Origin of the sequence: Salipiger mangrovisoli (assembly GCF_015223355.1) — a bacterium.
GTDB lineage: Bacteria > Pseudomonadota > Alphaproteobacteria > Rhodobacterales > Rhodobacteraceae > Salipiger > Salipiger mangrovisoli.
The window spans coordinates 1-57,671 of the sequence record NZ_JADFFK010000028.1 but is presented as its reverse complement, the minus strand read 5'-3'; the positions used below and the strand labels follow the sequence as shown (position 1 = coordinate 57,671).

The window sequence follows — 57,671 nt, the reverse complement described above, 5'->3', positions numbered from 1 at the left end:
CGGGCGGCCGATGCCTTCGCGGTCACCGGCCCGCAGCGAGGTCACGCTCAGCAGGTCGCCGTCGTTGAGGTCGCTGTCGTTGGCCAGCAGATCGCCGGTCAGCGGCATCGCGGTGCCGGGGGTGGCGTTCTCGGCGCCCGAGGCCTCGGTGATCGCGGCGCTGTCGTTGCCCGCAACCGGGGCGGCGGCGGAAAGATCGACCTTGCGCGGTGCCGAGACCACCGTTTCTTCGGTGCCCTGGTCGTCGGTGTAGCTGGCCACCAGGCGCAGGAACATGCCGCTGTCGGCCTCGGTCAGCGTGTAGCTGCCGTAGCTGGCGCCACCGATGTCGCTGTAGGAGCCTTCGGCGCTGTCGGCGCGCTGCCACTGGTAGCTCGGGGCGGCATCGATCAGCCCGTCGCCGTCGGCCAGCGTCGAGGTCCAGACCGAGCCCACGGCCACGCCGGCCGAGATGAGGCTCACCGCGCCTTCGTCGTTGACGTTGGCCACGCTCACCGCGTCCGAAACCGGGTTCTCGGAGGCGCCGCCCGCATCGGTGTAGAAGGCCTGCACGCGCACGTCGCGGCCGGCCTCGGCATCGCCGGGGGTGAAGCTGGCTTCGGTGGCACCGATGATGTCGGTCCAGACACCGTCGATCGACACCTGCCACTGGTAGGTGACATCCCCGGCGCCCAGGCCATCGGCATCGGTCGGCAGGCTGGCGGTCAGCTCCGCGTCCTCCTCGGGGGTGCCCGAGATGCCGAGGCTGCCGGCGGCGTTGGCGCTCCAGGCCGAGATGTTCTCGCCGCTGGCCGCCACGTCGTTCACCGCCAGGGTGAAGCTGGTCTCGGCGGTGCTGCCGCCGGTGTCCTCGGTGCCGCGGATGACGATGTCGAGGCTGGCGAATTCGCCCACGAGGGTGCCCGAGAGGATCAACCGGCCGGTGTCCGCGGGGTCTTCCTCCAGCGTCAGCCCGATCTCCGCAACATCGACCAGGCCGTCGGCGGTCTGCACCAGCGCGGCGTAGCTGATCCCGTCCAGCGTCGGCGTGCCGTCGGCCTGCCCGTCGGGATCGGTGAACGGCTTGGCGAAGGTCATGGAGACGACGCCGCCGTCGCCGACCACCGCGGCGCTCTGGTCGGCAAGTCCGCCCGAGACCAGCGCAAGCGGATCGTTGGGCTCGCCGGCCACGGTCAGATCGAAGCTGACCTCGGCAAAGGCGCTGCCATCGGTGGCGGTGACGGTGACCGACACAGTGCCGGTGCCCGCCGGCGGGTTGCCGGTGAAGGTGGCGGTGGCGGCATCGAAGCTCAGCCACTCCGGCAGCGCCTCGCCGTTCGCGAGCTCGGCGCTGTAGGTCAGGCCGCCGTCGCTGTCGGACATGTAGTCGAAGGCGCCCGCGGCGAGCGTGTAGCTGCCCGCGCCGGCCCCGTTGCTGAAGGCGACCGCGGCGGGCACCGCGCCCGCGACCGCGGCCAGGCCGTCTTCGGCGCTGTCGTTGTAGACCACCAGCTGGAACTGGCTGCTGGCGATGCCGCCGGAGACCGCGTCCAGGGCCTGGATCTCGATCACCGTGTTGAGCGGCACGGTGCCATCGCCCGACAGCGTCAGCGTGTCGGCATCGAAGGCAATCCCCGGCGCGGTGGCAATGTTGATCTGGGTGTAGACCCGTGCCTCGGTCTCGGGATCGATGCTGACCATATAGGCGGCATAGGTCAGCGGATCACCATCGGGATCGCTGAAGGTGCCGGTCGGGACCTCGTAGCTCCAGCCCGCGCCCTGGGTGTCGACGGTGATGTCGTCGATCACGTCCTGCGCCACCACGTCGTCGCCGGAGCGGACTTCGAAGGCCGCCTCCGTGAGGTCGGCCTGTGCGCCGCCCTCTTTCGCGCGCAGCACCAGCGTGCCGCCGTCGTTCGACACGACCTCGTAGCCGTCGAAGCTGCCGCTGGCGAGGCCCGCGGCGATCTCGGCGGCGGTCACCGCGTCGCCGGCGGTGATCTCGGTGCCGTCGATGGTGAAGCTGGCGCCGCCATGCGCGCCGCTGAAGTCGAGGGTGACGACCTGCGCCACGCCGTCGATGCCGTCGGTGACAGCCACATTGCTGGCCAGCGAGGTGACATTGGCGAAATCGGCGGTGGTCAGATCGGTCAGGTTGCCGGTGCTCGCGGCGGTCAGCGTGACGCTGCCGTCGCCGTTGTCGACCACGGTCCAGTTGCTGAAGCTCTCGCCGGCGAAGGCGGCGGCCACATCGATGGCGCCTTCGTCCCCGTCGAGCGTGACGCTGGTGCCGTCGAAATCGATCTGCGTGGTGCCGGCGGCGTCGGTGAAGGTCACCGTGACGACCTCGGGGGTCGCCGCGGCATAGGCGGTCACCGTGGGCGTGTCGTCGATCGCGGCCGGGGCCACTTCGGCGGTCTCCAGCGCGGCGTCGGTGATCGACGGATCGCCCGCGACGTCGCTGTCGAGCGTGATGGTGAGCGTGCCATCCGAGTAGCTTGCGGCATAGCCGTCGATGGCGTCGATCGCGGCGGCGAGCGTGGTGCCATTCGTGGCCGCCGCCACGTCGATCACCACCGGCTCGCCGGCGCTCAGCGTCAGGGTCAGCGTTGCCGCATTGCCCGCGTCGGTGTCGAGGATGTCGATGGTGACGCTGCTCGGGGTCTCCGAATATGCGCCGGTGTCCGTGCTGGTGACGAGCGGAGCGCTGCCACTGTCGTTGAGCGCGCCGCCGGTGATGGCCTCATCGGCGTTGCCGGTGATCACCAGCGTCGCGGTCTCGCTGTCGTAGGCGGCCGAGTACCCGGCGTCGGTGAACGCGCTGATGGCGTTGAGCGTCTCGGGGAAGCTCCCCCAGTCGGGGGCCTCGGACAAGCCGCTGAGGGTCAGCGTGCCGTTGCTCGAGGTCAGGGTGAACTCCGCCACGTCGCCGACGGCCTGACCGCTCACGTCGAAGGTGAGGGTCGGCAGCGTCTCGCTGTGCGCCACCGGGGTGCCGGCGGTGCCCAGTTCCCCTGCCGGGGTGCCTTCGTCGAGCAGCACCGGACCGGAGATGTCATCGCCCGCCGCGGCGGTGATGGTCAGCGCGCCATCGGCCCATGCGGCGGTAAAGCCGGCATCGCTGAAGGTGCTGTCACCGTTGAGAATGCCGGCAAGCGTGCTGCCGTCGATGGCGGCCGAGACGTCGATGTTGATCGCGCCATTCTCGGAGCTGTTGAAGGCCAGCGTGCCGGCGGTCGCGGCTTCTTCGTTCGCAACGTCGAACACCACCGTCGAGAGCACCTCGGCAGTGCCGTCGGTGTCGACCGACACCTCCGAAGCGATGGTGCTGGCGGTGACCGCGAAGTCGGCGGCGGTGACATCGGTCTGGTTGCCGCCGGTCCGGGCGGTCAGGGTGACGGTGTCGCTATAGGTGCCGTCGACCACGGCGTCCCACGCGCCGGTGCCGGTGACCGCCTCGGCCACGGCCGCGGCGATCTCCGATGCGGTCAGACCGGTGACGGTGATCTCCACGCCGTCGAAGGTGATCGTGTCGACCCCCGCCACGGCCTGAAACTGCACCGCGGCGGTCTCGGCGGTCTCGGTCACGCCGGCGGTGTCGATGCGGACGGTATAGGAGCCGCCGTCGATCTCGATCGTGTCGCCATCGGTGAAGTCGCTGCGGGCGCCCTCGGCCTTGGCGGTCAGGGTGAGGCTGCTGCCGTCGGCGGCGGCCGCATAGCCCGACGCGCCGTCTGCGGTGATGGCGGTGCCCGCCGCGCTGGCGACATCGGCGCCGCTGGCGTTATCGCCCAGGGTGACCTCATTGCCATCAAAGACGATGGTCTGGCCGCCCAGCATGCCCGAGAAGGTGACGCTGGTCACCTCGGAGGGCGCATCCACCGCGGTCCAGCCCAGCGGGGTCACGACCACCGGGGCCTGGTTGCCGGTGCCCGACAGGGTGAGGGTAAAGCTGTCGGAGACCGACGCACCGTCCGCGTCGGTGGCCGTGACCTCGATGTCCAGGCTGGCGTCGCTCCAGCCGGCGGGCGGGTTGCCCGAGAAGGTGCGGCTGGCCTCGTCGAAGCTCAGCCAGGACGGCAGATCCGCCCCGTCGACCAGCGTGGCGGCATAGGTCAGCCCGGTTCCCTCGGCGTCGAAGACGGTGGCGGCGGGCAGCTGGTAGACCCAGCTGCCCTCGCCCTCGAAGCTCTGGTCGGCAATCGCCGCCGTGATCACCGGCGTGTCGTTGGCGCCGGTCAGGCTGACGCTGAGCTCCTGAGTGCTCGAGGCCCCCTGCTCGTCGGCCACCCGCAGCGTGAACACGTCATTGGCAACCTGCCCCTCGGAGAGGGCGTTGATCGCGGTCCAATGGGTGGGCGCGTAGCTCCAGGTGTTGGTCGCGGTATCGAGGGTGAGCACGCCATAGCGCCCCTCGAGCGTCCAGACGCCATCGCTCAGCGTGCCGCCGCGGATCGAGAACGCAAGCGCCTCGCTGTCGACGTCGGTGGCGGTGAGGTTCTGGCTCAGGCTGCCGGTGACCACGAGGTCCGCCAGCGCGCTGTCGGCGGCGGCGGTCTCGGTGATCGACACCGGGGTGAGGGTCGAGGTGAACACCGGCGCATCGTTCACCGCGGCGACGTCGCCGCCGATGGTGACCGTGGTCTCGCTGAACGGGCCGTCGGCGGCGGGCGCCGAGGCGTCGGTGACGGCGGTGGCGGCGCCATCGGTGTAATCGCCGGCATAGCTGCCATCGAGCGCATAGACGGTCAGCGCCGGCACGTCGCCATTGTAATCGGCCGCCGGCACGAAGCGCAGGCGGGCGCCCGCGTCGAGGGTCAGCGCCGCGTCGAGGCTCACCGCGGGCAGATCGAACCAGCTGCTGCCGCCATCGGTGCTGTACTGCCAGCTGCCTTCGCCGTCGGTGGCATTGGCGGTGATGGCGATGCCGGCCAGCCCGTCACCGGCGTCGGCATCCGAGGCGATCGGCGCGAGCAGCGCATCAACGGTGGCACCGGGGCGGTCGGTGGAATCTTCCTGCACGCTGGGCATGTCGACGCTGGCCGCGGCCAGCACGATGCGGTCGTTGACCGCCGTCACGTCGATCTGCACCGATTGCGCCGTGCCCGAGGTGGCGCCCGCGTCATCGACGGCGACGACGCTGAACGCATCCAGCGTGCCGTTCTCGTCGGCGCCCGGCGTCCAATAGGCGTTGAGCGTGTCGGTGATCCGGTCGTTGCTGCCGACCGCCCAGGCGGTGGCGGTCTCGAGGCTGGTGCCGATCAGCAGCGTGCCGCTGGTCACCGCGGTGACCGAGAAGGCGACGACGGTCCCGTCGGAATCCGCCTCGTCGGCCTGCGCCGCCAGAGCGGCATAGGTGATCTCGAGCTGGGTGTCCTCGAGCGTGCTGTCGACCACGGCAATGTCGGTCAGCGTCGGCGCGGCGTTCGACGGCGGCACTTCGGCCACCGAGTCCGCCAGGTCGGCGGCGCTCGCCGAGAACACATAGGCAAAGGAGAAGGTCTTGGATTCGCCGGCGGCGAAATCGCCGAGGTCGAAGCCCATGCCGATGACGGAGTCGCTGTTGCTGCTGCCGTCGCCATCCACGCCCGACAGGTAACTGGCCGGGTCATTGCTCCACGGGCGGGTCACGCCGGTGTTATGGGTGAACGTGCTGTCCGAATAGATGCCGATCACGCGGCCGCTGACCGGCCCGGTCGCAAGCACGATGTCCTCGGCATCGATGCCCTCGGCGCCGCGGTCGTTCGCCGTGTTGGTGGTCGATCCCGCCAGGCCGTTGGAATCCACATCCGGGTCGGTGAACCGCGCGTAGTCGACATCGTAGACGGTGCCGTCGGTGGCGTTGGTCACCGTCACCGACATGGTAATGACCTGGGAATCGGCGCTGGCCAGCGTGTAGGTCTGCTCGACGATCAGCCCGCCGAATTCGCTGCGGTAGGTGACCGAGCCCCAGGTGTTGCCGCCCTCGGTGGTCAAATCGGTCGACACCAGCACGGTGCCCGCGGTCGCGGCGCCGCCGCTGGAGGCGTTGTTCTCGGAATAGAGCGTGCCCCCGATGGAGAGGGTGAAGCCTTCGTAGGGGGAGCCGGGGGTCAGCGAGTCCGCGGTGCTGAGGAAGTTGCCCTCGCCCTCGGGATCGTACTGGATGCCCGGCGAGGTGTTGCCGCCGTAGCCCAGCGTGCCGTCGTCGGAATAGCCGAACCGCACGTAGCGGTTCTGCAGGATGCCGCTGGCCAGCACGCCCTCGAACTCGGGCAGCTCCAGCGCCACGGAGCGCGGCGCGCCCGAAGTCACCGACAGATCCCACGAGCCGCCAAGCGCCGCGGCGCCCACCGGGCCCTCGGCGGCGGCCACCGCGGCGCCGGTCAGCTCGGCAAGGCGGGCCACGAAGGCCCGGCCGGTCTCGCCGGCGCCGGTGCGGCAGCCATAGAGCAGGATGTCGCCGCCGCCGAGCGCGCCCCCAAGCGCGGCCAGCGTGTCGGCGTAGTGATCAAGAACCGCGATGTCGAAAACCCGGCCGCCGAAAACCAGCGCGCCGGGGGTGCCGTGAGTGATGACATGGACGGTGTCGACCGGCGCGCGCGTGCTCAGCGCATCGGCCATCGCCTGCAGAGGGTCAGAGGTCTCGCCAATTTGAACAACCTCGCATTTATTTTTCAAAATATTCGAGATTATATCGAGATCAGAAGCGCCAGAATCAATAAATGCAATCTGGGTTTTATCGCAAGAGATATTCGACATTTTGACTCTCCACAGGTAAACAGCAGGGTCGCCGAAACTGCTCGGACCCCGGGAATTCTTCTTGGTATTTTGACAAGACAGCACAGATCAGCCGTCTCTCTCCGCATATCAATGCAAGAGAAAGAGCATCCCTCCGGATACGCCGGACGGCATCTCGTTTGCTGGATTTTTCGATATTATCCTCGCGGCCCGCCCCTTGAGCCCGAGGTCTTGCCCCTTACCATTTAACACTTTACGCGACCACACACGGCAATCGTTAACTTTGATTAACGACCGGTTACCGCCTCGTCAACAATTGCAATCCTGAGAAAGATCACTTTTTGCATTCCAACCTTCGCATGTTATAGGGTCCAAACAACCTTTAATTGTGTAACCTGACGAAACAGTAAGGGGTGCCTCAAAGTCCGGATCATTCTGCCACACAAAAGACATATTCTTTTTACGAGATATCTAAAATACAGAATTAAATTTCCAAGTTGATTCGACATCGAAGGGACTTCGCGAGAAATGTCGCGCAGGCGACATTTCTTGGCATCGGTTTCCGACAGTACCCCCGAATGTCGAATAGGCGACACATCGAATATTTCGCAAATCCACCTCTCCCCCTTTACGGGATGACATTTTGCCCTTAGGGAATCCCGCGTTCCCGTAAAAATTAACGTTGTGTTAAGATCTCATGCCCGGAGCTGCCCCCGCGCCAGTCCAGACTGCCGCCCCGATCCCCGCTGCGCGCCCTCATCCGCCGTCTCCCTCGCCGCAGGGCGGCACGCTCTGGCTGCATGTGGGCACCCATAAGACCGGCACCACCTCGATCCAGCGCGCGCTGCGGTTGCGTGAAGGAGCGCTGCGCGAGGCCGGGCTGCGGCTCTATCCGCAGGAGAACGCCTGGGGGCTGGCCAATCTGTTCATCCGTGCCGGGCTGCGCACCACGCCGCGGGTCGCGGAGATGACGCAGGTGCCGGATCTGGCCGGGTTCCGCCACGAGCTCGCGGCCGAGCACTGGCAGCTCGGCGGTGCCGACATGGTCGCCAGCAGCGAGGAGTTCTGCCTGCTGCGCGAGACCATAGAGGCGCATGCGCTGCTGTCGACGCTGGGCCAGAAGTTCGCCCGCATCGTGCCGATCCTGGTGCTGCGCAACGACGCCGACTGGCGCGCCTCGCGCCGCGACCAATTGAGCAAGAGCGGCATGTGGGAGCTGCAAAAGGCGCTGCCCGATGCCGCCAGCACCGATGGCGAATGGTATTACGACCGCGCCGCGCTGCTCGCCTTCTGGCGCGCCATCGGCCCGGTCCAGGTGATCGATTACGATGCGGCGCTGGCGACGCAGGGCTCGATCCTTCCGCCCTTCGCCGCGGCGATCGAGCAGCCGGGACTGTTCGACGACCTCGATCTGCGCCTCAATCGCCGCAGCACCAGCTGACCCGGCGCGCCGCCGTGCCAGAGCGGCGGGCGCGCCCCCTGCCCCTCAGCCCCACCACACCCCGCTTTCCAGCACCCGCCGCACGACCCCGGTCTGGCCGCGCACGCCCATGCGGGCGAAGACCTGCTTGGAGGTGCTGCGCGCGGTCTCCGGCGTCCAGCCCAGCTCCTCGGCCGCCTCGGCAAGGCTGAGCCCGTCACAGAGGCAGGCCGCCAGCCGCGCCTCGCTGCGGCTCAGACCGAAGCCGGCGGCGAGCCGTCCCGGCGGCAGGCCGCGCGCCGAGAGCCCGTGGCGCAGCCGGCCGACCAGCCGGGTCTCGCCGCCGCAGCTCTCGGGCGCCAGCCACAGCTCCACCGCCGGCTCGGCCGCCAGCATCACCCGCCGCGCCCGGCCCTGGGCTGCCGCCGCCAGCGCCTGGCGCAGCTCCTGCGCGGCGGGCTCCGAGAGCGACAGCCGCCCGTCCGGGCGCAGCGCGATGCCGGCCTCGGTCTCGAGCCAGCCCGCCAGCCCCTCGGCCAGCTCCAGCACCTGCCCCGAGGGCGCCAGCAGCAGCCAGCCCGCCCCCAGCGCCGCCGCCAGCTGGCGGTCGCGCGCGGCGCGGGTGCGCGCGGCCTCGAGCTGCCGCCAGCCGGTGAGCGCGACGCCGAGATAGGGGGTGAGATTGGCCAGCTGCAGCCCGTCCACCGCGCGGAAATCCTCGCCGCGGCGGCGCAGCGCGATCAGCACCCGCGCCTCGCGGCCGATGCGCCAGCGCAGCGCCCGCAGCGGCGGCCCGCCCGCGCCGCCGGGCAGATCCACCTGCGAGTAGACCCGGCCGCTGCGCATGCGCTCGACCACGCTTTCCTCGACCCCCTCCCAGGCCAGGCCGACCTGCCAGCCCTCTGCCGGACGGCCCGGAAAGGCGAGGCGCAGCAGCGCGCTCTCGGCATGGGTGGCGGCGGCGAGCCGGGCGAGGAATCCCTGCCACAGCGCCTCGCCCGAGGTTTCCGGCGCCTCGGGGTCGCTGCCCAAGGATGCGGCAAACAGCGCCGCGAGGATCTCTTTTTCGTCCGCCATCCGCAATTTCTTCCCGATTTACCCCCCATATGGGGGGTTAACGCCGCGGATCGCAAGGCTAGCTCTCGGCAACAGTACAGTTCTGACCAGAGGCCCCCCGATGGACACCAAGACCCTCACCCACCTGCAGCGCCTGGAAGCGGAGAGCATTCACATCCTGCGCGAGGTCGTCGCCGAGGCCGAGAACCCGGTCATGCTCTACAGCGTCGGCAAGGACAGCGCCGTGATGCTGCACCTGGCGAAAAAGGCCTTCTACCCCTCGCCGCCGCCCTTCCCGCTCTTGCATGTCGACACCACCTGGAAGTTCCAGGACATGTACAAGCTGCGCGACAAGGCCGCCAAGGATGCCGGCATGGAGCTGCTGGTCTACCAGAACCCCGAGGCCAAGGAGCGCGGCATCAACCCCTTCGACCACGGCGGTCTGCACACCGACATGTGGAAGACCGAGGGTCTGAAGCAGGCGCTCGACAAATACGGTTTCGACGTGGCCTTCGGCGGCGCCCGCCGCGACGAGGAGAAATCCCGCGCCAAGGAGCGCGTCTTCTCCTTCCGCTCGGCCAACCACCGCTGGGATCCGAAGAACCAGCGCCCGGAGCTCTGGCGGCTCTACAACGCCCGCAAGACCAAGGGCGAGAGCGTGCGGGTCTTCCCGATCTCCAACTGGACCGAGCTCGACATCTGGCAGTACATCCATCTCGAGAACATCGAGATCGTGCCGCTGTATTTCTCGCAGCCGCGCCCGACGGTGGAACGCGACGGGCTGCTGCTGATGGTCGATGACGCGCGTTTCCCGCTGAAGGACGGCGAAGAGCCGGTCATGCGCTCGATCCGCTTCCGCACGCTCGGCTGCTACCCGCTGACCGGCGCCGTGGAGAGCGAGGCGCAGACCCTGCCCGAGGTGATCCAGGAGATGCTGCTGACCACCACCTCGGAACGCCAGGGCCGGGCGATCGACCACGACCAGGCCGCCTCGATGGAGAAGAAGAAGCAGGAAGGCTATTTCTGAGCGCCGCGCGCCGGAGCCCACCCTCCCCTTCCAGCCCCAGTTTTCAGGGACATGCCATGACCACCCAGGACCCCATCTACAAGACCGACGCGCTGATCGCCGAGGACATCGACGCCTATCTCGAGGCGCATCAGCACAAGACCATGCTGCGCTTCATCACCTGCGGCTCCGTCGATGACGGCAAGTCGACGCTGATCGGCCGCCTGCTCTACGACAGCAAGATGATCTTCGAGGATCAGCTCGCCGCGCTGGAGTCGGATTCCAAGCGTTCCGGCACGCAGGGCGAGGAGATCGACTTCGCGCTGCTGGTCGACGGGCTTGCCGCCGAGCGCGAGCAGGGCATCACCATCGACGTCGCCTACCGCTTCTTCGCCACCGAGAAGCGCAAGTTCATCGTCGCCGACACCCCGGGCCACGAGCAGTACACCCGCAACATGGTGACCGGCGCCTCGACCGCCGATCTCGCGGTGATCCTGATCGACGCGCGCAAGGGCGTGCTGACCCAGACCCGCCGCCACAGCTACCTGGTGAAGCTGCTCGGCATCCGCCACGTGGTGCTGGCGGTGAACAAGATGGATCTCGTCGGCTACGAGCAGGAGACCTTCGAGCGCATCGTCGCCGACTACCGCGCCTTCGCCGAGAGCATCGGCATCGAGGAGTTCACCCCGATCCCGATCTCGGGCTTCAAGGGCGACAACATCACCGGCCCCAGCGCCAACACCGCCTGGTACCAGGGCCCGGCGCTGCTGCCGCTGCTCGAAGAGGTCGAGGTCGAGGACACCCGCGACCAGGCCGGCCCGTTCCGCATGCAGGTGCAATGGGTGAACCGCCCCAACCTCGACTTCCGCGGCTTTGCCGGGATGATCGCCTCGGGCCAGCTGCGCCCCGGCGACGCGGTGCGGGTGCTGCCCTCGGGCAAGACCTCGACCGTGGCGCGCATCGTGTCGCTGGACGGCGACAAGGATCTCGCCGTCGCCGGCGAGTCGGTCACCATCACCCTCGCCGACGAGATCGACTGCTCGCGCGGTCAGGTGATCGTGGCGTCGCAATCGCCGCTCGAGGTCGCCGACCAGTTCGAGAGCACGATCATCTGGATGGACGAGAACGAGCTGGTGCCGGGCCGCGCCTACTGGCTGAAGGTCGGCACGCAGACCGTCTCGGCCACCGTCGCCGAGCCCAAGTACGAGGTCAACGTCAACACCCAGGAGCACCTGGCGAGCAAGACGCTGGATCTCAACGCCATCGGCGTCGCGAACATCACCACCGACCGCGAGATCCCCTTCGCGCCCTATGCCGAGAACCGCGACCTCGGCGGCTTCATCCTGATCGACAAGATCACCAATCACACCGTCGCCGCGGGCCTGCTGCATTTCGCGCTGCGCCGGGCGCAGAACGTGCATTGGCAGGCCACCGACATCGGCCGCGAGCACCACGCCTCGATGAAGCACCAGAAGCCGGCCGTGCTCTGGCTCACCGGCCTGTCGGGCTCGGGCAAGTCGACCATCGCCAATATCGTCGAGAAGAAGCTGGCGCGGATGAACCGCCACACCTTCCTTCTGGACGGTGACAACGTCCGCCACGGGCTGAACAAGGACCTCGGCTTCACCGAGGCCGACCGGGTCGAGAACATCCGCCGCGTCGGCGAGGTGGCCAAGCTGATGACCGATGCGGGCCTCATCGTGATCACCGCCTTCATCTCGCCGTTCCGCTCGGAGCGCGACATGGTGCGCGGCATGATGCAGCCGGGCGAATTCGTCGAGGTCTTCGTCGACACGCCGCTGGAAGTGGCCGAGAGCCGCGACGTGAAGGGGCTCTACGCCAAGGCGCGCTCGGGCCAGCTGAAGAACTTCACCGGCATCGACAGCCCCTACGAGCACCCCGAGGCCCCCGAGCTGCGCATCGACACCACCGAGATGACGCCCGAGGAAGCGGCGGATCTGATCATCGCGCGGCTGATCCCGTAAGCGGGAACGTTTTCGAGCAACACTGGCCCCGGCGCGCAGACGCCGGGGCTTTTTTGCGGCCTGAGAAAAAAGAGAAGCCTCAATGATCGCCCTGCCACGACCCGGACAGGCAGCGCTTGTGATCGGCGCAGCGGCCTACGGCCTCGCCGCTCATAGCGCAAATGCCGACGCCTACCTCTGCCACTTTGTTCAGAGCTGCGATGATGACGGGCTGGCGCCGCATTGCACGCTGGCAAGCCTGGGACGAGAGTATCAGATCGGAGCCCTCGTCGATCTCGGCCCTGCGGCGGAGGGCGCACGATCCTACGCCGGGCTTTACGAGGGCAAGCATCCGTTTCTCCTGACACTCTCTGCCGACGGCCAGGCGCGCCTGACCGAGCATCGCAACATGTCCCGAAGGGACGGCACCGCCACATCCTTCCGGGGCGCGTGCCAAGAGGTCGAAAGGTAGCGCACCGCCCGCAAGAACCTGCCGCACACGCATGTGTGAGGCTCGGCCCAGAAAAGGCCTGTGATAGGCTCTGAATAGAGGCCATAGGCACGGCCCGATCCAGCAAGGAGCCTCCGGCTTGAGTTACGACCCGCTTCTGGCAGAAATCCGCTTTGGCTGCGGCCTGTCCCCGGCGCATGCGCCGCCGGGATCCTCGCAGGAGATGCTGGAACGCCTCGCCGGACCGGACCAGGCGGGGGAGCTCTGGCCGATCGACGGCCCCGAGGTTCTGATGGAGCGGCAGCAGACCTTCGGAGAGCTTCAGCGTCGGCGCCGGGAGGCCAAGGGCAATCTCCAGGAGATCAAGAGCCTCACGGAAGACCTCAAGGCGCTGCGCAAGACAAACCGCGAGACGCAACAGCTCTGGCTCGGCCGCAACCTGCAGCGGCGGATCGGGACCCGCGACGGTTTCCGCGAACGCCTCGCCTTCTTCTGGGGCGATCATTTCACCGCCATGGGCCGAACCGCCGGACTGCGCGGCGGCACCTCGCCCTATATCGAGGGCGCAATCCGACCGCATCTTGCGGGACACTTTGCCGACATGCTCAAGGCGGTGACGACCGCGCCGCTGATGCTCCACTATCTCGATCAGGCAACAGCGCTCGGCCCCAGCAGCGCAGCGGCGGCGAGGAAGAAAAAGGCTGGCGCGGGGCTCAACGAGAACCTCGCGCGCGAGCTTATGGAGCTGCACACGATTGGCACCGGCGGCCCCTACGGACAGGCGGATGTCGTCCAACTGGCCCGGCTGCTGACCGGCCTCAGTTTTACCCCCAAGAAAGGCTTCGTCTTCCGCCCGGACTATGCCGAACCGGGACCGGAGACTGTGCTTGGTACGCGTTACGGAGGAGAGAAGCCCGCCCAAGTGGACGACGTCCTGGAGCTTCTGGACGATCTCGCGAGCCACCCCGCGACAGCGCAACACCTATCGTGGAAACTGGCGGTGCATTTCGTTTCTGACACGCCAGACCCGAAGCTGGTCGAGGCCATGGCCGCGCGCTACCGCGAGACGGGTGGCCAACTGCTGGCGGTCTACGAAGCCATGCTGACGCACCCCGCGGCTTGGCAGGGGCCGGGCAACGTGAAGCCGCCGGTGGATTTCATCGGCTCCAGCCTGCGCGCGCTCGCTGTCGCCGAACTGCCCGTGGACCGGGCCAAGAGGATGGAGAGGTTCTTTGTCCGCCCGCTACGGATGATGGGCCAAGCCTGGGAGGCCCCGGACGGGCCGAACGGCTGGCCTGAAGAAGATGCCTCCTGGATCACCCCTCTGGCGCTCTCTGCCCGGCTGCAATGGGCGATCACCGCCCCAGGACAGCTGACCGGCGCCCTGCCCGACCCGCGGCAATTCCTGACCGCCGCGCTCGGCGAGCGTGCCCCCGAGAGCCTGCGTTTCGCGGCCAGCGCCGCCGAAGGGCGGCGCGAGGGCATCGCCCTGATCCTCTCCTCCCCTAGTTTCCAAAGGATGTGATGCGCCATGGACCGGATGACCCGAAATGGCAGAAAGACGGGCGCATGAGCGCCGGGGGACTGAACCGGCGCGCCTTCCTGGGGCGCGGCCTGGCGCTCGGCTGCTCGGCGGCGGCGAGCCCGCTGCTCTCGACGGTGACCTTCGCCTCGGCACCCTGGGACGCGCGGCTGGTGGTGATCATCCTGCGCGGTGGCATGGACGGGCTCGGCGTGCTGCAGCCCTGGGGAGACCCCGCCTTCGCCGCGCTGCGCCCCGGCATGGAGGCGCTGCGCCCGGGCAGCCCCGAGGGCGCCCATGATCTCGACGGTTTCTTCGCCCTGCACCCGGCGATGACCCCGCTGCTGCCGCTCTGGCGCTCGGGCGAGCTCGGCTTCGTGCAGGCCGTCTCGACCCCCTACCGCGACAAGCGCAGCCATTTCGACGGGCAGGACATGCTCGAGGCCGGCACCGCCGAGATGCTGCCCAGATTTCGCGACGGCTGGCTCAACCGCATGCTGCAGCAGGTCCCGGGACTCGAGGGCGAAACCGCCTATACCGTCGGCGTGCCCGAGATGCTGCTGACCCGCGGGCCCGCCCACGTGATGCACTGGTCGCCCGACGCGGCGCTCGATCTCACCCCGCAGGCGCAGCGCCTGCTGGAGATGGTGATGCACGACGATCCGCTGTTCCGCGACAGCCTCGCCGATGCGGTCAGCCTGGCGCAGGCCAAGACGGACTCGAAGGCGCAGCAGAAGGGCGCCAAGCCGTCCGCCGGTCACCAGCAGCTGGCCGCCTACGCCGCCGACAAGCTGCGGGGCGACAGCCGCGTCGCGGCATTCTCGCTAGGCGGCTGGGACACCCATAACCGCCAGGATCAGACCCTGGCGCCGGCGCTCACCCGCCTCTCGGACGTGCTGCTGACGCTGCGCGCGGACCTCGGGCCGGTCTGGGAGCGGACCGCGGTCCTGGCGATGACCGAGTTCGGCCGCACCGCGCGGCTCAACGGCACCGAGGGAACCGACCATGGCACCGCCGGCACGATGCTCTTCGCCGGCGGTGCACTGCGCGGCGGCCAGGGGCATGGCCGTTGGCCCGGGCTGGCCGAGGCCGACCTCTACCAGCGCCGGGATCTCATGCCGCTCAGCGACGTGCGGCTGCACGCCGCCGCGGTCATGCAGGGTCTCTTCGGGCTGAACCGCGACGTGCTCGAAGGGGCGGTCTTCCCCGGGATCGACATGTCGGGGCCGAGCCGGCTGGTGCTGTAAATCCGCTCAGACCACCGACGCCCCGTGTCTCGTCTGAAGGCCTCCCCCTCCTCACCCGCCGGGCCCTGCTCTCGGCGCGTTCACGTCTCTGTGCATGGGCTGAGGGAAACTTTCCCGACCGCCACCCCGTGTCTCCTCCGGTGCGACCACTGATGAGAGAGGAGATCACCAATGGCCCACCTTGCGTCTTCCTACCGGTCTTTCGAGACCTTCCTGTCCCAGGCTGATGCCTTCTGGACCGTCGACTTCACCGCCCTGAACAGCTCCGGCGTCAAGGCCACCGCGGTCCTTGCGATGACCACCGAGGAGGATGGCAGCGCTTATCTCAACGTGGCCATAGCGGCCAGCGGGATGACCCCGTCGCAGACCCATGCGCAGCATATCCACGGGCTTTTCGACGACGCGGGCAACCCGATCGACTCGACCGCCCCCACGCTCGCCGATGACGCCGATGCCGACGGCATGGTCGAGGTGCTCGAGGGACTCGGCCAATACGGCGACGTGCTGCTGCCGCTGGTCTCGGCCGCGGATGGTGCCATGCCCATGGCCGACAGCACCGGCATGCTGGCCTTCGTCCAGAGCTACGAGCTGGGCGATGACGACAATTTCTTCAGCCCGGTGTCGATGACCGATTACACCGCCGAGGACCTCATGCCGCTGACCCTGCGCGAGATCGTGCTGCACGGGGTGCAGGTGCCTGACGGCATCGGCGAAGGCACCGGCGGCGAGGTCGACGGCGGCAGCAACGGCTATACCGGCATCCTGCCCGCCGCCGCCGGCGACATCGAGAGCGCCAGCCTCGAGGAGGCCCTGGGCCTCTTCGCCGCGCAGCGCGCCATGGCCTCGGTGCGCAGCACGCTGACCGAGGGCGACGACAGTTTCAACGCCGGCCCCGGCGATGACTTCATCGACGCCCGTGGCGGGAATGACAGCATCGCCGCCGGCGCCGACAATGACACGGTCTCCGGCGGCATGGGCCGCGACGTGCTGCATGGCGGCGCGGGGGAGGACCTCGTCGACGCCTCGGAGGAGGACGACAACCAGGCCGATGCCGCCGATGGGGGTGCCGCGGGCAGCCTGATGCTCTCGGACTACGACAACGGCCTCGCCGGGGGCGCGGGCAATGACGTGATCCACGGCCGCGCCGGCGACGACATCATCACCGGCGATGATGACAGCCGCGTCTCGGAAGCGCTTGGGCTGACTTTCGACCCCGAGGCCGATGGCGCCGATACGATCTACGGCGGCGCGGGCAACGACGAGATCCACACCGGCAGCTGGGCCGACGGCGACCAGGGCCTGGTCAATGCCTCCACCGGCATGATGTCCGACTGGGCCTCGGGCGGCATGGGCAATGACATCCTGCGCGGTGCTGGCGGCGATGACACGCTCTACGGCGACCAGGGGTCCGACAATATCGGCGGCGGCGGCGGCGATGACATGATCTACGGCGATTTCGCCACCAGCGGCAGCGCCGAGGCGGAAAGCGGCCAGGTCATCCGACTCTACCAGGCCGCCTTCGACCGCGCGCCCGACGCCGGCGGTTTCTACAACTGGACAGAGCGGCTGGAGACCGGCGAGCTCACGCTCGGGCAGGTCGCCGCGGGCTTCACCGGCAGCGCCGAGTTCGCCCGCGACTACGGCGGGCTGGGCAACGAGGCCTATGTGGACGCGCTCTACATGAACGTGCTCGACCGCGGCGCCGACGCCCGGGGGCTGGCCAATTGGACCGCCCGTCTCGACGGCGGCATGAGCCGGGCCGAGGTGCTGCTCGGCTTCTCCGAAAGCCCCGAGTTCCGCAAGTCGATGGCCGATGACATCACCGACTGGGTGATGGAGCAGGGCACCGACGACGTGCTGATGGGCGATGGCGGGGCGAACACGCTCTCGGGCGGGCTGCTCTCGGACCGCTTCGTCTTTGCCGCCGAGGCGGGCAGCAGCCATGATGTGACCGATCTCGAGAGTTGGGACATGCTCGACTTCAGCGCCTTCGGCTACGGCAGCGCGGGCGCGGCCATGGACCAGATGACCGAGGTCGGCGACGACCTGGTGTTCATCGACCAGGATGTCACGGTTACGCTGCACGACACGGCGATGGCCGATCTGAACGCAGGCATGGTGCTGGTCTGAGGCAGAGCGGGCCCTCCGGCCCGCGCCACCCTCCAAGGGATCGCGGCCCCGCCGCGGTCCCTTTTTCATGCCCGGCCTAGGCTAGCCCCGCCCGAACCGCCGCCTGGCCTCTTCGTAGATCACCCGGTCGAGCCGGGTCAGCCGCTCGAGCTCGGCGTCGATCTCTGGGGTGATCTCCTCGGGCACGACCTCTTCCATATCCGGGTGGCTGGCCCGGTCCCGCGCCGAGAGCGCCCAGGGCAGCGGCTGCGGCATCGCGATGCCGAGCCGCGCGGTGACCTCGGAGAACAGCCCCGGCATGTCCTCGGTGAAGCCGATCGTGTCGAACTCCGCGAGCCGCTCCAGCGCCAGCGGCAGCGCCTCCTCGTCCGGCAGCGCCATCTCGCCGCGCGGGCCGACCCAATGCCGGCCGATCAGGCTGCGGGCGTAATAGTTGTCGATGTCGGAGGGGATGCCCTCGGTGCGGTGGCGCAGGAACTCCAGCAGCCCCTTCTCCTTGGCCAGCCGCGGCCCTTTCAGATTGCGTGCCTCGACCACCCGCCAGGCATGCGCCCGCCAGAAGTAGTAGAGCGACAGCACCCGCGCCTTGGGCTCGCGCAGCACGGTGATCGTGTAGCGCGGCGCGGGGATGAGCTGGAGCCGCTGGTAATCCATATGCGCCGAGACATAGCGGAAGGCCGCCAGCTCTTCCGGGCCGAACCTGTCGATATTGCGCAGCCGCTCGGGGCAGACCGCCTCGGGGCGGAACTGCGGGAGCAGGAAACGATGCAGCGAGGTGCCCCCGGTCTTTGGGAAATGGAACAGCACGACGCGCTCGTCGATCACCGGCACCGGAGCCGCCGGCGCCAGCGATCCGCCGCGGCCGATCAGCCGCCACGCCCTGTTTCGCAGCGAAACAAATCTGCCCATCCGGCCCACGCTCGTCACTCCCTGCCCTGCGCCTTGACCCAGCCGAGGAAGGCGGCGTCGGCGCGGCCGAGCCGCGGCCGGCCGGTGTCGTCCCACCAGCTGCGCCAGCGCGCGGCCAGCGCATGCACGTCCTCGCCGGGGCGCAGCGCGCGGGCGGCGTCGAGCGCCTCTTCCGAAAGCTGCGGGCCGCTGCCGGCGGCGCGCGCCGGGCGCATCCGCTCGATGACGATCATGTCGCCCGGCGCCTCGCGCAGCACGTAATCGGGCAGGTTGGCCTCGGCGATCATCTTGCGCAGCGCCGCGCGGAACACCCGCACCGGCGCGGTCGAGCCCGACTTCTTGTGCAGGATGGCGACCGAGACCTGCCAGCTCGCCTGCCGCCCGCAATGCTTCCTCGCCAGCTCGTAGAGACGCCGCTCGAGCGGCTTGCGCAGGCGGAAGTAGTCGCGGCTGAGGGTCAGCACGGATTTGGCCAGCACCGCGCGGTAGAGCCAGTCCGACAGCGTCACCGTCACCGAGATCATCCGCCCGCCGCGGGCGCGGCGCACGATCTCCCAGCTCTCGATCAGCCCGAAGCCGCGGGTGGTCTCCAGCCCGCCGGTCTCGAGGTTGGTGGTGATGCGCGTGCCGGCGAGCCGCTCGAAGGCCTCCTTGAGCCGCACATAGGCATCGCCCGAGGTGTCGCGGTTGGTGGCCACCAGCAGGTCATGCGCGGTCAGCTGCAAGCTGCGCGAGACCTCGCGCCCGGCGTTGAGCCCGGCCATCAGCTGGCTGACGCAATAGATCAGGATGTCCTTGTCGTGGATCGTCGCCCGGCCCTTGACCGAGGGGGTCACCTCGATCGTCGCGCCATTGTGCGCGTAGCTCAGCACCCGCCGGTCGGGCCGCGTCGAGAGCGAGAAGATCGGGTGCTCCATCGAGCCGAGGTCGTCCTTCGGCGCCGGATCGAAGATGTCGCAGACGAAGAAATCCGCCGCGCCGGTCACCGGGTCCGGACTGCCCTGGCCCGGAATGTCTGTCGCTGCGCTCATGCCTGCCTGCCCCTGCCCTGTCCCCGGATTTTCCAGCGGATCTGCGCCCGCCCGCTATCGGGGTTTCAGTGACACCGACCCTAGATTCAACCACCGCCCCCGTCCAGTCCGAGTTCGGGGGATCGGAGTCGCCGCGCCGGGGGTTCAGAGTCGGGCAAACGTGGTATCGGAATCGCCCCTGTCGCAGGTCGTCAGGATTTATCCTTTTGCATCAGTCGATTATCTTGATGCTTCCAGACCCGTAACAAATAAACTAACAGAAAATAACAACAGGCTGGGCAAGAAGCTGCCGGATGTCGCCCCGGAAGCCCCGCCGCAACCCCGCGAATCTGCAAAGAAATCCGGATCGTGTGCAGCTTTTGCTTTCATGTGCCGCGTTTGTGAGTATCATGCCGAAAACGCCACACATATAAGGCAGAGCAGGGACATGAAGCCCGAGAGCAAGACCGAGCTCCCCCCCTATTTCAACATCGATCCCGACGCCGCGCTGACCAGCCTCGGACAGCCTTTCGAGACCGCCGGCTTTGCCGCCATCTCGCAGGCCTGCGCCGCCGGGCGCAACGACCTCGCCGGGCGCGGGCTGGAGGAGCACGGCGGGCGCAGCCTGCGACTGTTCTCGACCTGGGAGATCACCCGCTATCTCATCCCCGTCGCCATGGGCCATTTCCGCCGGGTGCTGAAGCAGAACCCCGAGCTGCCGCAGGGCCGCTCGGAGACCGAGGGCGGCGCCAAGTGGTTCACCTTCGAGGAGGTGCTGCGGCTGCGCGCGCATTTCGCCGCCGGCGGCTCGAAGACCAAGAACTACCTGCCCTGGCGCCCCGAGGGTCTGCCCGCCAAGATGGTCGCAGTGGCGAACTTCAAGGGCGGCGTCGGCAAGACCTCGACCTGCGCGCATCTGGCGATGTCGGCGGCGCTCGACGGCTACAGGGTGCTGGTCATCGACCTCGACAGCCAGGGCTCGATGACCTCGATCTTCGGCGGCAAGGTCGAGGACGAATGGCAGACGGTCTTCCCGCTGCTGGCGCGCCACTACGGCCGCCACCTGCGCAGCGAGAACCAGCGCCGGCTCGACCGCGGCGAGGCGCCGGTGCCGCTCGACGAGACGCTGACCGAGGCGCTCGAGGTGCGCGCGCCGGATCTCGTGCAGAAGACCCATTGGCCGAACATCGACCTCATCGGCGCGCAGCTCAACCTCTACTGGGCCGAGTTCCAGATCCCGGTCTGGCGCATGCAGGCGCGCGGCTGGAAGCTCTGGGACGCGCTGACCGAGAGCCTCGAGGAGGACGGTCTGCTCGACCAGTACGACGTGATCTTCCTCGATACCCCCCCTGCCCTCGGCTACCTGACGATCAACGGGCTCGCCGCCGCCGACATCCTGCTGGTGCCGCTCGGCGCGTCCTTCCTCGAGTTCGACTCCACCGGCCGCTTCTTCGACATGCTGCATTCGACCTTCTCCTCGATCGAGGAGGCCGAGAACATGGCGGCGCGGGCGCTGGGGCGCGACGGGCTGAACTTCCAATGGGACGCGGTGCGCGCGGTGATCACCCGCTACGACGGCACCCAGCAGGCCGAGCTGGCGGCGCTGATGCAGGCCTATCTCGGCCCGGTGCTCTCGCCGCACCGGCAGGATTTCACCGCGCTCATCGGCCAGGCCGGCGAGCAGGTGCGCGGCATCTACGAGGCCGATTACCGCGACTTCAACCGCGAGACCTACGCCCGCGGCCGCGAGACCTTCGACGCCACCTACGCGGCTCTGAAGCAGCTGCTGCTGGGCAGCTGGCGGCGCGACGAACAGGCCCTGAGGGCGGCCGAATGAGACTCTGTTTCGCAGCGAAACATTTTTCCGCGCGGCGGGGTCACCCCGTCTTAACCATGTTCGGGTCGGCTCTGTGCCGGACCCTTTCCTGACAGGAGCAGACGGATGGCCAAGCGCAAGAGACTGAGCCCGCTCGGACCCGAGGGCGGTCTTGGCGGAACGGGCGAGACGGGCGGCGAGACCGCCGCGGCGCCCGAGACCAAGTCGATGTTCTCGGCGCCGCCGCGGCGGGCCGCGCCGATCGCCGATGTCGCCGCCGGGGCCGCCGCCAGCGCCGCGCTCGAGGAGCTCTCGGAGCGCTGGGAGAGCGCCCGGCGCGAGGGCAAGCTGGTGCTGGAGCTGCCGCTCGGGCAGATCGAGATGAACCACCTGGTGCGCGACCGCCTGGCCGAGGACCCCGAAGAGGCAGAAGCCCTGCGCGAGAGCCTGCGGGCGCGCGGCCAGCAGACCCCGATCGAGGTGGTGTCCCTGCCCGGCCGCGCCGCCTACGGGCTGCTCTCGGGCTGGCGCCGCTGCCGGGCGCTGGCGGCGCTGCACGCCGAGACCGGCGAGCCGCGCTTCGGCACGGTGCAGGCGCTGCTGCGCCGCCCCGAGGACGGCCATGCCGCCTATGTGGCGATGATCGAGGAGAACGAGATCCGCGCCAACCTCAGCCATTACGAGCGCGCCCGCATCGTGGTGAAGGCCGCCGAGCGCGGCGTCTTCGCCTCCGAGAAGGAGGCGCTGGCGGTGCTCTTTGCCGCCGTGCCGCGGGCGCGGCGCTCGAAGATCGGCTCGTTCATCGGCATCGTGAAGAGCCTCGACCGGGCGCTGCGCTTCCCCGAGGCGCTGAGCGAGCGCGCCGGGCTCGACCTGGCGCAGCAGCTGCGCGAGCGCCCGCGCCTGGCGCAGGAGATCGCGCAGGCGCTGAAGGCCGCGCCGCCCGCCGATGCCGGGGCCGAACGCGCCCTGCTGACGCGCTGCATGAGCGCCGCCCCTGCCCCGGAGAAAGAGGCTCAAACCCCGGTGTCAGAGCCGAAATCCCCCGCCGAGATCCTGGCCCGCTGGCCGGGTCTGACGCTGCGCCGCCGCGGCGCGCGGCTCGAACTAGACGGGCCCGCGGCCGATGCCGATCTGGGCGCCGATCTGGCCGCCTGGCTGGCGGCGCGGATGGGGGGGTGAGGTCCATGCTCGGCATGCTTTGCGAAAATGTTTCGCTGCGAAACATTTTCGCAGGCGGCGGTGCTTTGGCGCGCGAGGATCGGACGCAGGCAGCGCGGCCCCGCATGCTTGCGCCGAGGCGTTCCGCCGCCTAAGCCCTACCAACGGTTTCAAGGAGACGATTTTTGCTGCTCGCCCGGGTTTATCGCATCTTCCTGCGCTACGCGGAGATGAACATCGAGCTGGATCGTCCAGGCGCGAAGCTGCGCGACGAGACCGGCGCGTCTTACGGTGAGATCACCCGCATCGCCCTGCGCCGCCACCGCATCCACGTGGAAGGCTGGGCCGAGGCGGCGCGCATCGGCCTCGCGGTGAACAGCACCCGCGCCTGGGTGGTGCCCGATCTGGTGCAGGCGGGCAGCGCGCGGCGCGGATTTGCGCTCGATATCCCCTGCGAGACCGGTCCGATCACGCTGGTCGCCGAGCGCGGCGAGGGGCAGGAGCCGCTGCGCCAGACTCTGCCCGGCTTCTCGCGCGAGGCGCTTCTGCGCGCGCGGGCGCCGATGGCGCTGCGCTTTGTCACCACGCTGGCGCAGCTGGCCCCGGTCATCCACCGCTGGAAGCGTCAGGGCGATCTGGGCGCGCGCGAGGTGGTGAAGGAGCGGCTGGGGCTGGTGCCGCGCTCGGATGCGGCAGAGATGCTGCCTGCGCTGCTGCCCGAGACGCCCCCGGCCGCCGCGCCCGAGCGTGCCGCGACGCTGATCCTGCCGGTCTACAACGCCTTCCATCTGCTGCCCGAGGCGCTGGAGCGCATCGCCCGGCACTCCGGCAGCGCCTGGCGGCTGCTGCTGATCGACGACGCCTCGCCCGACCCGCAGGTCCGTCCCTTCCTGCGCGACTGGGCTGCCGCGCGGCCGCAGGTCACCCTGCTGGAGAACAATGAGAACCTGGGCTTCATCGGCACCGTCAACCGCGGTTTTGCCGAGGTGCTGAAGCGCTGGCCCGAGGACCCGGTGGTGCTGGTCAATTCCGACGCCATGGTGCCGCCGGGCTGGCTGCCGCGGCTGTTGGCGCCGCTCGCCGATCCCGAGGTCGCCTCGGTGACGCCGATGTCCAACGACGCCGAGATCTTCACCGTGCCGGTGATCTGCCAGCGGGGCGATCTGGCTCCCGGCGATGTCGACGCGCTCGACGCGGTGGCGGCGGGCTTCGATCCAAAGGCCGGGCTGGCCGAGGCGCCCACCGGCGTCGGCTTCTGCATGGCGCTGGCCCCCGCGTTTCTCGCCCGCATCCCGCAGTTCGACCCGATTTTCGGCCGCGGCTATGGCGAAGAGAATGACTGGTGCCGCAAGGCGGTGGCGATGGGCGGTCGGCACCTCTGCGCACCGAACCTCTTTGTCGAACACCGCGGTGGGCAATCCTTCGGCAGTGCCGACAAGCAGCGCCTGCTCGAGCGCAACCTGCGGGTGCTTTCGGGACGCTATCCGGGCTATGACGCCGAGGTGCAGGAGTTCATCCGCCGCGACCCGCTCAACACGCCGCGCTTGGCGCTGGGGTTGGTGCTGGCGGCGCGGCGGCAGCAGGGCGCGGTGCCGGTCTATCTCGCCCATGCCCTGGGGGGCGGCGCGGAAAGCTACCTGCAGGACCGGATCGCCGCCGAGACCAGGGCGGGCCAGTCGGCGCTGGTGCTGCGGGTCGGGCAGGGGCATCGCTGGAAGCTCGAGCTTTATGGCCCCACCGGCCTGACCCAGGGGCTGACCAACGATTGGGATCTGGTCGAAAAGCTGGTGGCGCTGCTGCCCGAGCGGCGCATCGTCTATTCCTGCGGCGTGCATGAGCGCGATGCCTCGGAATTGCCGGAGCGTCTGCTGGCGCTGGCGGCGCGGACGGACGGGCAGGGCGCGCATCCGGTCGAGATCCTGATGCATGATTTCTTCCCCGTCAGCCCCTCCTACACGCTGCTCGGCGCCGATGGCGTCTACCGCGGCGTGCCGGTGGCGGGCGGCGCGCTGGAGGAGGATCCGGCGCATGTCTACGAACGCCCCGGCGGCGTCATGGCCTCGCTGCGCGACTGGCAGGCGGCCTGGGGCCGGGTGATGGATGCCGCCGAGCGCGTGGTGGTGTTCTCCGGCTCCAGCCGCGATATCGTGGCGCAGGCCTACCCGCAGGCCGCCCCCCGCATCGAGGTGCGCCCGCACCAGTTGCCCGCCACGCCGCCCCGCATCGCGCCGGGTCGGGGCGAGGGCGGCGTGCCGGTGATCGGGGTGCTGGGCAATATCGGCGTGCAGAAGGGCGCGGCGCTGCTGCAGGGGCTGAGCCGCGAGCTGGCCCGCTCGGGCGCCGCCCGGCTGGTGGTGCTGGGCCACATCGACCCAAGCTACAAACTCGCCTCCCCGAGCCTCGTGCATGGCAGCTACGAGCTGCGCGACCTGCCGGGTCTGGTGGCGCGCTACGGCATCTCGAGCTGGTTCATGCCCTCGATCTGGCCCGAGACCTTTTCCTTCACCACCCATGAGATGCTGGCCACCGGCCTGCCGGTGGTGAGCTTCGATCTCGGCGCCCAGGGGGAGGCGGTGGCGCGGGCGCTGGCGCAGGGCGCGCCCGGCGCGCTCTTGCGGGTGCCGCAGGGGCCGCGTATGGATCCCGCCGATCTGCTGGCGGCGCTGCAGCGTCGGGGGGAGGCGCGCGGATCGGAATGGAGCAGCAAGGGGATCACGTCGTGAAGAGCTTCCTGAAAAAGCGGATCAGCAAGATCAACGTACCGGCCACCCCCCTGGAGCTCCTGTCGCGCCCAGGCGGGCACGAGCGCCGGCTGCGTGAGATCTATGGCGACGAGGCGGCTTATCGCGGAATCGGGCCGGTGTTTGACAAACCTCTGGTGATCGTCGGTTTTACCAACCGCTCGGGCTCGAACCTGCTGGTGGATTACGTCCGTCAGGCGGGCCGGGCGAATGGCGGCGGTGAATACCTCAATCACGATGTGCTTGAGGCCAAGCAGGAGGAGCATGGGTTCAAGTGCTTTCCCGACTACCTGCGCCATCTCCAGAAGACCCAGTGCAAGCCGGGGCAGAGTCTGATGCTCAAGGCGTCCTGGGACCAGCTGGCGATGCTGGTGCGGCTCAACGTGCCGGCGATGTTTCCCGCGGTGACGGTGCTGCACACCCATCGCAACGATCTACTGGCGCAGGCAGTGTCTTATTCCATCGCGCTGCAGACCGGGCGATGGACCAGCCTGCAGGACAAGTCCGAGGTTGAACCAGACTTCGAGTTCGACAAGATCCTGAGCGCGATCGAGAGCTTCCAGAAAGCGAACCTGCTGATCGACTTGATCTGCCGCACGCATGGTTTTTTGCGGTTCCAGATCAGCTACGAGATCGAGACGCGCAGCCCCGAGGCGGTCGGTCGGATGCTGCGGCGGGCCGGGTTGGCGCAGCCGGATTGGCAACCGGGTCCGCCGAAGTTGAAGAAGCAGCGTGATGCGCGCAACGCCGCCTTCGAGACTCGCTTCCTCGAGCAGTTCCGCGGGGTCTGCGGCAGCGCCTAGCTATGAAGTATCGAAAGGTTGTTCGCCCGTTGCGGGGTTAGGCTGAAATCGTCACACTCCAGCCCGTAACACGTAAGGATGAACAACCCGTATCAGGATGCCCGCCTCACCGTCTATGGTCGAGAACAGGTCGTGGCTCGTGTAGCCGCGGTCAAGGCGCTGCCGAGGAGGTACAGGCCTTTGGCGTGTCCGTCCGCACGGTGCGCAACGCCGACCTGCCGCGCTGGCTTGACCATTCAACACCTCAGGGCGCTCAGGGCGCTACCTCCGCTCTTGGCGATGAACAACCTTATGAGGAACCACACCTAGCGGTTCAGGATCTCGGCGTGGTAGCGCCAGAGCAGCAGTAGCCCGAGGGTCAGGCTGATCAGGGCGATGCTGAGCACGTAGACAGGTGAGGCGTAATTGGCGTCATAAGTTGGGTAGAACCCCTTGCGCATGATGCCGATGACATGCACCAGCGGGTTGTACCACAGGTAGCCTTGGTAGAGATGGGGAATGGTCTCAAAGAGGTAGAAGATGCCAGAGACCAGGAACAGTGGCCTGGTCACGATACCCCAGGCCTGTTGCGCCATCGGAAAGCGCGTGAAGACATAACAGGTCAGCGTACCGAGCCCGAGCCCGAGCAAGGCTGCCAGAGCGAAGGATTGGAAGATGTGCAGGAAATCCAGCGTCACCCGGGTATCGTAGAGCAACATAATGCCGCCGAAGATGATGTAGCTGACCAACAGCTTGGTCATCACCCCGAGGATGAAGCGCCCGGCGATGGCATCGAGGAAGGTCACCGTAGGATAGGCCAGCAGCGGCTTTGAAAAGTTCAGCGAACTGGCGATCTTTCCCTGTAGCTCGGTATACATGACAAAGGGCAGCATGCCGGTGGCATAGAACATCGGGAAGTTCACCCCCAGCGCCGGGCTGCGCAGGAAGGCCGAGAAGGCCAGCGACAGCATCACGATACCGCCGATCGGCTCGAGGATGGCCCAGATGTAGCCGCCCGGCGAGCGACCGTAGCTGGTCGCCATCTCGCGCAGGATCAGCGCCGCGACCGAGCGCGGGCCGGGAAACGAGCGCCGACCCGAGACGGTCTCCGGAGCGGGCATCTGGGGCGGCGGTGCAAAACCTTCGGTGCTCATGCAGGGGCCTTTGGGAAACTGGTATCTTGTGCGTTGGAGGTGTATTAGCATCGCCATGAGGTAAATGACATTCCCATGGGGCTCGTTTGACACAACCCGCCAAGGACAAGGCCGCGCAACCGCAGCCGCAGCAGGGGGGACAAGCTCCTGCACAGCCGACTTCAGCCAAGTCCAGCCCCGCCGAGCAGAAAGCCGTGCCGCGCCCCTCGGTGGTGCCCGCGCCCGAGAAGGCTCCGGGGCTGAAACCGGCGGCGGGACAGCCTGCAGCCACCTCGCGCCCGCCCGCAGGCGCGGCGAAGCCGCGGCGCCGGCACAAGCTGATCCTGCTGAGCTTTCTGGGCTGCGTCGTGCTGCCGGGCATTCTCACCGCGCTCTATCTATGGCTGGTGGCGGCGGATCAATACGCCTCGAAGGTCGGCTTCACCGTGCGCCAGGAGGATGCCGCCTCGGCGATAGACCTTTTGGGCGGCCTGTCGAATCTATCGAGTTCGAGCTCCTCGGACACCGACATCCTCTACGAGTTCATCCAGAGCCAGAAGCTGGTCGCCGATATCGACCGCAAGATCGACCTGCACGCGATCTGGACCCCGGACGACTGGGATCCGGTCTTCCGCCTGGCCGATGACGCCCCGATCGAGCAACTGCTGGCCTATTGGGAGAAGATGGTGCGCATCTCCTACAGCTCGGGGCTGATCGAGGTCGAGGTGCGCGCCTTCCGCCCCGAGGATGCGACGCTGATCGCCCAGACCCTGCTCGACGAGAGCTCGGACGTGATCAACGAGCTCAGCGCCGTCGCCCGCGCCGATGCGATCAGCTATTCGCGCGACGAGTTGGATGAGGCGGTGGAGCGGCTCAAGGAGGCACGCGAGACCGTCACCCGCTTCCGCAACGAGACCCAGATCATCGACCCGCAGATCGACCTGCAGAGCCAGGCCGGGCTGCTGAGCAACCTGCAGGCCCAGGAAGCCGAGCAGATCATCGAGCTCGACCTGCTGCGCGAGACCTCGCAGCAGAGCGACCCGCGCGTCGCCCAGGCCGAGCGCCGGCTCGAGGTGATCCGCGCGCGCATCTCCGCCGAGCGCCAGAAGCTCGGCTTCGAGGGCACGGGGCAGGGGGGCAAGGTCTTCGCCGACCTGGTGGGCGATTACGAGCGGCTCTCGGTCGACCGCGAGTTCGCCGAACGCGCCTATCTCTCGGCGCTCGCCGCCTATGACAGCGCGCTCGCCGATGCCAAGCGCAAGAGCCGCTACCTGGCCGCCTACATGCAGCCGACCAGCGCCGAGACCGCGGAATACCCGCAGCGCATCACCCTGCTGATGGTGGTCACGCTGTTCCTCTTCCTGCTCTGGTCGACCGCGGTGCTGGTGGCCTATTCGGTCAAGGACCGCCGCTGAGGGCGCGCCGGGAGATGATCCGCTTCGAGAACGTCAGCAAGACCTTCGTCATGGAAGGCAAGCGCAAGACCATCATGGAGAATGTCTCCATGACCTTCCCCAGCGGTCGCTCGGTGGGGCTCTTGGGACGCAATGGCGCGGGCAAGTCGACGCTGCTGAAGATGATCGCCGGCACCGAGCCGGTGACCTCGGGCAAGATCAGCTCCTCGGGCTCGATCTCCTGGCCGGTGGGCTTTGCCGGCTCCTTCCACAGCGAGCTCAGCGGCGCGCAGAACTGCCGCTTTATCGGGAGAATCTACGGCGTCGACACCGACGAACTGATTGCCTTCGTCGAGGATTTCGCCGGGCTCGGCGTGCATTTCCACCTGCCGCTGAAGACTTATTCCTCGGGGATGAAGTCGCGCCTCGCCTTCGGTGCCTCGATGGGCATCGCCTTTGACACCTACCTCGTGGACGAGATCACCGCGGTGGGCGACGCTTCCTTCAAGGCGCGCAGCGACGCGCTCTTCAAGCAACGCATGCGCCACGCCGGATCGGTGGTGGTGAGCCATTCGATGGGGCAGATCCGCCAGCTTTGCGACGCGGTGGTGGTGCTGGAAGACGGTCATCTGACCTTTTACGACGATGTCAATCAGGGCATCCGCGATCATGAGGACAACATGAAGCGCCGCGGCTGAGGCGTCGCTGATGACTATTGAGAAAATCCTTTGCTAGAGACTATTCCGCCGCTCAAACGCGTCCCAGCGCTGCCGCGAGATAGAGGCTGGCGGTGGTCAGCCGGGTTTGCCGGTGCAGCCCCAGCCGGCGGAAGGCCAGCGGCCGGGCAAGGCCGGGGCGCGGCGGCGCGGCGCAGAGTTCGGCGACCAGCGCGCGGTTCTCCGGGGTGAGCAGCCCGCCCACCTTGTCGAGCGCCGCGAGGTTGGCGGCGATCCAGCCGGCGTAGGTCCGGCCCAGCACCTGCTTCGCCCGCGCCAGCCGCGGCGCCAGCCCGCGGTGCGCGCCCATGGCGTTCTGCCGGTGCTGGCGGTAGTCCAGCACCCGCGCGCGGTCGATCACCACCTCGCCGCCGGCGCCGCTGACCAGCTGGTAGAGCCACCAGTCATGGTAGGGGATGCCCGCGGGCACCCCGGCGCGGCGCACCAGCTCCAGCGCCCCGGCGCTGAGCACGGCGCTGTGGCCGCTGACCACGTTCTGCGTCAGCGCGTTGCGAAAGCAGGGTCTGCCGCGGGGGATGCGCGAGCGGCCGATGCGGCGCAGCGCGCCGTCGGTGTGGAAGCTCTGCGCGCCGTAGAGCGTGACCGGCCCGGCCTGTCTGAGCGCGCCGAGCGCCAGCGTCAGCTTTCCGGGCAGCCAGACGTCATCCTGGTCCGACAGCGCCACCGGCCCGGCGGGCAGCTCGGGATGGCACAGCAGCGACAGGAAGTTCGCCGCATGGCCGCGCTGCGGCCCCGCGACGATGCGCACCTCGCGGCGCGGGGCTTCGGCGGCGCGGAAGCTTTCCAGAATCTCCAGCGTGGCATCGCTCGAGCCGTCGTCGCTGGCCCAGAGATCCCAGGCGTCATGGGTCTGCGCCAAGTACGACTCGAGCTGTTCCTGCAGATGCGTCGCACCGTTCCACGTGGCCAGCAGGATGGTGATCCGGGTCTGCCCCGAAGGGGGCGGGGGGGGGCGCATTGTCGGTCTCTCTGCCGGGGCTCTTGCCCTAGGTCATGCCGGAGCGCGGCGGGGGGCGCAACCGCGCGCGGCAGTTCTCGACAATGCCAGACATTTTGCGCGGATTTCAGGGCACGGCGTTAACCACGTGGCGAGGGTGGCGGAGGCATAGCTGGAGACACGCCGGGCAGGACGCAGGACGCGAGATGGGACAGCTCAGCCATGTGACGACGCAGTTTTCCGGGCCCGATCTGGACCCTGCGGGCGCGGCGCAGATGATGGGGCTATCGGCGCTGCTGGCCTGGCCTGCGGAGGGCGGTCTGCGGCTCTACAGCGCCGGGGCCGGGCTGCTGGGCTGGAGCGCGGAGCTGGGGATCACTGCGGTCCAGAGCTATGCAGGCTCTACTTCCGGGCTCTCCGCGCCGCGCCAGCTGCTGGTCGCCGAGATTGGCGGCGCGGAGTTTTTGCTGGTTCCGGGCGGTGCCGGCGCGGGGATCGAGGGCTGGCGGATCGGTGCGGACAGCGCGCTCACGGAGCGGGTCTCGCTGCGTTACGGCGATAGCGCGGCGCGGGCGTTGGCGGATCTGGCGGTGCTGAGCGGGCAGGGTGGCGGCGCGGATCTTCTGGTCAGCGCGGCGCGGCAGGGCGCCGGGATCGAGGTCTGGCAGACCGGCTCCGAGGGTGTGCTGCGTGCTGTGGCTTCGGCTGGGGACGTCGGGGCGGTTTCGGCGCTGGTGGCGACGGAGTTTGGCGCACAGAGCCGGGTTTTGGCGCTCTCACCCGAGGAAAACAGTCTCTACTCCTGGAGAATTTTGCCCTCCGGCGCGCTGAGTGATCTGCGTCAGCTTCGAGTGTACGACGGGCTTTTTCTCGACACGCCGACCCGGCTCGAACTGGTGACGCTGGCCGGGCAGAGCTACGCGCTGATCGGCTCGGGCTCGGGGCATTTGGCGGTGGTGGCGCTGGCGGCTGATGGCGGCATGTGGGTGACTGATCTTGTTGGCGACGATCTGGACATGCGCTTCGCCGGAGTCACCGCGCTGGCCAGCCTCGTGGTCGATGGGCAGCTCTATCTGGTGGCGGGCGGCAGCGACGACGGGGTCAGCCTGCTGACCCTGCTGCCCGGCGGGCGGCTGCTGCACCTTGCAACGCTGGCCGATGACGCGGGCATGGCGCTGAGCGACCCCGTCGCTCTGGCGCTGGCACGCAGCGGCAGCGGAGCGGGCACCGCGCTCGAGATCTACGTCGCCGGCGGCTGGCCCGAGGGGGCGCCCGGTGCCGGGGGCGGGATCAGCCTGCTGCGCGCGGAGCTGGGGCAGATCGGCGCGCGGCAGCAGCTCGGCTCCGGGGCGGACAACTGGCAGGGCGGCGCTGGCAATGACCAGGTCGCGGGCGGGGCAGGCGACGACACTCTGCGCGGCGGCGCGGGCGACGACGTGCTGATCGACGGGCCGGGCGCGGACCGGCTGAGCGGCGGCGCCGGGGCAGATGTCTTCGTGATTGGCGGCGACGGGGAGCTCGACCGGATTCTCGACTTCGAGCCGGGGGTGGACCGGCTCGATCTGTCGGGCATGGGGCGGTTCTACACGGTGGCGGCGCTCGATATCACTCCCAGCGCGAACGGCGCGCAGATCAGGATCGGTGCGGAGGTGCTGCAGGTGACCAACGCTGCGGGCAGCCCGCTCTCGGCGGCGGATTTCGATATCGGGGAACTGTACGACCTGTGGCATCTGGACACCAGCCCGATCTCCGAACCGCAGCCGGTGGAGGAGGTCCCGGAAGAGGAAGAAGAGCCCGGATCAGTGCCTGAACCGCCGGAGGAGACACCGGAAGAGGCGCCTGGAGAAACGCCTGGAGAAACGCCGACTGCCGCCGGCAGCCTGCTGATCGGCGGGCCGGGGGACGATGTGCTGAGCGGCGCGGTGAGCGATCCGGGCTTCGATCCGGTCGCGGGATCGGTCTACCGGCTCTACCGCGCCACGCTGGACCGCGCGCCCGATGCTGCGGGCCTGTGGAACTGGAGCGCGCGGCTGCTCTCGGGCGAGCGCGACCTCGTCTCGGTGGCGGCGGGCTTCACCGGCGCGCCGGAGTTCCGCCAAGCCTACGGCGCCCCCGATGACGCCGGTTTCGTGACGCTGCTCTATCGCAACGTGCTGGACCGGGAGCCCGAGCCGCAGGGGCTGTCCAACTGGACCGCGCGGCTCGAGACGGGGATGAGCCGCGAGCAGGTGGTCCTGGGGTTTTCCGAAAGCGCCGAGTTCATCGCCGCCAGCGCCGCCGGGGCGGCCGGGCACAGCCGCGAGGCGCTGCAGCAGGGCTGGGCGGACGATGTCTTCCGGCTCTACCAGGCGGTTCTGGACCGCGCCCCCGACCTGCCGGGCCTGCTGAACTGGAGCGCCCGGCTGGCGCAGGGACGGCCGTTTCCCGAGGTGGTCGAGGGGTTCACCGCCAGCGCCGAGTTCCGCCAGAGCTACGGCACGCTCGACGCGGCGGGCTTCGTCGCGCAGCTCTACCGCAACGTGCTGGGCCGCGAGGGCGACGCGTCGGGGCAGGCCAACTGGACCGCGCGGCTTGAGGCGGGGATGAGCCAGGCCGAGGTGGTGCGCGGCTTTTCCCAAAGCACCGAGTTCACCGCCCGCAGCGCCCCGGACCTGCTGGCCTTCATGCGCGGGGCCGGCGAGGACGACCTGCTCGACGGTGGCGGTGGCACCAACCTGCTGGTCGGCGGCATGCTTTCAGACATTTTCGTCTTCCGTGCCGCGGCGCGGGGCCAGCACGAGGTGGCCGACCTCGAACGCTGGGACTGGCTGCGCTTCGAGGGCTTCGGCTACGCATCCGCCGCCGAGATCCGCGCGCAGATGGTGCAGGTCGGGCACGGGGTGCTGTTTTCCGACCAGGGCAGCAGCGTCTTCCTGCACGGGATCACGCAATCTGCTATTCATGACGACATGCTGCTGTTCTAGCGTCCGGCCCCGCGGGGCCGGGGCCTCGGGGAGGGAGGCGCTGGAAGGGCCGGGAAAGACCAGAAAGACCCAGAAATAAAAGTTTTTCGTAATTTCCGAGGAGAGGCAAAAGGCACATGTCGAGCCAGACCCCTACCGTTTTCGAACAGCAGATGCTGGAGTATATCAACCGCGCGCGTCTCGATCCCTCGGGCGAGTTCGACGCGCTGATCGCGAATGCCGATACCGGCACCGGGGTGCAGTCCAACATCACCTCGGCGCTGAGCTACTTCGGGGTCAATCTCGATCTCTTCCGCGCGCAGCTCGCCGCCTATGACGCGGTGGCGCCGCTGGCCTGGAACAGCGCCCTGGCCGAGGCCGCCGAGGGTCATTCGCAGCTGATGATCGACACGCAGACCCAAGAGCACCAGATCGGCGACGAGCCGGTGCTGCGCGACCGGGTGGTGGCGGCGGGCTACGCGGGCTGGTCGCGGCTGCGCGAGAACATCTTCGCCTATGCCGACGATCCGCTGCATGGCCATGCCAGCTTCTACGTCGACTGGGGCGCCGGTCCCGGCGGCATGCAGGATCCGGCCGGGCACCGGGAGTCGATCCTCGCCGCGTCGGTGACCGAGATCGGCATCGGCGCGCTGGCCTCTTCCGGCGGCAAGGTCGGCCCCTATGTGGTGACCCAGGATTTCGGCAACCGCGCGGCCTATCAGGCGCAGCTTCTGGGCGTGGTGATCGACGATGCCGACGGCGATGATTTCTACGACATGGGCGAGGGGCTGGGCGGGATCACCGTGACCGCCACCGGCGCAGCCGGCACCTATGTCACCACCAGCTGGGCCGCGGGCGGCTACCAGATGGTGCTGCCGGATGGGGTCTACGAGGTCAGCTTCTCGGGCGCGGGGATTTCCGGAGAGTTGAGCTACAGCGTCACCATGGAGGGCGCGAACCTCAAGCTCGACGCCATTGCGGACGAGGCGGTCGCGGGCGATCTCATCTCTTCGGCGACGCTGCTCCAGGGTACGCCGGCGGACGAGCTGCTGCAGGGCCTCGGCGAGATTGACCAGACCCTGATCGGCGGTGGCGGGTTTGACACGCTGCTCGGCGGTGGCGGCGATGACCTGCTCTTCGGCGATCAGGCGTTCGAGGGCCCGGCGGAGGGCGACACGGTCTACCGGCTCTACCTAGCCACGCTGGACCGCGCCCCGAACCTCGAAGGCTACGGCAACTGGTCGGCGCGGCTCGAGAGCGGTGCGAAGACGCTGGAGGAGGTCGCGAGCGGCTTCACCGACAGCGCCGAGTTCCAGAAAACCTACGGTGCGCTCGACAACGAAGGCTTCGTCACCCTGCTCTACAACAATGTGTTGGACCGCGCTCCCGATGCCACCGGACTGGCAAACTGGACCGCGCGGCTCGACAATGGTTCCTGGAGCCGCCCCGAGGTGGTGCTCGGCTTCTCGCAGAGCGCCGAGTTTATCGCCAAGACCGCGATGGATGCGGCGGCCTACGGCATCCATCACGCCTTGTCCGAGGGCGGTGCGGCCTCCTGGGGCGACGATGTCTTCCGGCTCTATCAGGCGACGCTGGACCGCGCCCCGGATGTCACCGGCTTCGACAACTGGAGCGGCCGGCTCGCCGACGGGCGGGCCTATCTCGGGGTGGTCGACGGCTTCGTGCAGAGCGCCGAGTTCCAGAAAACCTACGGCGCGCTCGACAATGGAGCTTTCGTGGACCTGCTCTACAACAACGTGTTGGGCCGCGATGCGGATGCCACCGGGCTCGCCAACTGGACGGCACGCCTGGACGGCGGGATGAGCCGGTCCGAGGTGGTGCAGGGCTTTGCACAGAGCGCCGAGTTCATCGCCGGCACCGAGGCGGATTACGAGGCCTGGATGCGGGGCCAGGGCATCGATGACGTGCTCGATGGCGGCACCGGCGACGACGTGCTGGTCGGCGGGCTGCATGCGGATCTCTTTCTCTTCGCCAGCGGCGGCAGCGCCACGATTGCCGATTTCGAGGCTTGGGACACGCTGCGCCTCGAGGGCTTCGGCTTTGCCGACACCGCCGCGGCGCGGGCGGCCTTCGTGCAGGACGGCGACGACCTGCTGCTGACCGCGGGCGGATCGGACCTGGTGCTGCTGGGCACCGATCTCGACCTGATGACCGGGGTGCGGCTCGAGCTGGCCTGAGGGCCTGAGCCGAAAACAGTCTCTGATCCGGGCGGTCTCGCCCGGATCGACCCTTTCTCTCTAGGCATCTCCAAGCGGCGCCCGGGCCGTTGCGCTTCGCGCGCGCGGCGGCGCAGGATTCGCTTAAGGGCGCTGCGCTTACCCTGCCTGCCATGAGCCTCCGCGAGGGGGCGCCGCGCAGGGAGCCGCCGCATGTCCGATCTGTCCGCCAACCTCTCGCTGCCCTATCTCGCCCCGGCGCAGGCGCAGAAACACGTCACCCACAACGAGGCGCTGCTGCGGCTCGACGCGCTGGTGCAGTTGGCGGTGCAGAGCCGCACGCTTCCCGATCCTCCCGCCGCGCCCGCGCCGGGCGCGCGCTACCTGCTGCCCGCGGGGGCGGGCGGTGCCTGGTCGGGGCAGGCCGGGGCGCTGGCCTTCTGGGACGGCACGGCCTGGCAGTTCCTCGCGCCGGGACCGGGCTGGCGGGCCTTCGTGCTCGACGAGGCGGCGGCGCTGGTCTGGCACGGGGGCGACTGGCAGGAGATGCCGTTGCCGACGCAGGGCCAGATGCTTGAGCTCGGGCTAAATACCGCGCCCGACGCGGTGAACCGGCTGGCGGTGGCCTCGGAGGCGACGCTGCTCAGCCACGCCGGCGCCGGGCACCAGCTGAAGATCAACAAGGCGGCGGCGGGCGACACCGCCAGCCTGCTCTTCCAGACCGGCTGGTCGGGCCGCGCCGAGATGGGCTGCGCCGGGGATGATGATTTCGCGGTGAAGGTCTCGGAGGATGGCGCGGGCTGGCGGACCGGGCTGAGCCTGTCGGCGGCCACGGGGGTGGCGCATCTGCCGCAGGGCGCGCGGGTCGATGGCGCGCTCTCCGGCTCAGGCGTGCTCGGCACGGTCGGCCAGCTTGCGGGGGAGAGTATCGGCGCGCTGCTTGAGCAGGGCTCGGGGGCGGAGGGAGCTTACCTGCGGCTGGCTGATGGTACGCAGCTCTGCTGGCACACGCTGACCAGCAGCGCCGCGGGGGTGGTCAGCTGGAGCTACCCGGCGGCGTTTGCCGCGCCGCCTGTAGTGAGTGGCAGCTGTGCCTCGGGGGCGGCGCAACTGCTCTCGGTGGGGGCGGTTGCGGCGGGCAGTGCCGAGATCTCGGCCTGGGACCTCATCGGCGCGCGGGTCGCCACCGCCTGCGCGGTGCTTGCGGTGGGCCGCTGGGTCTGACGTCGCGGGCTCACCCGGCCCGCCGCGCGTCGAGCTCGGCGAGGATCTCGCGCAGCCGCGCGCCGTAGCGACCGGCGATGGCATCGACCGAGAAATTCTCCCGGATGTGGGAATAGGCCGCCTCGGCCTTGTCCCGGCTGGCCTGCGGGTTGTCGCGGGCGGCGCGCAGTTGGCGCGCCGCCTCGGCGACCGAGGGCTCGGCCCAGAGCGAGCCGTCGCGCACGAAGATGTAGTCGCCCTGCTCGAGCGGCACCTCCTCGTAGCCGACCAGCCAGGCGGTTTCGTCCGAGCAGAAGTCCATGTTGCCGGAATAGGCGGTGCAGATCACCGGCACCTTCAGCGCCATGGCCTCGATCATGCCAAAGCCCCAGCCCTCGGACTTGTGCAGCGAGATGTAGCAATCCGAGCCGGCCTTGAGCTGCAAGAGGTCGCGGTAGCTCAGTGTCTCGTTCATCACCACGATGCGCGGATCGCCGGCGATGATCTCGTCGACGCGGCTCCAGAGCGCCACCTGCACCGGGTCGAAGACCTTGGTGCGGTTCTGCGTCTTCACCACCAGCCGCGCCTCGGGCACACCGGCAAAGGCCTGCTGGAAGGCCTCGAGCACCGCCACCGGGTTCTTGCGCTGCACGAAGGAGAAGCTGTCGAAGGCGACGAGGCAGACGTGGTGGCTGGCGTCGAAGCCGAAGCGCGCCTCGACGAAGGCGCGGGCGGCGGCGCGGGTGATGTCGGGGTGTTCCTCGTAGCACATGCCGACGTTGACCACCGGCTTGCCCTCGGCGCCGGGCTTGTAGATCCGCAGCCCGTAGTCGGTGGAGACCCAGATCTCGTCGAGCAGCGACATGCCGAGGTAGTGGCAATAGGCCGGCATGTCGAGTTCCCAGAAGAAATAGCCGATGTTGTAGGCGCCCGAGAAGACATCGGGCTGGTAGGCATAGGCCAGCGGGATGGATTCCGCGTTCAGATGCAGCAGGTTGATCCGGGCCGGGCCATAATCCTCGACCAGCGTCTCCGAGCTGAAGCCCTCGGGGGCCGGGTTGTCGAGGTCGAAGTCGACGCCGCGCACCTCGAGCCCGGTGGCGCGCAGGATCTCGGCCGAGAGCCGCGTGGCCTGGCCGAGGCCCGAGGCCTTGGCCAGCGGGCCGATCAGCTGCACGTCGACCTCGGGCCGGGCGGGGTCGGGCAGCGGCATGGCGGCGGCCTCGAAACGGTTGCCGTCCCGGTCGAAGGTCAGGAAGGCGCGGCTGCCGAGATCGAAGTACTTGCGGCGCAGCGCCGCGGCGTAGCGGGCGCGGGGCAGGGCGATGGGCCCTGCCGCCTCGTCTTCGCGCAGCGCGGCGAGGAAAAGCTCAAGCTCCGAGGCGCCGCCGTCCTCGCCGGGGGCGAGCAGCGCGTCGATCTGCTCCTGCGGGATGTAGCGCAAGAGATCGGGGCGCTGCGCCGCCTGCAGCAGCAGGATCAGCACCAGGGTCTTGCGCCCCTCGGCGCTGTCGATGTCGAGGAACTTCAGCTTCGGGTTCTCGGCGTAAAAGCGCAGGGCAAACTGGCTCAGCGGGAAGGCGGTCAGCCGCCGCGCGGGCGGCACCTCGCGTAGCGCCTCGATGACCTGCGGCGGCACCAGGCAATCCTCGAAGTAGAGCGTCGCCACGTCCTGATGCACCCACCAGAACAGCACGTCGAGATAGGCGTCGCGGTCGTTGAGGTTGAGCCGCCCTAGCATGTCGGGCCGGCCCATGAGCCGCCACCACATGACGCGGCTGAGGGTGTTGGTCTGCCCGCCCATGGTCTGCGGCGCGTTGAGATAGGCGATCTGCCCGGCCGAGAGCGGGATGCGGTGGTTCTCGCCGCTGCGATAGGCGCTCAGGTACCAATAAAGGTAGTGATCCTGGCACTCGACCCCCGGTTCCACGGGGAAGTGCTCGTTCAGCCGATAGCGGTAACGCACGTAGTCGAGATAGGCGGGCTGGCCGCTCTTCGGGATATCGGGGACCAGCCGATCGGTGGTCAGGAGATTGCCGTGGCGGCTCAGCGCGGGCCGCGGCTCGGGCGCGGAGGACAAGGCCCCGGCGGCGGGGGTCTCATCGAGCAGCGCGCGCATGGCCGCCAGCTCGCGCTTCAACGCGAAGCGGCAGCGGGTTGCCAAGTCGGCCCCGGCGCCCGGCGCGGCGTCCTCGATCTTGAGCTGCAGCCGTCCCAGTTCGATCCCCTCCGGCCCTTCGATGCGCAGGCGCAGCGCGCCGCCGGCCTCGGCGATCTTCTGGTGGTGGATTTCCGACAGGCGGAACTGGAAGCCGCAGGTCGTCTCGCCGCCGGTCACGTCGCGCACGTCTTCGCGCAACTCGTCGGCGACGCGGGCGTCGATCAGGGTGTTGCCGGCATAGAGTCCCACCGGCACCCGGCCCTTCTTGCTGTCCTGGCGGATCACCCAACCGCGCAGCACGCTGTCGTCGGACAGCCCGTCGAGATTGCCGCGGAAGGCGCCATGGTACTGGTGGCCATCGGGCGGCGGCGGTGGCCCCTTCAGCACCCGGCGGGCGGTGCTGCGCAGCTTGGTGATCAGCGGGAATCCGGCGGTGCTCATCGGGCTGTCCTTCCGCGCCGGCTCAGGAGAGTGCGTCGTAGTCGGATTTGGCCATCATCGCGGCAAGCGCGCGGATGTCGGTCTTGGCCTCCCAGCCAAGCGTCTCGCGCGCCTTGGAGGCATCGCCGATCAGCAGCTCGACCTCGGCGGGGCGGTAGAACTTGGGGTTCACCTTCATCACCTGCTTGCCGCTCTTGCGGTCGGTGGCGGTCTCGGCCTCGCCCGTGCCCTCCCAGGCCAGATCCATGCCCAGCTCCTCGGCGGCATAGGTGAAGAAGTCGCGGATCGTCGTGGTCACCCCGGTGGCCAGCACGTAATCGTCGGCCACCTCCTGCTGCAGCATGCGCCACATGCCCTCGACGTAATCGCCGGCAAAGCCCCAGTCGCGCTTGGCGTCCATGTTGCCGAGCTCGACCGGCGCCGCGCCGCCGCGGGCCAGCGCCGCGAGGCCGAGGGTGATCTTGCGGGTGACGAATTCGGCGCCGCGCAGCGGGCTTTCGTGGTTGAACAGGATCCCCGAGCTGGCGTGCAGGCCGAAGCTCTCGCGGTAGTTCTTGGTGATGTAATGGCCGTAGACCTTGGCCACGCCATAGGGCGAGCGCGGGTAGAGCGGCGTGGTCTCGCGCTGCGGCACCTCCTGCACCAGGCCGAACATCTCGGAGGTCGAGGCCTGGTAGAAGCGCGTCTCGGGGCGCAGGCTGCGCAGCGTGTCGAGCACCCGCACCACGCCCATGGCATCGACGTCGGAGGTGTAGATCGGCAGCTCCCAGGAGGCTCCGACAAAGCTCTGCGCCGCGAGGTTGTAGAACTCGTCCATCGCCACCGCCCGGATGGTGCGGAAGACGTTGTTCTGCTCGGTCAGGTCGAATTCGTGCAGCGTGACCTTGTCGGCGATCCCCAGGGTCTCGAGCCGCAAGTTCTCGGCATGGGAGCTGCGCCGCACCCCGCCATGCACCTCGTAGCCCTTCTCGAGCAGGAGCTTCGCGAGATAGGCGCCGTCCTGGCCGGTGATGCCGGTGATGAATGCTGTCTTCATAAGGTCCTGCCTCTGGAAATGCCTTTGTCCGAGCGGTAAGCGCCGCCTTCTTGGTCCCGATCCTACGCGGGATCCCGTGCGGGATGCAGGACAAGTCCTTCGATTTGATAGAGGCCCGGTGGGGGGGGATCAAGCGCACAGGGCCAGCACCGTACCCCGGGGGCAAGGTGCTACATGCAAGACACGGCCTGGGGGTGACCCGCGGAGGGATCAGCCGCGCCGCAGCCGGGACAGCACCGCGTTCAGGCGCTGGCGCAGCGGCCAGCGCGGGGTGACAGCGAGAAGCGTGAGGCCGAGCTGGCGCTCGTCGGGTCCGGCGCCCTCCAGCAGCGGGGTGCCGAAGAGGTCGAAGGCGAGGGTGAGCGCGGTGCTTTCCGCTCCCGACGTGTGGCGCGGCGTCGGCAGCAGCAGGGTGACAGGTGCGGTGCTGGTGAGAACGCGCTGCAGAACCGGCTCGCCGGGGCTGAGCAGGCGCAGCGTGCCGGGGCGCTCCGGGCTGGCGCAAAAGGCCCGCAGGCTCAGGCGCAAGGGCACCGGCTCGGGGAAATGTCCGGCGGAGATCTGCAGCGTGGCGCGCGGGCTGCGGGTCCAAGCCGCGCCTGCGTCCGCGGGGTCTTCGGGATGCCAGCCGCGGCCAAGGCGGATGCCGGTGCTCAGCTCGCGCCCCTCCATGGGCTGCTCGAAACGGCTGTTTGACGGTAGCAGCATGGCGCTTATCCCTCCGGTGTCAGGCTGAGGTCGAAGAGCCCGAGCCCGGCCAGGCCGCGCTCCTGTCCGAGCTCGAGATCCGCCGGGGTGGCTGAGGAGAGCGGCTCGATCAGCAGCACTGCGGGGGCCGCTTGGAGGTCGGCTTCTTGCAACGTGAGCTCAAGCTCTACCGGGGTGCTGCTTTGCCAGCGCGGCTCGGCCAGCAGCCTGCCGTTGCAGGAGACCCGCGCGCCCGAGGGGTGCTCGGGGCTGGCCACCGGGCGCAGGCTGAGCGTGAGGCGCTGCGCCGGGGCGCCGGGCAGGATCGGCAGGAAGAGCGCCAGTTGCGGCGCGTGCGATCCGGCGCCCCAGGCGGCACTGGCGTGGAGGCCCGGGGCGAGCAGGGCGCGCTGCGTCGCGAGGCCGAGGTCGATCTCCTGCGGCAGCAGGCCAAAGCTCCAGTCCTGCGGGTTGGGAAGGATATAGAGCGGGTTGCAAAGCTCGGGGTCGAGCAACTGCGCGAAGCCGAGGCCGAGGTCGGGGGGCAGCTCGAGCACCAGCGGCAGTTCGCCCGCCCCATCGAGTGCGCTTGCCGGCAGGCGCAGCAGCAGGTCGCCGGGCAGGCCGGCGCCGGTGAGCGGCGCGGCATAGAGGCAGGTCTCGCCGCAATGGACGCGCAATTCGGCAGCCCCTCCGTCGGGTCGCGTGCCGTTGAGGCCGAGGTGCAGCAGGAGTGCTTCCTGCCTGGGGCGCAGCGCGCGGTCTCCGCGCAGCCAGAGTTCGGCGCGCGGCGCGGAGGTCCGACGCAGCCCCTCCTCTGGTGCCTGCCAGCCGGCGCCGAAGCGGATCTTCTGGAGGGAGGCCTCGGTCCCAGCCTGGGCGATCTCGCCGGCGAGCAGCGGTGGCAGGGGGTGGTCAGTGAGCTCAGGCGGGGGTGCCTTCGGCGGGCTCTGCAACGCGCGTTGGTATGCTACGGCGGTGGCGCGGGCGTAGCCCTCCCAGGACATGTGCCGTGCGACATGGGTGCGCAGCGCGTCGGCGCGGGGGCCTGCCTCCGGGTCGGCCAGCGTCGCCGCCAGCGCCGCGCGCAGGCTCTCGGGCGCGCCCGGGTCGCAGTAGCGCGCGAGATCGCCGAAATACTCGCGCTCCGAGGAGCGCTCCGAGAGCACCAGCGGCACCCCCGCCGCCGCCGCCTCGAGCGCCGCGAGCGAGGCGCCCTCGGCCCAGCTTGGCAGCACGAAGGCGCGGGCACCTGCCAGAGCCGAGCGCAGCATCTCGCCGCCGGGCTCGAGGCGCCCGGGGCGGATCAGCCGCTCCCCCAGCTCGGCGCGGATCCGCGCGGCATAGCCCGGATCGCCGTCATGGCCGACCAGCACCAGATCGAGCGGTAGATCGCGCAGCGCCCGGGCGAGGCTGAGCTGGTTCTTGCGCGGCTCGACGCGGCCGATGCAGATCACGTAATCGCCGGCTCCCGGTCCATTTTCGGGGGACAGATGCGCCTGCCGGAAGAGCGCCGGATCGCCGCCCCACCAGAGCGCCGCGTCGACCGGGTTGTGGACCAGGCTGGCGCGCTCGGGCGGCACCTCGGCGCCGATCGCCGCCAGCGCCGCGCGCTCGGCCTCGCTGAGGAAGATCACGTGGTCGCAGAGCGCCAGCATCTCGCGCACCATGGCATGATAGCCCGGCGCGATCTCGTGGTGGTGGCCGCGCGTGCGCAGCTGGTGGCGCAGCGCGGCTCGGGTCTGCGGCGGCAGGTCGGGCTGCTGCAGGGGCTCCCAGAGCGGCATCTCGCTGAAATCGAGGTAGATCGGTGAGAACACCACCCGCTTGCCCGCCGCCTTGAGCTGGCGCAGCGCCGCCAGCGCGCTCTCGGGCGGCCAGACGTTGAACAGATGCACCGTCTCCTCGGCGATCTGCGCCGGGCCCTGGTAGAGCGCGGCCCGCGCCGGCTGGCCGATCTGCCGCAGCGCCTCGGCGCTGCGCGGCACCCGCACGCTGGGACCTCCGAGCGTGCGGTCCTCGCCGCCATGCAGCAGCAGCTGCACGGGGGAGGAGGTGGCGGCGGGGGCGGGAGCGGGACCCGGCGGGGAGATGTCGGCCATGGGTGCCTTCGAGCGTGGGGTTTCCAAGGTTGTTGCAGAGAGCGTCTGGGACGGCAAGCGCCTGCCCCGGCGCTGTGGCCCCGCTGCCGCGGCCCCGGCCCGGCGCATCGCGGAACTGGCAAAGCCGGGCGGCGGCGGATAGCTAGGGGGAGACGGGCGGGTCCGATACGGGTCCGATACAGATCCGATACGGGCCAGGCGGAAGACGGAGCAACTCTTGAGGCGATTTCGGGCAGCGCTGCGCATAGGAAGGAGCCCCTTCTTCGACCGTGACTGGTACGCCCGGCGCTACCTTCCCGGACAGCGCCTTGGCAGCGCGGCGCGGCACTACCTGGTGCAGGGCGCCGCCGCGGGGCACGATCCGGGGCCGGAGTTCAGCACCCGCGGCTATCTTGCGGCCCATCCCGATGTCGCCGCCGCCGGGATGAACCCGCTGCTGCATTACGAGCGCTACGGCCGGGCCGAGGGGCGCGAGGTGCTGCCGCCGCTCGGGCCGGTCGCGGCACCTGGACGGGGCGGGGACTACGCGGTGATCGTGCATGCCTACCACCCCGAGGTCTTCGACGAGCTGAACCGGGCGCTCGGCGCCTTTCCCGAAGGCGCCGATATCTACGTCAGCTACCCGCGCGGCTCGGACAGCCACGACGCCGCGGGGATCCGCGCCGCCTTTCCGCGGGCGGTGCCGGTGGCGGTGGACAACCTTGGGCAGGATGTGGGCGCCTTTCTGCAGGTGCTCGAGAGGATCGATCGGGGCCGCTACCGCTTCTATTGCAAGCTGCATTCGAAGATGGGCGACAAGCTGCCCGAGCTCTGGCGCGGGGCGCTGCTGCAGGGCACGGTGGGCAGCGCGGCGCGCGTCGCCGCGTTCGAGGCGGCCTTCCGCGACCACCCCGAGGTGCTGCTCGGCGGCGCGCGCGAGCTTTTCCTGCACGGGCCGAGCTACCTGCTGGACAATGAAGCGCAGCTGGCGCCGCTGCTGCGGCGGGCCGGGGTTCCCGTGGCGGCGCTGGAGGAGAGCTGGGGCTTTTTCGGCGGCACCTTCTGCTGGCTGCGCGCCGAGCTGGCAGCGCGGCTCATGGGCTGCCTGCGCTCGGAGGATTTCGCGCCGGGTGAGGTGCGCCGCGACGGCCAGCTGGCGCATGCCGGCGAGCGGCTGACGGGGCTGCTGGCGCAGGCCATGGGCGGGCAAGTGGCGCTGGCCTCCTGCCTCGAACCCGAGGCGCCGGTCGAGGTGCTGGCCGGGCTGCCGCCCGAGGCGCCGCGCCGCAACATCCCGATGACCGAGCTTCTGGGCGGGCTGGGCACGCGCTGGATCGCCCCCGCGGTGGCGGCGATGGCGGCCGGGCAGGCGCCGGGGCTCGGCGCGGAGCAACCCGCCCGCCCCGAGGCGCGCGCTGCGGCCCCGGTGGGCGACTATGCCATCCTCACCCCGACCGGCGACCGGCCCGAGGCTTTCGCGCAATGCCTGCGCCTGGTGGCGCGGCAGAGCGTCCTGCCCAGGGAATGGATCGTGGTGGACGACGGCGCACGCCCGCTCACCGAGGATATCGCGCTGCCGGACTGGGCGCGCTACCTGCGCCGCCCGCGGACAGCGGAGGATCCGCCGCACACGCTGCCCTGCAACGTGCTGGCAGGGCTGGAGCAGCTGACCGCCGAGCGGGTGCTGATCTTCGAGGACGACGACTGGTACTCGCCGCTCTACGCCGAATTCCTGCTGCCCTGGCTCGACAGTTTCGATCTCGTGGGGCTCAACCTGATCCGCTATTACCACCTGCGCGGGCAGGCCTGGAAACATGGCTTCCAGCCGGCCCATACCGCCTTTGCCCAGAGCGGTTTCCGCCGCGGTCCGGCCTCGGAGTACCTGGCGCGGGTCTGCCGCTCGGAGAATGATGAGATCCGCCAGCAGGGGCTGATCGACCGCCACTGGTGGCACGGTTTCGAGGGGCGGAAATACCTGATCCAGGACCACCCGGCGCTGCACCTGGGGCTGAAGGGAGGCCCCGGCCGGCCCGGCCTCGCCTCGGGCCACGACCGCGCCGAGGTGGATTACATCCCCGACCCGGACGGGACCTACCTGGCCGGGGTGCTGGGGCCGGACCGGGTGTTTTACGAATAGCCCGGCCGCTTGTTCCTGGGTGGGTTGGCCCGATCCCGTGCCTGGATCGTGCCATTTCTCATGAAGCCTGTCGGCTGAGCCCTCGGGTGCCGGTGTGCCGGAAAGACTGCTGGCACCCCGGATCGAACGTGTACCTCTCCCGGTCTCTCGCGCGTGTCACCTGCGTTTCAAACTGCTGAGCAGCCGGATCGGGGCCGTAACGCGCCAAGATGTGCTGGCCAGCAATGCGTCGACCCGGTTGCGTTGATCGGCCTCTCCCTGGCGGGCGGCAACGAGTTCGCGCTGGAGTTGTGCGCTTTGCGTGCGTTCTGTCGTGAGTTTGTCTCCGGTCTTGAGCACCATCTCGCTGAGGCGGGTGATCTCCCCGATGCGCTCTTCGACAGTCTCCTTGAGGGCCCGGATTTCCTCGTCGCGCTTGTGGAGGTCGTCCTCTCCCTGGCGGGCGGCAACGAGTTCGCGCTGGAGTTGCGCGCTTTGCGTGCGTTCTGTCGTGAGTTTGTCTCCGGTCTTGAGCACCATCTCGCTGAGGCGGGTGATCTCCCCGATGCGCTCTTCGACAGTCTCCTTGAGGGTCCGGATTTCCTCGTCGCGCTTGTGGAGATCGGCCTCAAAACGCTGCGTCGACTTGTTGAGGCGCTCAGTCATCTCGCGGTTCTCTTCGAACCACTGTTCGGCTTCAAGACCGCGTTGCCGGAGTTGTCCTTCGAGGTCCCCGATGCGCGTGCTGGTCTCCTCCTGCAGCGCGCGGAGCCTCTCTTCGCGGCTGCTGAGCACGGCCTCAAGGCGCTGCCGGTCTTCTTCGATCCGGAGCTTCGAGGCTTTGAGCGCCTTAACCGTCTCCGACAGTTGCTCGGCTTCGAGGCTGCGCCCTTGCAACTTCTCTTCCATCTCGCCAAGTTGAACGCCGAGCGATATGCGCGTGCTGTTGCTCTCTTCCAGCGCGTTCATGAAGGTTGTCAGCGGACCGATGGCACCATCGAGCTGGCCTCTCAGGGAGTCGAGCTTGGCATAATCTCCCGGCGCACTCACGCCATCGACCCAGCTTTCGAGGATCTCGAACGTCTCGCGAACGATATTGGCAACCTGTGGCGATCGCCGCACGTCTTCAGGCTTGCGGGTCTGGTGACGCAGCCCCTCTGTGAGGAAGGCATCGATGGTTTGCTGCACGGCAGGTGTCTTGCGATGCAGAATAAAGCCGGTCGCGGCCTCGATCTTCGTGATCTGCGCCCGCCAATTTTCCAGCAAAGCCAGGTAGTTCGTGAAGGCTCGCGGAGCGTTGCGGGTTGCAGCCTCGGCGTCGAGGACATGGCGCAGCCAGATCAGTAGCCCCATCTCCACCAGGATCGGGTGGCGCGCGGCGATCGACTGCGCCGTCTCAAGGGGGTTGCGGTGGGTGTGGATGTAGACCGGCTGATAGCCCGCGCGCTCGAAGGCTTCGCGCCAAAACGGAACGAACCGACAGATCCGGGGGTCCTTGAGGAGCGGAATGCGGGCACCGGAGAATTCCGTCTCAAGGAGCTCAACAGCCTCTTCGAGAAAACTGTCACGTACCTGGTCCGGAACGGATGTCAGGGCGAGCGGCGAGATGTCATGCCAGCTGGAGCCGAGTTCTGCGAGAAGCTTGTCATTGAACGATTTCACCCGGGAGGATTCGAAATACCCCACAGCATTGCCGTCATTCGCCGGCATGAGGTGTTCGGGCAGGCTCGCGCCCAGGTGGCTCAGCACGCCGGTCAGGGCAGAGGTTCCGCTGCGATGCGGGCCGAGCACAACCAAGATGACTGGCTTGCGCTTTTTCGTCTCGAGCTTGTCTTTCATGTACTTCGCAATTCCTAATCTTCACGAGGTTGGTTTCAACTCGCGAAAGGGGCTGAGGAGCTCCGGCTGCGAGTGTACCGTTCTGTGGCATGACTGAAGATGGCATGGCAGCCGGGCGCGCGTCTCAGGGATCTGCCTGCGTCGCGCCGAATGGGCGGCCGCCGCGTGTTTCGGGTCGCACTCCTCCGTGCATTCCTGGCAACGGGCACAATGGCGTCCGGCTGCGTCTCATGCGAGCGGCATTGGAACAGTCCGGGAGCCCGCCTTCGGGTCATCAAGACACCTATCTTGTTATCCTCCCAGACCGTCAAGACTGCTATGCCACCTGGCGCGCCCTCGACCGTCCTTAGAGTTTCCGCGCTTGCAGCAGGCTCACGGGCTGGTGTCGTGAACTGATTTGAGTAGGTCTGCCGGACTTTGTTCCCGATAGTACCATGCGGTCTTTCTTCGTTGTGGTCTCTACGCCACGCCTCCAGCTTTTCGAGGACATCTTCAGGGTTCATGAACCAGTGGCCGCCCGAAACCGCCTGTTCAAAACCTCGATGAAGGCATTGTCCGTGGGTTTTTGGGGGGCGCGAGCAGTCTGGCAAGACGTGCTGTGCTACCCGACGCACCCTCTAGATATGGTCGCCCGATACAGGTAGAGATACAGGGATAGATGCTGGATCACGTTGTGGCGGGAAACCAGTGCAAAATGGGGCGCGTCACGCGGGGAGAGAGAGCATGGCAGACACCCACCTTCATGATTGCAGGCTTGTGCATGTCTCTGCGTCCGAAAACGTGGTGCAGGGGCTGTGCGACGAGTTTGACTGCAGCGGCTATGTTCTTGAGGGGCAGCACGGGTTAAACCTGCTTGTTTCAAAGGCGGATGCAGAAAGACTGCATGACCATCTTGATTCTCATGCCTTCATTCACGAGTTTCCGGTCCGCGCAAAAAATCTCCCGAAGGGGCTGAAACGCCTCGCGCGTAAGACAAAGACGGAATCTTTCGGAAAGGTCGACGATTGGACGAGCGGCGACAAGATCTGGGGCTGGTTCCCACTTGACCGACTGGAAGGGCGAAAGCTGTTTGTCTATCAGGGCGAGACGCTCTTCGCCGAAACGGAAGCCAATATCTTCCGCCCGGATCTGTACGAAGCTGGCGTGGATGAAGGAATTGCCGGATTTGTCTGCGCGTGTCCTGTCTTCGCGCCGGACGGACCAAGGGTAACGATCCGCAATGCCGCCGGAAAGGTTCTGGCGGCAATCGCCCCACCCGCAAGGGAGGCGAGAGCACCGTCCGCCAAGCCGATAGAAGCTGCGGCTTCTCAGGGAATAGAGCGAGGCCCGGGCACCGCACTCGCATTGAATGCGGTCCCGGAACCAGACGAGTCCGGACATTACAGCGTACACCTGAACCGGTTCTCCCTGGATTATTTCGTGTCTACGGGCACTTCGAACCGAATGATCGTTTTCTCACCGGGCTTCCTGAACAAGAACCGATTTCCCTATCCGTATTTTCAGAGAATGAAGTGGGCGCGGCACTTCGATGACACATGTGTCTTCCTAACGGACCCGACATTGCTTTTGGGAGATACCCAGATTGGCTGGTTTGTAGGTGACCAGGAGACCCACTACCTTCCGGCCGTGGCAGAATACATCGGGAAACTGGCGCAATCGCGCTCCATCCCCGCCGAGAACGTAATCTTCTTTGGGTCGAGTGCCGGTGGATTCTCATCGATTGGCTTCGCGGCACATTTGCGCGGAGCACGGGCCCTAGCAGCCAACCCACAGACAAACGGGTTGAAACTGCATAGCCCGTCACAGCTGGCAAATACGCTGAGATCCTGTCTGCAGATAACGGATGTGAGCGACGCATATCGAAACCATGCCGAGCGGTTCGTACTGTCCGAGATGTTTCGAAAACTCGGCCATGTGCCCCGGATCACCATCTGGCAGAACTTTTACGATCGCTACCACGTCGAGCATCACCTCCTGCCATTCATGAACGAGATCAAAGACCTAAGCCCGACGAAATCTATCGATGTCGTCATGGCGGCAAGGCCGGAAGACGGTCATGATCCGCCGGACTTGCCGATCATTCAGCACTTGTTCCGGTGAAGAGATGGAACAAGTGATTATTCATGGAGGCTAAGTGAGTTAATCAATCCCCCGCGGTAGATTTATTATCTAATTTTGGGTCTTTTTGTCTCTGTACTTGCGTAAGGACTGTTCCTCGCGAGACCCTTTTTCTAGGGCGTTTTCATTTCGCGCCCACTTGATCCTCCGCTTGGAAATTTTTGCGGGGTTCCCAGCCAGAACGACATGTGTCTCATCGAAGCGCTTTGTTACGACAGAACACGAAGCTACAATGCATTCGTCAGGAATTGTAACGTTTTTTGTTATGTATGCTTTTTCCCCGATCCAAACATGGTCTCCGATAAAGATCCCGTCCGAGTTGTCTAAATATTCTCCGGTATCTGCATCAAAAATCAGGTGAGGAGCCTCTCCGCATCTGATGGTAATGTTGGACGAAAGCATGCAATCTCTCCCGATGTGCAGTTTGTTGTCCGAGTTGTACGCGTAAACTGCGCAAGCCGGGGCGGTAGATACAAGCGGTCCAATTTTTACCGAAACGCGGTGCGCTTTCACAATGTGATTGCCGATATATATATGGGGTTTTGCTAGGGCCGTGTTTTCTCCAATGATTAAAGTATTGCTGTCTCCATTTATGGTGATTGTGGCTGAAGATCTTCTTTTGCTTTCTCCAATCGTGATGGTATTGTTTGAGCCCAAAATTCTTCCAGACAGTTCGAACCCTTCTGGGCAAATAATCTTATTGTTTTCTCCCAAGTCCTCAATCATTCTCTTATTCCTGATGCTCGCAAGTTTCTGCTGCGACTATTTTACCTCAACACTAAAATGTAGGTCAATCCTGACCGACATTATTTGCTGTCTTGACGACTAAAATGCGGTCTCTACACTCGCAAAATTAAAGGCCCCCGCAAGAAGGCCTTTCGCATTTCGGGGATCAAGATTTGCATTTTATAGGATTGTCGACATGACCGGTATGTTATCCGCACTCGTGCCTCTCCCGGAGCCGATCATCTGAGAAATGTCGGAAAGCCGCTCAAGATCATCCAAGCATCTGCGATCCGACACTTCGTAAAATGTCATACGCGTCCAGAGGGCCGCGCCGAAAATTGCGGTGTCCTCTGGGCATACGTGTATAGTTCTTAGAAGGAGAACGCAAACTCTGATGCAAGATGGGCTCGTGTGTGTGGCGTGAGCTCTCCCCAGATATGTCTTATGTCATCCATTTCATCGGCGCTAAAAACTGAATTTCCTGTCAGAAGGGGGTATCCTGTATCGGAAAATCCGTCTCCTAGGCTTGCTTCCAAGGCTTGGTTCTCTTTTTTAAGAAAATCCTCAACTTCGACAAACTCATCTCGGGTGAGGCGGAATTTCACCCCCTTGATGTGTTTGATTTTCTCACAGTCTTGATCGAGCGCAGAGAGGTCGAGGCCTTCGCTTCCTGCAGCCTTTGATTTGACCGCATTTAGCGATCCGAGTAGACGTGTGGCTGCGTTTGAAATTCCAGCATTGAAGCGTCGTCCTTCAAATTTAAAGACGTCGTCTTCAAAAATTCTCCTGAAGAAGTGGCCAGGTACTTTGTTTTCCTCATCGCTCACCATTTTGTAGGAGTAGAACTCTATGTCGCGAAAGCTACTTTTCATGCGATTGACCGCTGGACTTCTGGCGCAAGTCCCCAAAAAAGTACTTGGGCTGACCAAAGGTTTTCCTCGATTTATCAAGAATGGTATCGCACTGCAAAGCAGAGAGTATGGCGGCCGAAGGTAATATATTACTGCTACGTCGCCGCCTTCGTCGGATACTGTATCCGCCAGAGCACGGAGAGATTCCTCGTGAAATGTATCGATGCACTCTGCTGAAAGTATGCAGCCGCGGCCAGGGATCGATGAGAATGACCTGATTTGTTCTCTGAAAACTTTTCTGTCAGTTTTGACGTCAATTCCCAATTGACTGACTCTCGCTATATTTTGCGAGATTTTTTCATCATTTGCAAAGGCAATGAAGAATGCCATGTTAGAGTCTATTTCGCGACCCGAGCTCGATGTGAAGCTGGCAAGGCTGTAGCCTCTTTCTGAGATTTCTTTCTTATTAAGCCTCAGGGCCTGTTGGATGGCGGTGCTACCGGCCTTACTGCTTCCTGCATGAAGAAAAACTGTCATCTTCTATCCGTTCTCAGTGATATGCCGATTTATCGAGCTGAGCTCGTCATGGGCGTTTGAATTTCTGCGCTGCCTGCCTTGCCGCTTCCGCAATGGGTAAGTTGTCGGCATGCTTTCCATATCTTCGGAGATCCACTCGGTGGTTCGGGTGATCTCCTACCATCTTGGAAATTTCTGGGCTGGTCTGGGGCGTCTTTATAGAGCACTCTACGGTGGGGTCACACCTTCTGGTGAATATCATCTATTTTGATCTGCCAGCGGCGCTCGCTGCGATCTGCGAAGTTGTCGATGGGATCGCCGAAGATGACAGTGCAGTCATTGCCGATGGCCTTGGAGACCATTTCATCGTCCTTGGCGTAGAAGTTGCTAGGCGCGAGAATGGTCTTGCGCGTGCCCGGTTTCTGGAAGGCGGCGAGGTACATTTGGCTGCCCACCGGCCCGACAAGGTGCTGCGCTTCCGCGGCGGTGCGGATCTGTTCGCTGAGGGGCAGGGTTTCGGGATGTATGATTTCGAAACCCTTCTCCTTCAGAAGGGCCTCTACCTCGGCCTCGTTGGTGAGCGGGCGTTCCGAGATAAGGCTTCGGGAGAGGTAGATCTTGCGGCTCGGTTTGGCTGTCGAGACGGCGTTCGAGATGCGTTGCCAGACTTCGCCTTGCCGCCTGGAGACCCAGCGATGGGAGCGTATCGCGGGATCGGGGATCCAGAGCCGTTCGACCGTGACGCCATCAAACGGAATATGGGTGATGCGCTGGGGGTCGATCCCGGCAAGCTGGAGGAACTCGGTCTGATAGCTGCGGAGGGCGGGCTCGAAGACCAGAAGGGGCATCTGATCGAAGATCTCGGGGTACTCGAACAGGGCCCAGGTCCGAGACAGACCTTCCAGGAGTGTGTGTCCAAAATGCGGTTGCAGGCTGCCAAGAAGATAGTGGTCGCCCTGCAGGGTCTGCGGAGCCACGCCTTTTTCAAGACGCCAGACGTCGTTGTGCAGGGGGGTCAGTAGGTTTCTCGGCAGCAGCCGTTCGCCGTTCCAGACTCCGAAGGAGGCGTCGCAGACCGCACCGTCGCGGGTCAGAACCAGCTGGCCCTTGTCGTGGCCTTCTATGAAGGTGGCGGAGATCGCCCCGCCGAAGCAGGCTGCGCCGTGCAGCTTCGACAGACCGATCGCGGGGCACCAGCTTTGCTGTGACCAGCGCCGGGGTACCCAGTTTTGCAAGGACACGCCGTTGGGCAGCTTGTCCGTCTGCATGTCCTCGGTATTCTCGGAACGCTCCATGCGATCGAGCACTTGCAGGAGGCCGGCGTCATCGGCGGCCTCAGAGATCTGTTCGACCTCGGTCCGGGCGTCGGTGCTGGAGCGCTTCAGGGCGTCGAGGTCCGTTGCCAGGGGAAGGTCGGCGCGGCCCACCTGCTGACCCTTGCAGGCACGGGCGCTGATCACCTCAAGTTGGCCGTCTTGGGTGCGCCCGTACCGCGGGCCCGCACCGTGGCTGAACATCCTCGAGAAACTGCTGTCCCGCATCGAGGACTGGTCATCGAAGATCGGCATCCAGTCGATGCCGTGCCTGCGGAGTGCGTAGTTCAGGCTGAGTTGGTCGCGCTTGCTGTGGGCCTGTATCTCGGACCACCACAGATCGGTGACTTGAGCGACACGAGGATCGGTCATGTCAAAAATCATGAAGTTGCTTTCGATCAATCGCTCTTCCGCGAGGCCGGGTTCGGTTTCCTCGTATTTTCTCATCTGTTCGCGGATAACCTCGGCATCGTCGAGGCCGTGCTGGATGGCAACCTCGGCTTCCTCTTGGACAGTTGCGCGGATGGGGTGCGGAATAGCCGCGACGCTGAGGCCTTCTTCCTGCATCCGGGTGATGAGCCGGTCGATCGGCGCGGTCAGTTGCAGGTTCCCGTCGATCCAGATGATCGTGTCGTAGTCAGGTAGGAGGTGCGCAAGGTTCGTTTTCACGAACCGGGCGATCCGTCGCACATCGGGATGCTCGTAGGGCACAGTGCGGACGTCATAGAGACCATAGCCATCGGGCAGGGGCGCATTGCTGAAGCAGATGTAGTCGATATCGTCGGACAGGCTCTCGTGGATGATCAGCGGATCGAAGCCGCCCGTGATGGCGGTGACCATGGCGATGCGGTTCTTGGGCTTGGCGGCGCGGCTCGCGACGATTGCGTCGATGTCGATCCGCTTCGGCTCCCAAGGGGGCGAAACGCGGTCTCGAGGGTAGTAGTGCCGCAGGTCATACGCCCGGTCGACGAAGGGCATGACATTGGTGTAGCCGAGCGCCTCGGGGATGTGCCCCAGGAGCCGCTCGATGGCATGGGCGGTGGTCTTGTCGGTCTGACCCAGCTCGGGATCGAAATCGTCGTAGCTGAATCCATTGTCGAGCAGCGGAGCGATGGCTTTCGTTCGGATCCAGAAGAAGGAACCTGCCGGGAAGTCGGGTACATCTTCTGGATTCGGCTGGGCGATCCCGAGTCGGTCGCAAAGTTCCTGGACGTTCGACAGGTTCAACCCCCAAGAGGGTTGATCGCGCAGGTTCCCGTGGTAGGGCGGGAAACAGCCGCCAACTGAAGGGGTGTCCGCGAAGCAATTGAGAACTTGGTTCGTGATATTCCTGTTGCCGCACGTGTGGTGCAGCAGGTATCGCCGCCAGGCCGACTGGCCGGGGTTATGTAGCGATTTTTTCGAATGCATGTGGAGCAGAAGGTCATATTGCAGAAGCTCTGCGCCGAACCCGGCAAGCATCGGAGCGATGTCGCGGCCAATGTTCTCAAACTCGCGCACGAAGACTTTCCGGCATCCCACGAGGCTCTGACGCGCCCGCTCGGAAATCTCCTCCACCACGTAGGTTCCCACGGGAAGAGAGATGAATACATCGTAGGGTGCGGTGATGTTGGAGACATAGCCGGCCATCTCTTCGAGTAGGCTGTCGTAGAAGATGTGCATATGCACTGCGATGCTCAGATCGAAGCCCTGCGTCAGAGGGGTATAGGTGTCATACTCCAGAGGGAAGTCGAATCTCGAGCTGTACTCGGAAACGCTGAACCTTCGAAAGAACTGACTAGCGATCTGCTGCCTGTTGTTAGGTAAATTGTCCAAGGCGGCACCGGTGGAAAGGAAATGCGATACGGCCGTATCTCCTTCCTTTATTTGGTCAGCATATTTTTTAACGTACCACTCAGGATCGAAGTCCTTAATTAACTCGGATCTGTGATTAGGGCTGCGCTTCTCGAAGCGACCAGAGTTCCGATAGTGACTCAGCGGATCTATCCCCGCCTTCGCAACGTCTTTGTATTTTTCCAGATACCATGGCCTGTCGAAGAACATATTGTTCTTCGACAGGAACTTTACTATGGGAAGTTCGTTCTTTGGTGTTTCCCAAGATACTTCTGGAAGATCCGCTCGAGAGAAGGCTGGATGGGGAATTCTCCCCAAGTAGCTACCGATCAATATGTAGTGGTCTAATGGGTCAACCTTTAAACCAAGGGATTTTGATTTGGTGACATCCGGATATCTTGCCTCGTAATATTTAGCGTCAAAAACCCCGGCTTCGACGATTTTATCTTTAACTTCTTTATGTACCATGGGCTGGGTCTCTTCTTGGAATCTTCAGCCGCATGGCTTAGATGGATTTTGATCGCATATTCTTGGATTTCGAGTCGCTCTTAATTCTCATGAGAGCGGGGGTAAAGAGCGATTTTGAAGGCACTTTTTGACAAGGGATCCGCGGGCTCACCCCCGCAGCAGCCCCATCAGGTAGCGTCCGTAGTCGTTCTTGGCATAGCGCTCGGCCTGGCGGGCCAGCTGCTCGCGGTCGATCCAGCCCTGGTCGAAGGCGATCTCCTCGGGGCAGCCGGCCTGCTGGCCCTGGCGCTTCTCCAGCGTGCGCACGAAATTGCCCGCGTCCAGCAGGGATCCATGGGTGCCGGTGTCGAGCCAGGCGTAGCCGCGGCCCATGCGTTTGACGTCGAGCATGCCCTCGTGCAGGTACATCTCCAAGAGCGTGGTGATCTCCAGCTCGCCGCGCGGCGAGGGTTGCACCTGCCTGGCGCGCTCCGGTGCCGATCCGTCGAGGAAGTAGAGCCCGGTGACCGCGTAGTTCGACGGCGGCACCTCGGGTTTCTCGATGATCGAGGTGGCGCGGCCATCCTTGTCGAAATCCACCACGCCGTAGCGCTCGGGATCGGCGACGCGGTAGCCGAAGACCGTGCCGCCGCTCTCGCGGGCATCGGCCTCGGCCATCATCTCGGGCAGCCCGTGGCCGTAGAAGATATTGTCGCCCAGCACCAGCGCCGAGGGCGCGCCGTCCAGGAAGTCCTCGGCCAGCAGGTAGGCCTGCGCCAGCCCGTCGGGGCTCGGCTGGACCACGTAGCTGAGCGAGATGCCCCACTGGCTGCCGTCGCCGAGGGTGCGCTGGAACTGCGCCTGGTCCTGCGGTGTGGTGATCAGGCAGATCTCGCGGATGCCGGCGAGCATCAGCACCGAGAGCGGATAGTAGATCATCGGCTTGTCATAGACCGGCAGCAGCTGCTTCGACACGCCGATGGTGATCGGGTAGAGCCGGGTTCCGGAGCCGCCTGCGAGGATGATACCTTTACGCGTCGCCATTTTACACTTTGCCTCAAGTCGGGAGTAAATCTGTGAGGGGCAGCCCCCGGACCCGCGGTCCGAGGGCGGGCTTGGTCATGCCGGGGTCTTTTCCGACGGGCTGCCTGTCCCGAGCCGCTGGCCGACGCCCTTGCGGGCCTGCAGCGGGCGCCACCAGGCCTCGTTGTCGAGGTACCATTGCACGGTCTTCTCGAGCCCTTCCTCGACGGTCACCGAGGGGCGCCAGCCGAGCTCCTCGCGGATGCGGCTGGGGTCGATGGCGTAGCGCGCGTCATGACCGGGGCGGTCGGTAACGAAGGTGATCTGGTCGGCGTAGGAGCCGCTCTCCTTCGGGCGCTTGGCGTCGAGGATGGCGCAGAGCGTCTTGACCAGCGCGAGGTTGCTGCGCTCGTTCTCGCCGCCGATGTTGTAGCTGCGGCCCAGTTCGCCCTTCTCCACCACCAGCAGCAGCGCATCGGCGTGGTCCTCGACGTAGAGCCAGTCGCGGATGTTCTCGCCAGTGCCGTAGATCGGCAGCTCCTTGCCCGCGAGCGCGTTGAGGATCACCACCGGGATCAGCTTTTCCGGGAAGTGGTAGGGCCCGTAGTTGTTCGAGCAGTTGGTCAGCACCACCGGCAGCCCGTAGGTCTCGTGCCAGGCGCGCACCAGGTGGTCTGAGCTGGCCTTCGAGGCCGAGTAGGGCGAGCGCGGATCGTAGGACGTCTCTTCGGTGAACTGCACCGCGGGATCGTCCGGCAGCGAGCCGAAGACCTCGTCGGTGGAGATGTGGTGGAAGCGGAAGCCCGCGGGCTTGCCCTCGGCCAGCCAGTAGGCGCGGGCGGCTTCCAGCATGTTGTAGGTGCCGGTGATATTGGTCTCGATGAAATCGCCGGGACCGTCGATCGAGCGGTCGACGTGGCTCTCGGCGGCGAGATGCATCACCGCGTCGGGTTTGTGGGCCGCGAAGATCCGGTCGAGCGCGGCGCGGTCACGGATGTCGGCCTGTTCGAAGGCATAGGCCGGGCTCTGCGCCGCCTCGGCGACATTGTCGAGGCAGGCGGCATAGGTCAGCGCGTCGAGGTTCACCACCTCGTGCCCGCGGGCGATGGCGAGGCGCACCACCGCCGATCCGATGAAGCCGGCACCGCCGGTGATCAGGAGTTTCATGCCGGCGTTCCTTCATAGATGAACGGACTGTCGAAATCCTTCAGGAGGGGCGCGGCGGCATCCTTCTCCGACAGCACGGCGGCGCCGGTATCAACGCCCCAGTCGATGCCGATCTCGGGATCGTCGAAGCGCACCGCGCCGTCGCAGTCCGGGGCGTAGTAATCGGTGCATTTGTAGATGATCTCGGTGTCGGGCTCGAGCGTGATGAAGCCGTGCAGGAAACCCGCGGGGATCATCAGCTGGCGGCCGTTCTCGAAGCTGAGTTCCTCGCCGACCCATTGGCCATAGGTGGGCGAGCCCTTGCGGATGTCGACGGCGACGTCGAACAGCCGACCGCGGCCGCAGCGCACCAGCTTGGCCTGGGCATGCGGCGGCGCCTGGAAGTGCAGCCCGCGCACTGTGCCGGTCTCGCGCGACAGCGAGTGGTTGTCCTGCACGAACGCATAGTCGAGCCCGGCCTCGGCCATGCGCGCGGCGTTCCAGCTTTCCGAGAAGAAACCGCGATGATCGCCAAACCGGCGGGGGGTGAGGATCAGAACACCGGAGAGGGCGGTTTCTTCAATCTGTAACATTGCTATTAACTTTGTCGTTGCCTGCCTATCTGCTGGACTGTCTATAGGGGAACGACGACAGAAAAAAGAGAATAGCCCTGGGCTTCGCTCAAACCGTAAGCGGGGTGCCGCTTTGATAATCGAGTGCAGCCCTCATGGCAGGGCCGTGCCCCTTGCAAAGTCGCGCCCCTCGGCTTCATAACCCCCCGCAAAATGTATCAACTAGGACGACCCTCATGAAAATCGCAATGATCGGCACCGGCTACGTGGGGCTTGTCTCCGGGGTCTGTTTCTCGGATTTCGGCCACGAGGTGGTCTGCGTCGACAA

Annotated in this window: 36 protein-coding genes and 1 pseudogene (1 of these 37 running past the window's edge); 19 read left to right on the top strand and 18 right to left on the bottom strand. The window is 66.7% G+C overall.

Annotated elements, in window-relative coordinates; all coding sequences use genetic code 11:
* Positions 1 to 6,720, bottom strand: the 5' portion of a protein-coding gene (locus IQ782_RS25660) for a DUF4347 domain-containing protein (RefSeq protein WP_194137526.1). Its footprint begins 6,894 nt before the window's first position; the window shows 6,720 of its 13,614 coding nt (coding positions 1–6,720); the start codon lies at positions 6,718 to 6,720; its stop codon lies beyond the left edge, outside the window.
* A gap of 676 nt (positions 6,721 to 7,396) precedes the next feature.
* Here IQ782_RS25660 and IQ782_RS25655 point away from each other — a divergent pair.
* The gene (locus tag IQ782_RS25655) at positions 7,397 to 8,140 is read left to right on the top strand and encodes a hypothetical protein (RefSeq protein WP_194137525.1); all 744 of its coding nucleotides are present in this window, start codon (positions 7,397 to 7,399) and stop codon (positions 8,138 to 8,140) included.
* A 45-nt stretch (positions 8,141 to 8,185) separates the two neighbouring features.
* Here IQ782_RS25655 and IQ782_RS25650 read toward each other — a convergent pair whose 3' ends face one another.
* Positions 8,186 to 9,196 (bottom strand): helix-turn-helix transcriptional regulator, encoded by a 1,011-nt coding sequence (locus tag IQ782_RS25650; RefSeq protein WP_194137524.1) that lies wholly within the window; start codon positions 9,194 to 9,196, stop codon positions 8,186 to 8,188.
* Between the two features lie 100 nt (positions 9,197 to 9,296).
* Between IQ782_RS25650 and cysD the strand changes: the two genes are divergently transcribed.
* From cysD to IQ782_RS25620, 6 genes are all read left to right on the top strand, one after another.
* Positions 9,297 to 10,202, top strand: coding sequence for a sulfate adenylyltransferase subunit CysD (gene cysD, locus IQ782_RS25645; protein ID WP_194137523.1), 906 nt, complete (start codon positions 9,297 to 9,299; stop codon positions 10,200 to 10,202).
* Between the two features lie 56 nt (positions 10,203 to 10,258).
* Positions 10,259 to 12,166: a sulfate adenylyltransferase subunit CysN gene (cysN, locus tag IQ782_RS25640; RefSeq protein WP_194137522.1), complete on the top strand. Its 1,908-nt coding sequence runs from the start codon at positions 10,259 to 10,261 to the stop codon at positions 12,164 to 12,166.
* Between the two features lie 82 nt (positions 12,167 to 12,248).
* Entirely contained in the window at positions 12,249 to 12,617 is a 369-nt protein-coding gene (locus tag IQ782_RS25635; protein ID WP_194137521.1) for a hypothetical protein, read from the top strand.
* A 118-nt stretch (positions 12,618 to 12,735) separates the two neighbouring features.
* Positions 12,736 to 14,121 (top strand): DUF1800 domain-containing protein, encoded by a 1,386-nt coding sequence (locus IQ782_RS25630; protein ID WP_194137520.1) that lies wholly within the window; start codon positions 12,736 to 12,738, stop codon positions 14,119 to 14,121.
* A gap of 44 nt (positions 14,122 to 14,165) precedes the next feature.
* On the top strand, positions 14,166 to 15,365 hold the full coding sequence (locus IQ782_RS25625) for a DUF1501 domain-containing protein (RefSeq protein ID WP_194137519.1): 1,200 nt from the start codon (positions 14,166 to 14,168) through the stop codon (positions 15,363 to 15,365).
* A gap of 171 nt (positions 15,366 to 15,536) precedes the next feature.
* Positions 15,537 to 17,495, top strand: coding sequence for a DUF4214 domain-containing protein (locus IQ782_RS25620; RefSeq protein ID WP_194137518.1), 1,959 nt, complete (start codon positions 15,537 to 15,539; stop codon positions 17,493 to 17,495).
* An 81-nt stretch (positions 17,496 to 17,576) separates the two neighbouring features.
* On the opposite strand, the gene IQ782_RS25615 is transcribed toward IQ782_RS25620, so the two are convergent.
* Both IQ782_RS25615 and IQ782_RS25610 read right to left on the bottom strand, forming a co-directional pair.
* Complete coding sequence (locus IQ782_RS25615; RefSeq protein WP_194137517.1) at positions 17,577 to 18,404, bottom strand: sulfotransferase family protein; 828 nt, start codon at positions 18,402 to 18,404, stop codon at positions 17,577 to 17,579.
* A 14-nt stretch (positions 18,405 to 18,418) separates the two neighbouring features.
* Entirely contained in the window at positions 18,419 to 19,435 is a 1,017-nt protein-coding gene (locus tag IQ782_RS25610; protein ID WP_194137516.1) for a replication initiator protein A, read from the bottom strand.
* A gap of 427 nt (positions 19,436 to 19,862) precedes the next feature.
* Between IQ782_RS25610 and IQ782_RS25605 the strand changes: the two genes are divergently transcribed.
* The 4 genes from IQ782_RS25605 (at position 19,863) to IQ782_RS25590 (ending at position 25,935) form a co-directional block, all read left to right on the top strand.
* On the top strand, positions 19,863 to 21,251 hold the full coding sequence (locus IQ782_RS25605) for an AAA family ATPase (RefSeq protein WP_194137515.1): 1,389 nt from the start codon (positions 19,863 to 19,865) through the stop codon (positions 21,249 to 21,251).
* Between the two features lie 105 nt (positions 21,252 to 21,356).
* The gene (locus IQ782_RS25600; RefSeq protein WP_194137514.1) at positions 21,357 to 22,412 is read left to right on the top strand and encodes a ParB N-terminal domain-containing protein; all 1,056 of its coding nucleotides are present in this window, start codon (positions 21,357 to 21,359) and stop codon (positions 22,410 to 22,412) included.
* Between the two features lie 164 nt (positions 22,413 to 22,576).
* Positions 22,577 to 25,114: a glycosyltransferase family 2 protein gene (locus IQ782_RS25595; RefSeq protein WP_194137513.1), complete on the top strand. Its 2,538-nt coding sequence runs from the start codon at positions 22,577 to 22,579 to the stop codon at positions 25,112 to 25,114.
* Positions 25,111 to 25,935 (top strand): Stf0 family sulfotransferase, encoded by an 825-nt coding sequence (locus IQ782_RS25590; protein ID WP_194137512.1) that lies wholly within the window; start codon positions 25,111 to 25,113, stop codon positions 25,933 to 25,935. Before IQ782_RS25595 ends, IQ782_RS25590 begins: the two co-directional genes overlap by 4 nt.
* 305 nt (positions 25,936 to 26,240) lie before the next feature.
* Here the strand turns inward: IQ782_RS25590 and IQ782_RS25585 are convergent, their stop codons facing one another.
* The gene (locus tag IQ782_RS25585; protein WP_338092650.1) at positions 26,241 to 27,068 is read right to left on the bottom strand and encodes an ABC transporter permease; all 828 of its coding nucleotides are present in this window, start codon (positions 27,066 to 27,068) and stop codon (positions 26,241 to 26,243) included.
* 86 nt (positions 27,069 to 27,154) lie between these two features.
* Here IQ782_RS25585 and IQ782_RS25580 point away from each other — a divergent pair, with 86 nt between their 5' ends.
* Both IQ782_RS25580 and IQ782_RS25575 read left to right on the top strand, forming a co-directional pair.
* A complete protein-coding gene (locus IQ782_RS25580; protein WP_240989576.1) occupies positions 27,155 to 28,462 on the top strand; it encodes a KpsE/RkpR family capsule polysaccharide export protein in 1,308 nt (435 codons plus the stop codon).
* Between the two features lie 14 nt (positions 28,463 to 28,476).
* Positions 28,477 to 29,139 carry an ABC transporter ATP-binding protein gene (locus tag IQ782_RS25575; RefSeq protein ID WP_194137510.1) on the top strand — a complete coding sequence of 221 codons (663 nt, stop codon included), beginning with the start codon at positions 28,477 to 28,479 and terminating at the stop codon, positions 29,137 to 29,139.
* Positions 29,140 to 29,191: 52 nt separating this feature from the next.
* Here IQ782_RS25575 and IQ782_RS25570 read toward each other — a convergent pair whose 3' ends face one another.
* Positions 29,192 to 30,136: a glycosyltransferase gene (locus tag IQ782_RS25570; protein WP_194137509.1), complete on the bottom strand. Its 945-nt coding sequence runs from the start codon at positions 30,134 to 30,136 to the stop codon at positions 29,192 to 29,194.
* Positions 30,137 to 30,321: 185 nt separating this feature from the next.
* On the opposite strand from IQ782_RS25570, the gene IQ782_RS25565 reads away from it, so the two are divergent.
* The 3 genes from IQ782_RS25565 to IQ782_RS25555 all read left to right on the top strand — a co-directional run bounded on the left by IQ782_RS25565 (position 30,322) and on the right by IQ782_RS25555 (position 36,458).
* Complete coding sequence (locus IQ782_RS25565) at positions 30,322 to 33,078, top strand: DUF4214 domain-containing protein (RefSeq protein WP_194137508.1); 2,757 nt, start codon at positions 30,322 to 30,324, stop codon at positions 33,076 to 33,078.
* Between the two features lie 116 nt (positions 33,079 to 33,194).
* The gene (locus IQ782_RS25560; protein ID WP_194137507.1) at positions 33,195 to 35,255 is read left to right on the top strand and encodes a DUF4214 domain-containing protein; all 2,061 of its coding nucleotides are present in this window, start codon (positions 33,195 to 33,197) and stop codon (positions 35,253 to 35,255) included.
* Positions 35,256 to 35,447: 192 nt separating this feature from the next.
* Positions 35,448 to 36,458 (top strand): DUF2793 domain-containing protein, encoded by a 1,011-nt coding sequence (locus tag IQ782_RS25555; protein ID WP_194137506.1) that lies wholly within the window; start codon positions 35,448 to 35,450, stop codon positions 36,456 to 36,458.
* Between the two features lie 10 nt (positions 36,459 to 36,468).
* Here IQ782_RS25555 and IQ782_RS25550 read toward each other — a convergent pair whose 3' ends face one another.
* The 4 genes from IQ782_RS25550 to IQ782_RS25535 all read right to left on the bottom strand — a co-directional run bounded on the left by IQ782_RS25550 (position 36,469) and on the right by IQ782_RS25535 (position 42,864).
* Positions 36,469 to 39,039 (bottom strand): glycosyltransferase, encoded by a 2,571-nt coding sequence (locus IQ782_RS25550; protein WP_194137505.1) that lies wholly within the window; start codon positions 39,037 to 39,039, stop codon positions 36,469 to 36,471.
* A 22-nt stretch (positions 39,040 to 39,061) separates the two neighbouring features.
* Entirely contained in the window at positions 39,062 to 40,075 is a 1,014-nt protein-coding gene (gmd, locus tag IQ782_RS25545) for a GDP-mannose 4,6-dehydratase (protein ID WP_194137504.1), read from the bottom strand.
* A gap of 210 nt (positions 40,076 to 40,285) precedes the next feature.
* Positions 40,286 to 40,783 carry a hypothetical protein gene (locus tag IQ782_RS25540; protein WP_194137503.1) on the bottom strand — a complete coding sequence of 166 codons (498 nt, stop codon included), beginning with the start codon at positions 40,781 to 40,783 and terminating at the stop codon, positions 40,286 to 40,288.
* Positions 40,784 to 40,788: 5 nt separating this feature from the next.
* The gene (locus IQ782_RS25535; protein ID WP_194137502.1) at positions 40,789 to 42,864 is read right to left on the bottom strand and encodes a glycosyltransferase; all 2,076 of its coding nucleotides are present in this window, start codon (positions 42,862 to 42,864) and stop codon (positions 40,789 to 40,791) included.
* A 217-nt stretch (positions 42,865 to 43,081) separates the two neighbouring features.
* On the opposite strand from IQ782_RS25535, the gene IQ782_RS25530 reads away from it, so the two are divergent.
* Positions 43,082 to 44,980, top strand: coding sequence for a rhamnan synthesis F family protein (locus IQ782_RS25530; RefSeq protein ID WP_194137501.1), 1,899 nt, complete (start codon positions 43,082 to 43,084; stop codon positions 44,978 to 44,980).
* Between the two features lie 156 nt (positions 44,981 to 45,136).
* Here IQ782_RS25530 and IQ782_RS25525 read toward each other — a convergent pair whose 3' ends face one another.
* Positions 45,137 to 46,798, bottom strand: a complete 1,662-nt coding sequence (locus IQ782_RS25525) for a hypothetical protein (protein WP_194137500.1) — start codon at positions 46,796 to 46,798, stop codon at positions 45,137 to 45,139.
* A 413-nt stretch (positions 46,799 to 47,211) separates the two neighbouring features.
* Positions 47,212 to 47,369: pseudogene (locus IQ782_RS25520) on the bottom strand (integrase core domain-containing protein); the annotation flags it as partial.
* 152 nt (positions 47,370 to 47,521) lie between these two features.
* Here IQ782_RS25520 and IQ782_RS25515 point away from each other — a divergent pair.
* The gene (locus IQ782_RS25515) at positions 47,522 to 48,898 is read left to right on the top strand and encodes a hypothetical protein (protein ID WP_194137499.1); all 1,377 of its coding nucleotides are present in this window, start codon (positions 47,522 to 47,524) and stop codon (positions 48,896 to 48,898) included.
* A gap of 69 nt (positions 48,899 to 48,967) precedes the next feature.
* Here IQ782_RS25515 and IQ782_RS25510 read toward each other — a convergent pair whose 3' ends face one another.
* From IQ782_RS25510 to rfbC, 6 genes are all read right to left on the bottom strand, one after another.
* A complete protein-coding gene (locus IQ782_RS25510; RefSeq protein WP_194137498.1) occupies positions 48,968 to 49,642 on the bottom strand; it encodes an acyltransferase in 675 nt (224 codons plus the stop codon).
* Positions 49,643 to 50,013: 371 nt separating this feature from the next.
* The gene (locus tag IQ782_RS25505; protein WP_194137497.1) at positions 50,014 to 51,030 is read right to left on the bottom strand and encodes a hypothetical protein; all 1,017 of its coding nucleotides are present in this window, start codon (positions 51,028 to 51,030) and stop codon (positions 50,014 to 50,016) included.
* Between the two features lie 218 nt (positions 51,031 to 51,248).
* Positions 51,249 to 54,623 carry a rhamnan synthesis F family protein gene (locus IQ782_RS25500; protein ID WP_194137496.1) on the bottom strand — a complete coding sequence of 1,125 codons (3,375 nt, stop codon included), beginning with the start codon at positions 54,621 to 54,623 and terminating at the stop codon, positions 51,249 to 51,251.
* A gap of 147 nt (positions 54,624 to 54,770) precedes the next feature.
* A complete protein-coding gene (gene rfbA / locus IQ782_RS25495) occupies positions 54,771 to 55,646 on the bottom strand; it encodes a glucose-1-phosphate thymidylyltransferase RfbA (RefSeq protein WP_194137495.1) in 876 nt (291 codons plus the stop codon).
* Positions 55,647 to 55,721: 75 nt separating this feature from the next.
* Complete coding sequence (gene rfbB / locus IQ782_RS25490; protein ID WP_194137494.1) at positions 55,722 to 56,792, bottom strand: dTDP-glucose 4,6-dehydratase; 1,071 nt, start codon at positions 56,790 to 56,792, stop codon at positions 55,722 to 55,724.
* Positions 56,789 to 57,364, bottom strand: coding sequence for a dTDP-4-dehydrorhamnose 3,5-epimerase (gene rfbC / locus IQ782_RS25485; RefSeq protein WP_194137493.1), 576 nt, complete (start codon positions 57,362 to 57,364; stop codon positions 56,789 to 56,791). The genes rfbB and rfbC overlap by 4 nt, the downstream gene beginning before the upstream one ends.
* A 215-nt stretch (positions 57,365 to 57,579) precedes the next feature.
* Here rfbC and IQ782_RS25480 point away from each other — a divergent pair.
* On the top strand, positions 57,580 to 57,671 hold a 92-nt coding region (locus IQ782_RS25480; protein ID WP_194137492.1), incomplete at its 3' end, for a hypothetical protein.

Coding starts and splice junctions, on each gene's coding strand:
- IQ782_RS25655 (WP_194137525.1), top strand. CDS start 7,397: ATGCCCGGAGCTGCCCCCGCGCCAGTCCAGACTGCCGCCCCGATCCCC.
- IQ782_RS25650 (WP_194137524.1), bottom strand. CDS start 9,196: ATGGCGGACGAAAAAGAGATCCTCGCGGCGCTGTTTGCCGCATCCTTG.
- cysD (WP_194137523.1), top strand. CDS start 9,297: ATGGACACCAAGACCCTCACCCACCTGCAGCGCCTGGAAGCGGAGAGC.
- cysN (WP_194137522.1), top strand. CDS start 10,259: ATGACCACCCAGGACCCCATCTACAAGACCGACGCGCTGATCGCCGAG.
- IQ782_RS25635 (WP_194137521.1), top strand. CDS start 12,249: ATGATCGCCCTGCCACGACCCGGACAGGCAGCGCTTGTGATCGGCGCA.
- IQ782_RS25625 (WP_194137519.1), top strand. CDS start 14,166: ATGAGCGCCGGGGGACTGAACCGGCGCGCCTTCCTGGGGCGCGGCCTG.
- IQ782_RS25620 (WP_194137518.1), top strand. CDS start 15,537: ATGGCCCACCTTGCGTCTTCCTACCGGTCTTTCGAGACCTTCCTGTCC.
- IQ782_RS25615 (WP_194137517.1), bottom strand. CDS start 18,404: ATGGGCAGATTTGTTTCGCTGCGAAACAGGGCGTGGCGGCTGATCGGC.
- IQ782_RS25610 (WP_194137516.1), bottom strand. CDS start 19,435: ATGAGCGCAGCGACAGACATTCCGGGCCAGGGCAGTCCGGACCCGGTG.
- IQ782_RS25605 (WP_194137515.1), top strand. CDS start 19,863: ATGAAGCCCGAGAGCAAGACCGAGCTCCCCCCCTATTTCAACATCGAT.
- IQ782_RS25600 (WP_194137514.1), top strand. CDS start 21,357: ATGGCCAAGCGCAAGAGACTGAGCCCGCTCGGACCCGAGGGCGGTCTT.
- IQ782_RS25585 (WP_338092650.1), bottom strand. CDS start 27,068: ATGAGCACCGAAGGTTTTGCACCGCCGCCCCAGATGCCCGCTCCGGAG.
- IQ782_RS25575 (WP_194137510.1), top strand. CDS start 28,477: ATGATCCGCTTCGAGAACGTCAGCAAGACCTTCGTCATGGAAGGCAAG.
- IQ782_RS25570 (WP_194137509.1), bottom strand. CDS start 30,136: ATGCGCCCCCCCCCGCCCCCTTCGGGGCAGACCCGGATCACCATCCTG.
- IQ782_RS25565 (WP_194137508.1), top strand. CDS start 30,322: ATGGGACAGCTCAGCCATGTGACGACGCAGTTTTCCGGGCCCGATCTG.
- IQ782_RS25560 (WP_194137507.1), top strand. CDS start 33,195: ATGTCGAGCCAGACCCCTACCGTTTTCGAACAGCAGATGCTGGAGTAT.
- IQ782_RS25555 (WP_194137506.1), top strand. CDS start 35,448: ATGTCCGATCTGTCCGCCAACCTCTCGCTGCCCTATCTCGCCCCGGCG.
- IQ782_RS25550 (WP_194137505.1), bottom strand. CDS start 39,039: ATGAGCACCGCCGGATTCCCGCTGATCACCAAGCTGCGCAGCACCGCC.
- gmd (WP_194137504.1), bottom strand. CDS start 40,075: ATGAAGACAGCATTCATCACCGGCATCACCGGCCAGGACGGCGCCTAT.
- IQ782_RS25540 (WP_194137503.1), bottom strand. CDS start 40,783: ATGCTGCTACCGTCAAACAGCCGTTTCGAGCAGCCCATGGAGGGGCGC.
- IQ782_RS25535 (WP_194137502.1), bottom strand. CDS start 42,864: ATGGCCGACATCTCCCCGCCGGGTCCCGCTCCCGCCCCCGCCGCCACC.
- IQ782_RS25525 (WP_194137500.1), bottom strand. CDS start 46,798: ATGAAAGACAAGCTCGAGACGAAAAAGCGCAAGCCAGTCATCTTGGTT.
- IQ782_RS25515 (WP_194137499.1), top strand. CDS start 47,522: ATGGCAGACACCCACCTTCATGATTGCAGGCTTGTGCATGTCTCTGCG.
- IQ782_RS25510 (WP_194137498.1), bottom strand. CDS start 49,642: ATGATTGAGGACTTGGGAGAAAACAATAAGATTATTTGCCCAGAAGGG.
- IQ782_RS25505 (WP_194137497.1), bottom strand. CDS start 51,030: ATGACAGTTTTTCTTCATGCAGGAAGCAGTAAGGCCGGTAGCACCGCC.
- IQ782_RS25500 (WP_194137496.1), bottom strand. CDS start 54,623: ATGGTACATAAAGAAGTTAAAGATAAAATCGTCGAAGCCGGGGTTTTT.
- rfbA (WP_194137495.1), bottom strand. CDS start 55,646: ATGGCGACGCGTAAAGGTATCATCCTCGCAGGCGGCTCCGGAACCCGG.
- rfbB (WP_194137494.1), bottom strand. CDS start 56,792: ATGAAACTCCTGATCACCGGCGGTGCCGGCTTCATCGGATCGGCGGTG.
- rfbC (WP_194137493.1), bottom strand. CDS start 57,364: ATGTTACAGATTGAAGAAACCGCCCTCTCCGGTGTTCTGATCCTCACC.